The 57671-nt window shown below is 51.6% G+C and carries 49 protein-coding genes (1 of these 49 cut by a window edge); 33 read left to right on the top strand and 16 right to left on the bottom strand.

Going from position 1 to position 57671, the window contains the following annotated elements; translation table 11 throughout:
* Nucleotides 1-18 precede the first annotated feature (18 nt).
* Both JNC80_RS08690 and JNC80_RS08685 read left to right on the top strand, forming a co-directional pair.
* Nucleotides 19-285, top strand: coding sequence for a DUF1467 family protein (locus JNC80_RS08690; RefSeq protein ID WP_022711727.1), 267 nt, complete (start codon nt 19-21; stop codon nt 283-285).
* Between the two features lie 37 nt (nt 286-322).
* Nucleotides 323-787, top strand: a complete 465-nt coding sequence (locus JNC80_RS08685) for a hypothetical protein (RefSeq protein WP_376710080.1) — start codon at nt 323-325, stop codon at nt 785-787.
* Nucleotides 788-901: 114 nt separating this feature from the next.
* On the opposite strand, the gene JNC80_RS08680 is transcribed toward JNC80_RS08685, so the two are convergent.
* Complete coding sequence (locus JNC80_RS08680; protein ID WP_376710079.1) at nt 902-1603, bottom strand: hypothetical protein; 702 nt, start codon at nt 1601-1603, stop codon at nt 902-904.
* 147 nt (nt 1604-1750) lie between these two features.
* Here JNC80_RS08680 and JNC80_RS08675 point away from each other — a divergent pair, with 147 nt between their 5' ends.
* The 7 genes from JNC80_RS08675 (at nt 1751) to map (ending at nt 12313) form a co-directional block, all read left to right on the top strand.
* The gene (locus JNC80_RS08675; protein ID WP_376710078.1) at nt 1751-2821 is read left to right on the top strand and encodes a helix-turn-helix domain-containing protein; all 1071 of its coding nucleotides are present in this window, start codon (nt 1751-1753) and stop codon (nt 2819-2821) included.
* A gap of 737 nt (nt 2822-3558) precedes the next feature.
* The gene (proS, locus tag JNC80_RS08670; protein WP_022711724.1) at nt 3559-4887 is read left to right on the top strand and encodes a proline--tRNA ligase; all 1329 of its coding nucleotides are present in this window, start codon (nt 3559-3561) and stop codon (nt 4885-4887) included.
* A 143-nt stretch (nt 4888-5030) separates the two neighbouring features.
* Nucleotides 5031-6257 (top strand): lipoprotein-releasing ABC transporter permease subunit, encoded by a 1227-nt coding sequence (locus tag JNC80_RS08665; RefSeq protein WP_225688404.1) that lies wholly within the window; start codon nt 5031-5033, stop codon nt 6255-6257.
* A gap of 8 nt (nt 6258-6265) precedes the next feature.
* Nucleotides 6266-6970 (top strand): ABC transporter ATP-binding protein, encoded by a 705-nt coding sequence (locus JNC80_RS08660; RefSeq protein ID WP_075655849.1) that lies wholly within the window; start codon nt 6266-6268, stop codon nt 6968-6970.
* A gap of 756 nt (nt 6971-7726) precedes the next feature.
* Nucleotides 7727-11230: a DNA polymerase III subunit alpha gene (dnaE, locus tag JNC80_RS08655; RefSeq protein ID WP_376710076.1), complete on the top strand. Its 3504-nt coding sequence runs from the start codon at nt 7727-7729 to the stop codon at nt 11228-11230.
* 76 nt (nt 11231-11306) lie between these two features.
* Nucleotides 11307-11519 (top strand): ParD-like family protein, encoded by a 213-nt coding sequence (locus JNC80_RS08650; RefSeq protein ID WP_113942878.1) that lies wholly within the window; start codon nt 11307-11309, stop codon nt 11517-11519.
* Nucleotides 11516-12313, top strand: a complete 798-nt coding sequence (map, locus tag JNC80_RS08645; RefSeq protein ID WP_376710074.1) for a type I methionyl aminopeptidase — start codon at nt 11516-11518, stop codon at nt 12311-12313. The genes JNC80_RS08650 and map overlap by 4 nt, the downstream gene beginning before the upstream one ends.
* 40 nt (nt 12314-12353) lie before the next feature.
* Here the strand turns inward: map and JNC80_RS08640 are convergent, their stop codons facing one another.
* Nucleotides 12354-12995, bottom strand: a complete 642-nt coding sequence (locus tag JNC80_RS08640; protein WP_376710073.1) for an NAD(P)-dependent oxidoreductase — start codon at nt 12993-12995, stop codon at nt 12354-12356.
* A gap of 190 nt (nt 12996-13185) precedes the next feature.
* On the opposite strand from JNC80_RS08640, the gene JNC80_RS08635 reads away from it, so the two are divergent.
* Complete coding sequence (locus JNC80_RS08635) at nt 13186-13638, top strand: winged helix-turn-helix transcriptional regulator (RefSeq protein ID WP_376710072.1); 453 nt, start codon at nt 13186-13188, stop codon at nt 13636-13638.
* Between the two features lie 146 nt (nt 13639-13784).
* Here the strand turns inward: JNC80_RS08635 and JNC80_RS08630 are convergent, their stop codons facing one another.
* A complete protein-coding gene (locus JNC80_RS08630) occupies nt 13785-14180 on the bottom strand; it encodes a BspC domain-containing protein (protein ID WP_376710071.1) in 396 nt (131 codons plus the stop codon).
* Nucleotides 14181-15064: 884 nt separating this feature from the next.
* Between JNC80_RS08630 and rpsD the strand changes: the two genes are divergently transcribed.
* Both rpsD and JNC80_RS08620 read left to right on the top strand, forming a co-directional pair.
* Nucleotides 15065-15682, top strand: coding sequence for a 30S ribosomal protein S4 (gene rpsD / locus JNC80_RS08625; protein WP_022711609.1), 618 nt, complete (start codon nt 15065-15067; stop codon nt 15680-15682).
* Nucleotides 15683-15839: 157 nt separating this feature from the next.
* The gene (locus JNC80_RS08620) at nt 15840-16379 is read left to right on the top strand and encodes a single-stranded DNA-binding protein (RefSeq protein ID WP_213597562.1); all 540 of its coding nucleotides are present in this window, start codon (nt 15840-15842) and stop codon (nt 16377-16379) included.
* Between the two features lie 51 nt (nt 16380-16430).
* On the opposite strand, the gene JNC80_RS08615 is transcribed toward JNC80_RS08620, so the two are convergent.
* Nucleotides 16431-17063, bottom strand: a complete 633-nt coding sequence (locus JNC80_RS08615; RefSeq protein ID WP_075655538.1) for a MarC family protein — start codon at nt 17061-17063, stop codon at nt 16431-16433.
* A gap of 398 nt (nt 17064-17461) precedes the next feature.
* On the opposite strand from JNC80_RS08615, the gene gyrA reads away from it, so the two are divergent.
* The gene (gyrA, locus tag JNC80_RS08610) at nt 17462-20191 is read left to right on the top strand and encodes a DNA gyrase subunit A (RefSeq protein ID WP_376710138.1); all 2730 of its coding nucleotides are present in this window, start codon (nt 17462-17464) and stop codon (nt 20189-20191) included.
* Between the two features lie 198 nt (nt 20192-20389).
* Here gyrA and JNC80_RS08605 read toward each other — a convergent pair whose 3' ends face one another.
* A complete protein-coding gene (locus JNC80_RS08605; RefSeq protein WP_175576078.1) occupies nt 20390-20566 on the bottom strand; it encodes a hypothetical protein in 177 nt (58 codons plus the stop codon).
* 294 nt (nt 20567-20860) lie between these two features.
* On the opposite strand from JNC80_RS08605, the gene coaD reads away from it, so the two are divergent.
* From coaD to tgt, 5 genes are all read left to right on the top strand, one after another.
* Nucleotides 20861-21355 carry a pantetheine-phosphate adenylyltransferase gene (coaD, locus tag JNC80_RS08600; protein ID WP_376710137.1) on the top strand — a complete coding sequence of 165 codons (495 nt, stop codon included), beginning with the start codon at nt 20861-20863 and terminating at the stop codon, nt 21353-21355.
* A 26-nt stretch (nt 21356-21381) separates the two neighbouring features.
* Nucleotides 21382-21981, top strand: a complete 600-nt coding sequence (locus JNC80_RS08595) for a peptidylprolyl isomerase (protein WP_376710069.1) — start codon at nt 21382-21384, stop codon at nt 21979-21981.
* A 58-nt stretch (nt 21982-22039) separates the two neighbouring features.
* Nucleotides 22040-22546: a peptidylprolyl isomerase gene (locus tag JNC80_RS08590; RefSeq protein WP_220159508.1), complete on the top strand. Its 507-nt coding sequence runs from the start codon at nt 22040-22042 to the stop codon at nt 22544-22546.
* 142 nt (nt 22547-22688) lie between these two features.
* Entirely contained in the window at nt 22689-23765 is a 1077-nt protein-coding gene (queA, locus tag JNC80_RS08585; protein WP_376710068.1) for a tRNA preQ1(34) S-adenosylmethionine ribosyltransferase-isomerase QueA, read from the top strand.
* Between the two features lie 70 nt (nt 23766-23835).
* Nucleotides 23836-24969 carry a tRNA guanosine(34) transglycosylase Tgt gene (tgt, locus tag JNC80_RS08580; RefSeq protein ID WP_075655527.1) on the top strand — a complete coding sequence of 378 codons (1134 nt, stop codon included), beginning with the start codon at nt 23836-23838 and terminating at the stop codon, nt 24967-24969.
* Between the two features lie 34 nt (nt 24970-25003).
* On the opposite strand, the gene JNC80_RS08575 is transcribed toward tgt, so the two are convergent.
* Together JNC80_RS08575 and JNC80_RS08570 are read right to left on the bottom strand one after the other, a co-directional pair.
* Entirely contained in the window at nt 25004-25813 is an 810-nt protein-coding gene (locus JNC80_RS08575) for a class I SAM-dependent methyltransferase (protein WP_376710067.1), read from the bottom strand.
* A 23-nt stretch (nt 25814-25836) separates the two neighbouring features.
* Nucleotides 25837-26553: an HAD family hydrolase gene (locus JNC80_RS08570; protein ID WP_376710066.1), complete on the bottom strand. Its 717-nt coding sequence runs from the start codon at nt 26551-26553 to the stop codon at nt 25837-25839.
* Between the two features lie 273 nt (nt 26554-26826).
* Between JNC80_RS08570 and rpiA the strand changes: the two genes are divergently transcribed.
* The 7 genes from rpiA (at nt 26827) to gltX (ending at nt 35045) form a co-directional block, all read left to right on the top strand.
* Nucleotides 26827-27525: a ribose-5-phosphate isomerase RpiA gene (gene rpiA / locus JNC80_RS08565; protein WP_022710380.1), complete on the top strand. Its 699-nt coding sequence runs from the start codon at nt 26827-26829 to the stop codon at nt 27523-27525.
* 94 nt (nt 27526-27619) lie between these two features.
* Nucleotides 27620-28147, top strand: coding sequence for a DUF2059 domain-containing protein (locus JNC80_RS08560; RefSeq protein WP_022710379.1), 528 nt, complete (start codon nt 27620-27622; stop codon nt 28145-28147).
* A 255-nt stretch (nt 28148-28402) separates the two neighbouring features.
* Complete coding sequence (gene gor / locus JNC80_RS08555; RefSeq protein WP_376710065.1) at nt 28403-29797, top strand: glutathione-disulfide reductase; 1395 nt, start codon at nt 28403-28405, stop codon at nt 29795-29797.
* A 260-nt stretch (nt 29798-30057) separates the two neighbouring features.
* The gene (locus tag JNC80_RS08550; RefSeq protein ID WP_075655519.1) at nt 30058-31437 is read left to right on the top strand and encodes a class II 3-deoxy-7-phosphoheptulonate synthase; all 1380 of its coding nucleotides are present in this window, start codon (nt 30058-30060) and stop codon (nt 31435-31437) included.
* A gap of 80 nt (nt 31438-31517) precedes the next feature.
* Nucleotides 31518-31883: a diacylglycerol kinase gene (locus JNC80_RS08545; RefSeq protein WP_028233502.1), complete on the top strand. Its 366-nt coding sequence runs from the start codon at nt 31518-31520 to the stop codon at nt 31881-31883.
* Between the two features lie 82 nt (nt 31884-31965).
* Entirely contained in the window at nt 31966-33648 is a 1683-nt protein-coding gene (locus tag JNC80_RS08540; protein ID WP_376710064.1) for an NAD+ synthase, read from the top strand.
* Between the two features lie 23 nt (nt 33649-33671).
* Entirely contained in the window at nt 33672-35045 is a 1374-nt protein-coding gene (gene gltX, locus JNC80_RS08535; RefSeq protein WP_376710063.1) for a glutamate--tRNA ligase, read from the top strand.
* Here the strand turns inward: gltX and JNC80_RS08530 are convergent.
* The 3 genes from JNC80_RS08530 to dgcA all read right to left on the bottom strand — a co-directional run bounded on the left by JNC80_RS08530 (nt 35008) and on the right by dgcA (nt 39694).
* Nucleotides 35008-35781, bottom strand: coding sequence for a hypothetical protein (locus tag JNC80_RS08530; protein ID WP_376710062.1), 774 nt, complete (start codon nt 35779-35781; stop codon nt 35008-35010). The two genes, gltX and JNC80_RS08530, sit on opposite strands and share 38 nt — an antisense overlap.
* Nucleotides 35782-35989: 208 nt before the next feature.
* The gene (locus tag JNC80_RS08525) at nt 35990-38338 is read right to left on the bottom strand and encodes an NADP-dependent malic enzyme (protein ID WP_083646965.1); all 2349 of its coding nucleotides are present in this window, start codon (nt 38336-38338) and stop codon (nt 35990-35992) included.
* Between the two features lie 363 nt (nt 38339-38701).
* Entirely contained in the window at nt 38702-39694 is a 993-nt protein-coding gene (gene dgcA / locus JNC80_RS08520; protein ID WP_376710060.1) for an N-acetyl-D-Glu racemase DgcA, read from the bottom strand.
* Between the two features lie 178 nt (nt 39695-39872).
* On the opposite strand from dgcA, the gene JNC80_RS08515 reads away from it, so the two are divergent.
* The 5 genes from JNC80_RS08515 (at nt 39873) to JNC80_RS08495 (ending at nt 45610) form a co-directional block, all read left to right on the top strand.
* Nucleotides 39873-41060: an ABC transporter permease gene (locus tag JNC80_RS08515; protein ID WP_075655507.1), complete on the top strand. Its 1188-nt coding sequence runs from the start codon at nt 39873-39875 to the stop codon at nt 41058-41060.
* Nucleotides 41061-41093: 33 nt separating this feature from the next.
* Nucleotides 41094-42026: an ABC transporter ATP-binding protein gene (locus tag JNC80_RS08510; protein ID WP_116088104.1), complete on the top strand. Its 933-nt coding sequence runs from the start codon at nt 41094-41096 to the stop codon at nt 42024-42026.
* Entirely contained in the window at nt 42026-43021 is a 996-nt protein-coding gene (locus JNC80_RS08505) for an MlaD family protein (protein WP_075655505.1), read from the top strand. Before JNC80_RS08510 ends, JNC80_RS08505 begins: the two co-directional genes overlap by 1 nt.
* On the top strand, nt 43021-43614 hold the full coding sequence (locus JNC80_RS08500; RefSeq protein ID WP_022710367.1) for an ABC-type transport auxiliary lipoprotein family protein: 594 nt from the start codon (nt 43021-43023) through the stop codon (nt 43612-43614). Before JNC80_RS08505 ends, JNC80_RS08500 begins: the two co-directional genes overlap by 1 nt.
* Nucleotides 43615-43837: 223 nt before the next feature.
* Nucleotides 43838-45610, top strand: coding sequence for an SLC13 family permease (locus JNC80_RS08495; protein ID WP_116088101.1), 1773 nt, complete (start codon nt 43838-43840; stop codon nt 45608-45610).
* 3 nt (nt 45611-45613) lie between these two features.
* Here JNC80_RS08495 and JNC80_RS08490 read toward each other — a convergent pair whose 3' ends face one another.
* Both JNC80_RS08490 and JNC80_RS08485 read right to left on the bottom strand, forming a co-directional pair.
* Nucleotides 45614-46699 carry a siderophore-interacting protein gene (locus tag JNC80_RS08490; RefSeq protein WP_376710059.1) on the bottom strand — a complete coding sequence of 362 codons (1086 nt, stop codon included), beginning with the start codon at nt 46697-46699 and terminating at the stop codon, nt 45614-45616.
* 86 nt (nt 46700-46785) lie between these two features.
* Nucleotides 46786-48903 carry a TonB-dependent hemoglobin/transferrin/lactoferrin family receptor gene (locus tag JNC80_RS08485; RefSeq protein WP_376710058.1) on the bottom strand — a complete coding sequence of 706 codons (2118 nt, stop codon included), beginning with the start codon at nt 48901-48903 and terminating at the stop codon, nt 46786-46788.
* 198 nt (nt 48904-49101) lie between these two features.
* Here JNC80_RS08485 and JNC80_RS08480 point away from each other — a divergent pair, with 198 nt between their 5' ends.
* Nucleotides 49102-49950, top strand: a complete 849-nt coding sequence (locus JNC80_RS08480) for a heme/hemin ABC transporter substrate-binding protein (protein WP_246176080.1) — start codon at nt 49102-49104, stop codon at nt 49948-49950.
* Nucleotides 49951-49956: 6 nt separating this feature from the next.
* On the opposite strand, the gene JNC80_RS08475 is transcribed toward JNC80_RS08480, so the two are convergent.
* Nucleotides 49957-50532 carry a TetR/AcrR family transcriptional regulator gene (locus tag JNC80_RS08475; RefSeq protein WP_376710057.1) on the bottom strand — a complete coding sequence of 192 codons (576 nt, stop codon included), beginning with the start codon at nt 50530-50532 and terminating at the stop codon, nt 49957-49959.
* 126 nt (nt 50533-50658) lie between these two features.
* Here JNC80_RS08475 and JNC80_RS08470 point away from each other — a divergent pair, with 126 nt between their 5' ends.
* On the top strand, nt 50659-52134 hold the full coding sequence (locus tag JNC80_RS08470) for an MFS transporter (RefSeq protein WP_376710056.1): 1476 nt from the start codon (nt 50659-50661) through the stop codon (nt 52132-52134).
* 59 nt (nt 52135-52193) lie between these two features.
* Here the strand turns inward: JNC80_RS08470 and JNC80_RS08465 are convergent, their stop codons facing one another.
* Together JNC80_RS08465 and JNC80_RS08460 are read right to left on the bottom strand one after the other, a co-directional pair.
* On the bottom strand, nt 52194-53126 hold the full coding sequence (locus tag JNC80_RS08465) for a bile acid:sodium symporter family protein (protein WP_376710055.1): 933 nt from the start codon (nt 53124-53126) through the stop codon (nt 52194-52196).
* Nucleotides 53127-53339: 213 nt separating this feature from the next.
* Nucleotides 53340-54659 (bottom strand): MFS transporter, encoded by a 1320-nt coding sequence (locus JNC80_RS08460; protein ID WP_022710359.1) that lies wholly within the window; start codon nt 54657-54659, stop codon nt 53340-53342.
* 221 nt (nt 54660-54880) lie between these two features.
* Here JNC80_RS08460 and JNC80_RS08455 point away from each other — a divergent pair, with 221 nt between their 5' ends.
* Complete coding sequence (locus JNC80_RS08455; RefSeq protein ID WP_376710054.1) at nt 54881-56692, top strand: LysR family transcriptional regulator; 1812 nt, start codon at nt 54881-54883, stop codon at nt 56690-56692.
* A 173-nt stretch (nt 56693-56865) separates the two neighbouring features.
* On the opposite strand, the gene ertB is transcribed toward JNC80_RS08455, so the two are convergent.
* Nucleotides 56866-57671, bottom strand: the 3' end of a protein-coding gene (ertB, locus tag JNC80_RS08450; RefSeq protein ID WP_376710053.1) for a thiourocanate hydratase. 841 nt of this gene lie beyond the right edge of the window; 806 of the gene's 1647 nt are visible here — the last part of the coding sequence; its start codon lies beyond the right edge, outside the window — the gene reads right to left on this strand; the stop codon is at nt 56866-56868.

Here is a 57671-nt window from a genome sequence, read left to right as displayed (position 1 = left end):
TATGCGGGGAGGAAAAATATGTCTGTTATGTCCGGAATGGCGATCTATTTTATCATCTGGTGGACAAGCCTGTTTGCCATGCTGCCTTTCGGTCTGCGTACACAGGCAGAAGAGAATAATATTGTGCGCGGCACAGTCGCGAGCGCACCGGCGCGCCCGCGGATCTGGCTGGCTTTTCTGCGTACGACCATCCTTGCGACAGTGATTTTCGGCCTGTTCTGGTTTGTGACGCAGAAACTCGGTTTCGGTCTGGATGATATTCCGCACTTCTTCCCTGAGCTGTGAACGTAAAGCTCTACTCTTGCAAAGAGCAAGGAGACAGTTGGAGTATTTCATCATGCCAAGGCGCATACAATTTAAAGGCATTTGTCACGATATATTGGATAGTTTTGTAAGCCGCTATAATGATATTGGAGGATATTGGGCGTTAGGAATATATACTCGTTTTTTAATGCGACATCGTGAAGAAACTCTTCATTTTAATTTGTCTCATGGAAAAGCTGTGCCGGAAGACCGTCATTTTAATATCTCGGCAGCATATTATTGGCAGGCAATTTTACAAATGATGGCAGCTAATAAAATGCCGGAAAGTTGGTTAAAAGATGCTTGGATCAAATTCAAAATTGATAATAGCGATTATGTTTATTGTTCCATTGAAATTGAAAGCGATCTAAATAAAATCTTTAGCTATGAGCGCTCAGTTTTAGTGTTTCCTCATGATCCTGATAATGAACGGCGCAGAATGAATAATTTTGGTCCCAGCAATCAGAAAATGCTACGTTTGTAGCGATAGATTTTGTTCGTAACTTCACGATAAATCAAAATTTATCGTGAAGTTACGAATCTAAAGCTTAAGTTCTTTCTGTAACCATCTGTATTCATAGATTTATATAGAAAGAAATTATCTGATTTCAGTACGGGTATAATCGCCTGAAATCAGAATTTTCAGTTTCGCATCAGGTGTGTTCGGCAGCTTGGCATCGAGCAAAGAGGCTTTGCTGCTGATACGGTAGCTGACAGAAGTCCCTTTGGCAAAGATCAGACTGGTATCAAGGGCACGACCGGCAATATCAATCCGTTCCGGTTTCGCAGCATCTTCAAATTGCAGGCGGGTGCGGAAAGCATCGCCGCGAATTCTGACTGATGTGGCGGCACCTTGCAGGCTGATATCTGCGGCGCGGGTCTCTATATTCAGATCGGCGAATTGCCCCTGTAAGTCCCCTTTGAAAGCAGGCTGATTAATCGTCACGCCTGCATTGCGCGGCAGATTGATTTGCAGATCAGTGCTGCATTCGGACAGGTCATACCAGCCGCTGTTTTGCGCTTTAATCAGCAATGTCTGGCCGCTGACAATCATCTCACCTTTGGATTTACAGTCATTATAGAACCAGCCGGAAAGCCAGCCCGATGGCTTGGCACTCATGACAGCCTGTTGTTTCTGATCGTCTTTCGCGATCAAGCGGATAAGGCTGGCATCACCGCTGATCGTTACGCTCTTTATGCCGTCGGTTGCCACGGATTTTTCTGATGCGCTTGTTTCATTGCTGCAACCGCTGAGCGTGAGAATGGCAGAAAGTAAAATTGAGAGAAGCATATAGTCCATAATTTTGATCCTGACTGCGTTGATAATGCAGGGATCATTTGCCGGACTGTGTATTTCTGCGACCTGAAACAGGATCAAGGTCGACGCATAACGTGTTTTGCTTCATGTTCCTGATCGCAAGATGAGACATGACCGAGATATTTGCCGATGATTTTTATTCCGTTGCCATTTGTGCTGACAATATTGCTGGCGATTATACTGGTGCAGCTCTTGCGCAATCGCGAGGCGGGAAGTCGTGCGGATATGTTTTTCATCGCGCTGATCGGCACTTATATGCTGCAATCGGTTCTGCTCGGCTTGCGCTGGGGCTATGACATCCTTGCTGTTCTGCCCGTGCAGATTTTACTGGCATCGATAATTGCCGGATTGTCTTATTTAAGTTTTCGCAGCCTCACGGTGCAGAATAGTGATGATGCTTTGCGGGTCGATAAAATCTGGCCGCATTTGCTGCCGGTATTGGCGGTGTTTGTGTTGCTGCTTATACGCCGTGATCTGGCGGCGCTGGCAATTATCGTGATATTTTTGGCCTATGGTCTGGCTCTGCTGCGCCTGAGCTTTGCGGGGCCGGATGTGCTGATTGCTGCGCGGTTGGACGGAATTATGCGCTCTTATCGGGCGATGCAGATAACTGCTGCTATGCTGATCGGCTCTGTAATCGTTGATATATTGATTAATTTTGATTTTCTTTGGAACAGTGGCCGCTATTCCCCCTCGATCATTCTGGTCACCAATATTCTGTCACTGCTGGTATTGGGCGCGGCGGCCGGTGTGGCGCTGAATAATCGCACCAATGCCGATGAAGATGAGCGGGATGAGGGGAAGGCGCCTGCGCTTGTATCTGAGAGTGCACTGACAACAGATGAGCATCTGGCAATCGTGACGGAGCTGGATGCGCTTATGCGGGATAAACAGCTTTATAAGGATATGGAGCTCAACCTGAAGCGCATTGCACACCGGCTGCGCAGGCCACCACGCCATGTCTCTGAGGCAGTTAACCGGTGTCGCGGGATCAGCGTATCGGTTTATGTGAATAATTTTCGTGTCGAAGAAGCGTGTCGTCTGTTGCAGGAGACGGATGAGCCGGTGACGCAGATCACATTTGTCAGCGGCTTTCTCACCAAATCGAATTTCAATCGCGAATTTTTACGGGTGACGGGGATTGCACCTAAAACATATCGTAATCAAATAATTATGTCCGGCACCAGCATCACTGAATAGCACGGCCTTGCATGACATGAGTTTTGAGGAGAATTGCTTTATTATCGTGATGAAGCAAAACCGGAGTTTATAATCACACTATATTTGTATTATTAAAATGTAAAAAAAAGCAAGGCGTTAGCCTTGCTGATAAAATACGCGTCCAACTCGTTTCCTTGTTACAGGCGGCTGCGAAATACCGCGCCTGAGTTGCATCCTCCCAAGACTTTGACCGCGTGAGAGAGTAGTTAAGCCTGCTCTCTGTTGTCGTTGCTTGGAAAATAGAATGAGAAATATCAGTTGTCACGCGTTTTTTTAAGCGGGGACACAAAAATGCCATAAGAATTGAAGCCGAAAAGCAAATTTCAATGTTTTTAATTCGATTTAAAATGAAATTATCACAGGAATTGCAGTTTTTAGAGTGCTTTTTGGATGAAAATCAAAAATGTAAAAAAATTGTCACAAATAAATAAAACTGAAGCTGAACCTGTCTTTTGCCGTTCAGGCAGCGGGAAATGCTGTAAAGCTCACATTATTTTTATCCCGATCTCCTGAAATATAAGGAATCATCGGGCGCTGCCATAATTTGGCAGGCTTTATCCGTCAGGTCTGCATGCCTTCGTGACTGAAGATTTGCTGGCTCCGCTCTGCGTGAGACGGGTTTTCATTGCCATGATAAGTGGTTAATAAACACGAGAGATTTTATGTGTTTTTTCCTGATTCTAACGGGATCGGGAGCAATTTCCGGTGGTTCCTCCATGCGTATGTCGCGATTCTTTTTGCCGATCCTGAAAGAAAATCCAAAAGAGGCAGAAATTGTCTCCCATCGTCTGATGCTGCGTGCGGGGATGATCCGCCAGCAGTCAGCCGGTATTTACACATGGCTGCCGCTGGGTCTGAAGGTTCTGAACAAGGTCAATACGATCATTCGTGAAGAGCAGAACCGCGCAGGCGGCAATGAAATTCTGATGCCGACAATCCAGTCCGCTGATCTGTGGCGCGAAAGCGGCCGCTATGATGCTTACGGCAAGGAAATGCTGCGCATTAAAGACCGCTCCGAGCGTGAAATGCTGTTCGGCCCGACCAATGAAGAAATGGTCACCGATATTTTCCGCTCCTATGTGCGTTCATATAAAGACCTGCCGCTGAACCTTTATCACATTCAGTGGAAATTCCGTGACGAAGTGCGTCCGCGTTTCGGCGTGATGCGTTCGCGTGAATTCCTGATGAAAGATGCTTATTCTTTCGACCTGAATTACGAAGGCGCGAAAGCCGCTTACTACCGCATGTTCGTTTCTTATCTGCGCACATTCTCCCGTATTGGTGTGCAGGTTGTACCAATGCGTGCTGATACCGGCCCGATCGGCGGCGATCTGTCCCATGAATTTATTATTCTGGCGGATACCGGCGAAAGTCAGGTTTTCTGTGACCGCGCTTATCTCGATCTGAAAGTTCCGGGTGCGGATATCGACTTCTTTGATGATGCTGCAATGGCATCTATCGTTGACCAGTGGACAACGCCTTACGCTGCGACTGAAGAAATGCACGATGAAGCCGCATGGGCAAAAGTCGATGCAGGTAATCAGGTTGCTGCACGCGGTATTGAAGTTGGTCACATCTTCCATTTCGGCACCAAATATTCCGAGCCAATGGGCGCGAAAGTGCAGGGACCGGATGGCAAAGAACATCTGGTTTCCATGGGCTCTTACGGTATCGGCCCTTCACGCGTGGTTGCTGCAACGATTGAAGCATCCCATGACGAAAACGGTATCATCTGGCCGAAAGCCATTGCGCCGTTTGGTGCAGGTATCGTCAATATGAAGCCGGGCGATGCGGCTTGTGATGCTGTATCGGAAAAGCTCTATGAAGCCCTGACCAATGCCGGTCTCGATCCTCTGCTCGATGACAGCGACGACCGTCCGGGTTCGAAATTCGCAACCATGGATCTGATTGGTGTACCGGTGCAGATCATTGCCGGTCCGCGCAGCGTTGCCAATGGTGAAGTTGAAGTCAAAGATCGTAAAACCGGTGAACGTCAGACTATGACTGTTGAAGCCGCAATCAATCTTCTGACTGCGGGGCAGTAATGTTCAAAAAGCCTGCGACAGGTGGAAATCAAGGCAACGGGGGAGCGCAATTGCTCGATAAATTGCCAAAGAAACAACAGGAAAAGAAACCGGCAGCTCAGGCACAGCGTCAGGGCACCGGACCATTCTCCTCACTGGAACGTATGATTGCATGGCGCTATCTGCGTTCCCGCCGTCGCGAGGCTTTTATTTCTGTGATTGCCGGTTTTTCATTCACCGGCATCATGCTCGGCGTGGCCACACTCATCATCGTTATGGCGGTGATGAACGGCTTCCGCACAGAATTGCTCAACCGTATTCTCGGTATCAACGGCCACCTGATTGTTGCGCCGATCGACAGTCCGCTGGAAGATTACGATCATCTGGTGAAGCGTATGGATGCGCTGCAAGGCGTGAAATTCGCCATTCCGGTCGTTGAAGGTCAGGCTCTGGTGCAGGGCAGTATCGGTGCAGGCACCGGTGCGCTGGTGCGTGGTCTGCGCGAGCAGGATGTGAATAAGCTTGAGCTGATCGCCAAGAATGTGAAATCCGGTACTTTCGCGAGCTTTGACACGTCTGACGGTGTGGCCATTGGTACCCGTATGGCGCAGAATCTCGGTCTGGGTGTGGGCGATGATCTGAAAATCATTTCGCCGGATGGTGACGTAACGCCGTTTGGTGTGAATGCCCGTACCAAAGCCTATCCGATCAAGGCCATCTTCGAGATCGGCATGTCGGAATATGATGCGTCTATTGTGCTGATGCCTTTGGGCGAGGCGCAATTGTTCTTCAATCAGGAAGATCGTGTCCAGTCGATTGAGGTCTTTGCCGATAATCCGGACAAGGTTGATGATCTGCGTGCCGGTGTGGAAGAGGCGGCAGAACGCCCTGTGATGCTGACAGACTGGCGTCAGCGTAATGCCACATTCTTCTCAGCCCTACAGGTTGAGCGTAACGTGATGTTCATGATCCTCACGCTGATCGTTCTGGTGGCGGCGCTGAATATTATTTCCGGTCTGATCATGCTGGTGAAAGATAAGGGGCGTGACATCGCGATCCTGCGCACAATGGGCGCAACCCGCGGTGCAATCATGCGTATTTTCCTGATGACCGGTGCGGCGATCGGTGTCACGGGAACGCTGGCAGGCGTGGTGCTCGGCGTTGTCGTGTGCCTCAATGTGGAGCGTATCCGTGCGTTCTTCTCATGGTTGTCGGGCACAACTTTGTTTAATCCGGAGCTTTATTTCCTGAGTCAGCTCCCTGCTGAAATGAATCTCAGTGAAACGCTTTCTGTTATTGGTATGGCGCTGTTCTTGTCATTTATTGCAACGATTTTTCCGGCTTGGCGTGCGGCCAAACTCGATCCTGTTGAAGCGCTGAGGTACGAATAATGGCTGCTATGTCCGGAGAGCCGATCCTCCAGCTGAAAAATGTCTGCCGCAGCTATCATGAAGCAGACCGTGAGCTGACTATTCTTAAAGATGCGAATTTCACGCTGATGCGCGGTGAAATGGTGGCGCTGGTTGCACCATCCGGTGCCGGTAAATCCACCTTGCTGCATACGGCAGGACTGCTGGAAAAGCCGGATTCCGGTGATGTGATATTAGGCAAAACCTCCTGCGCACAGCTGGATGACGATGAACGCACAGCCATGCGCCGCAATGATCTGGGCTTTGTCTATCAGTTCCATCATCTGCTGCCGGAATTTACCGCGCTTGAAAATGTGATGGTGCCGCAAATGTTGCGTGGCCTGTCATCCAAAGTTGCATCACAGCGTGCGCAGAACTTGCTGGATTATATGCGTATCGGGCCCCGCTCTTCGCACCGCCCGTCGGAGTTGTCCGGTGGTGAGCAGCAGCGTGTGGCCATTGCCCGTGCAGTTGCTAATGCACCGCTGGTGCTGTTTGCGGATGAACCGACAGGCAATCTCGATCCGTCAACATCATCCTATGTGTTTCAGGCACTGGAGGCGCTGGTGCGTCAGTCCGGCCTGTCTGCGCTGATCGCAACGCATAATCATGATCTGGCACGACGCATGGATCGTTGCGTTACACTGAAAGACGGCAAGATTGTTGATCTCGATTTGAGAAAACCTGCCGCCTGATTGCAAGACAAGCTGAATTATTGAATGCTGTATGCTGAAATATGCATGCGGCATTTTTATTTGTTCTGTAGATACGGAAACAAGAGCTGCGGCTTAAATAGCTGAAACTACAATCAAAAACAAAACAGGCGCTGCTTACATAACCAGGCGGCAAATCAGCGGTTCATATTTCACTAACTATAGATGTTTTTACGTGAACAAAGAGGGGTTGACTGCGGAACAATAATTGAACAAATTGCATACATACAGGAACAAATGGAGTTCATATCATGTCTGATCTGGTTCGTGATGTTATGTCATTCATTTCCATCGGTTTGTTTGTAGCAACATTTGCTATGTGGCTGGCAGCGTTCTGACGCTGCTCAAAGCCTGATTTAACTAGAGCATGTCACGGAAAAGTAGGCAGCGGTTTTCCTATACGACATGCGTAAAACAAGAAGATAGAGCGAGCACAGCGGATACAATTAAACGTGGCACGCTCTGTTTAAAGATGTAGCTGGCTGAAGATATAGCCAGCTAGAGATATAGAATGTGTAATGATTGCCGGAATGTGCTTATGCATCTGGACATCATGACGGCATTGCGGGAAAAAGGATCTGATGAATCTGCGGAGTCTGACGGGCTTCAGTTCATTATCCGGTTTGATTTTCCCGTCTTACAGAACTGTTATTTTTGGAATGCAGTTTCTATGTAAGGCTTTGTACTGCGATACATCACTGCACAAGCGGGCAGGCGATGATTGCAATGACGGAGTATATGCCTTTGCCTTCTGATGTTTCTGCCGTAGCTGCTTCTGAATTACCTGCCGGTGCGCCGGTATTTATTCATTTGCGCACGCATTCGGCTTACTCATTGCTGGAAGGGGCATTGCAAATCGGCAAAATTATCGGCCATGCCAAGGATGATAATGCGCCTGCAATTGCCGTAACAGACACGAATAATTTGTTCGGCGCATTGGAATTTGCGCAGAAAGCATCGAAAGATGGTGTACAGCCGATTATCGGCTGTGTTGTTGATATTGCCTTTGGCGACCATCAGCCGGAAGGCCGTTCAATTAACCGCCGCGATGCACTGGATTTGTCACCGGTGGTACTGCTGGCCTCCAGTGAAGAAGGCTATGCCAATATGGTGCGGTTGGTCAGCCGCTCTTATTTGGAAACAGAAGCCGGTGATCCGGTGCATATCCGCGCCGACTGGCTGCCGGATTTGTCAGAGGATGTGATTTTTCTGACCGGCGGGGCAGAGGGGACGATTGGCAAACCGCTCAGCAATGAACGGGAAGAGCGTGCGCGCAGCCGCCTTGAGTTTTTAAAAAACATCTTTGGCGATCGTCTTTATGTCGAGTTGCACCGCCAGCGCGGTTATGACCGTGTACTTGAATCCAAACTGGTTGATCTGGCTTATGAATATGAGCTGCCATTGGTTGCAACCAATGAGGCATTCTTCAAGCAGAGCGGAGATTATGAAGCGCATGATGCTTTGCTGGCTATTGCAGATGGTCAGGTCATTGCATCGGATGACCGCCGCCGTCTGACGCCGGATCATTATCTGAAGTCTCAGAACGAAATGGCGGCTTTGTTTGCCGATCTGCCGGAGGCTCTGGAAAATACCGTCGAGATTGCACGCCGCTGCCATTGGTACACGCAAACCCGTGCGCCGATCTTACCGCGCTTTACCGGTGAATCCGACGATCCGGAAGCCGCTTTGCAGGCAGAGGCGGATGAAATGGCGCGTCAGGCACGTGAAGGTCTTGAAGAGCGGTTGAAACTGTTCGGCCTTGCTGAAGGCCATACACATGAAGACTATATTAAACGGCTGGATTATGAGATTTCGATCATCGTCCGCATGAAATTTCCGGGTTACTTCCTGATCGTTTCGGACTTTATTAAATGGGCAAAACAACAGGATATTCCGGTGGGGCCGGGGCGTGGTTCCGGTGCGGGCTCGCTGGTTGCTTATGCGCTGACAATTACGGACGTTGACCCGCTGCGCTTCTCTCTGCTGTTTGAGCGCTTTCTTAATCCGGATCGTGTGTCGATGCCGGACTTTGATATCGACTTTTGTCAGGATCGCCGTGAAGAGGTGATCCGCTATGTGCAGCAAAAATATGGTCGCGATCAGGTAGCGCAGATTATCACTTTCGGTACGTTGCAGGCGCGTGCGGTTCTTCGCGACGTTGGTCGCGTGCTGCAAATGCCCTACGGGCAGGTGGACAGGCTGTGTAAATTGGTGCCGTCGAACCCTGCCAATCCGGTATCGCTCGGACAGGCGATTAATGAAGAGCCGCGCATTAATGAGGAGCGTGAGAAGGAACCGGTTGTCGGTCGTCTTCTCGATATGTCGCTGAAGCTGGAAGGACTTTATCGTCATGCTTCCACGCACGCTGCAGGTATTGTTATCGGTGACCGGCCATTGTCGGAGCTGGTGCCGATGTATCGCGATCCGCGCTCAGATATGCCTGTCACCCAGTTCAATATGAAATGGGTTGAGCAGGCCGGTCTGGTAAAGTTCGACTTTCTTGGTCTGAAAACGCTGACGGTTCTGAATACGGCTGTGAAGCTGATTGCCCGTAAAGGCGTTGATATCGATCTGCAAACGCTGCCGTTTGACGATCAGCTGACCTATGAAATGCTATCGCGCGGTGAAACGGTCGGCGTGTTTCAGGTGGAATCGGTGGGTATGCGTAAAGCACTCATCGGTATGAAGCCTGACCGTATCGAGGATATTATTGCGCTTGTGGCGCTCTATCGTCCGGGCCCGATGGAGAATATTCCGACCTATAATGCGCGCAAGCATGGTGAGGAAGAGATAGCCTCTATTCACCCGAAAATCGACCATCTGGTGAAGGAAACGCAGGGCGTTATCGTTTATCAGGAGCAGGTGATGCAGATCGCGCAGGAGCTTTCCGGCTATTCGCTTGGTGAAGCGGATTTGCTGCGCCGTGCGATGGGTAAGAAGATCCGTGAAGAAATGGACAAGCAGCGTGTCCGTTTTGTTGACGGTGCGATTGAAGGCGGTGTCGGCAAGGCGCAGGCCAATACGATTTTCGACCTGCTTGCCAAATTTGCTGACTATGGTTTCAACAAATCCCACGCTGCGGCTTATGCGATTGTTTCTTATCATACCGCCTATCTGAAAGCGCATTATCCGGCTGAGTTTCTCGCCGCATCCATGACCTATGATATGAACAACACGGAAAAGCTGAATGATTTCCGTCGTGATGCCTTGCGTCTTGGTATTGAGGTGGTGTTGCCGTCGGTCATGACATCCTACCGCCCGTTTGAAGTCGGCGAAGGCAAGATTTTCTATTCGCTGGCCGCGATCAAAGGCGTTGGTGATGCTGCCGTTGAACATATTGTCGAAAAGCGGAAAGAAAAACCGTTTGAAAGCCTTGAAGATTTCTGCGAGCGCGTTGATCCGCGTATGGTCAACCGCCGTGTGTTTGAAAGCTTGATTAATGCCGGTGCGCTGGATTGTTTCGGTGTTGACCGTTCGGCTCTGAGTTCCGGTATGGACAGTCTGATGGCCTATACCCAGCGCACGCAGGAAAATGCCAATAGCGGGCAGTCTGATATTTTTGGCACCGGTCTGGTGCCGAAAGAAAAGCTGCAATTGCCGGTGGTAACGCCTTGGACTTCATCTGAGAAACTGCATCGCGAATTGCAGGCCGCAGGCTTCTATCTCTCCGCGCATCCGCTGGATGATTATAATGAAGCACTGCAGAAAATGCGCGTTCAGAGCTGGGCTGATTTCTCCAATGCGGTGAAGAAAGGCGCAACCAATGGTCGTCTTGCCGGAACAGTTATCAGCAAGCAGGAGCGCAAGACTAAGACCGGCAATAAAATGGGCATCATCGCCTTTTCTGATGCGACAGGTCAGTTTGAATCGGTATTGTTCTCGGAAGCGCTTCAGCAATTCCGCGACCTGCTGGAACCCGGTCGCTCGGTAGTGATTACTGTTTCCGCTGAGAACCGGCCGGAAGGTGTGAGCCTGCGCATTGCCACGGTCGTGTCGCTTGAGGATGAGGCCAGCCGACTGCAAAAGGCACTGCGTCTGTTCCTGCGTAACAGCGATGCGCTCGATCAGATTGTGCCTTATTTCAAAACCCGTGGTGATGGCGAGGTCAGCTTTATCGTGATTAAAGATAATGGTCAGCGCGAGGTCGAAGTTGCCTTGCCGGATCGCTATCGTATCAGCCCGCAGATCGCCAGCGCGATGAAGGCCATCAGCGGTGTGGTCGATGTGGAGCTCATCAGCTGATCGCTGACTATTATTCGCCTTGAGATTCAATATATGTTTCGTATATATTATGTATATGAAACATATGTGAGGCCTTATGGGGATTGTAAATATTGAAGACGAGCTGCATGAGCAGCTGCGTCTTGCGAGCAAGGTGACCTGCCGCTCTATTAATGCGCAGGCTGCCTTCTGGATTAAGATCGGCATGTTGTGCGAAACCAATCCGACGCTCAGTTTTTCAGAAATTATGCGCCGTGAGCTGAATGCTGCCGGTGTTGCTGTGTCTTCACTGAGTGTGAGTGAAGCATGATTAAGCAACCACAGGAACTGGCGCTGATGGCTGAGGCAGGGCGTTTGCTGGCTTCTGTCTTTGATATGCTGGATAAAACGCCGCTTGAAGGTGTCTCAACGCTTGAGATCAACGACAAAGTCGAGCGCTTTATCATTGAGGATTTACAATCCCGACCGGCCAGTAAAGGCCAGTATGGCTATGGTTTTGTGCTGAACTCTTCAGTCAATCATGTGGTTTGTCACGGTGTGCCGTCACAAACGGATGTGCTGAAACACGGTGATATTGTCAATTTTGACATTACACTGGAAAAGAACGGCTATATCGCGGATTCCAGCAAAACCTATTGTGTCGGCGAGGTGAATGCTGCTGCCAAGCGATTGGTGCGCGCCGCTTATGAAGCAATGTGGATGGGGATTGCGGCTGTGCGACCGGGTGTGCGGATCGGCGATATCGGCTGGGCGATTGAACATCATGCCAAGCGCAACGGCTATTCGGTTGTGCATGATTATTGTGGTCACGGTATCGGCCGTGAAATGCATGAGGAGCCGCAAATTCTTAATTTCGGTAAACCCGGAACCGGCCTGTTTCTGCAACAAGGCATGGTTTTCACCATTGAGCCAATGCTCAATCAGGGGCGGCGCAATGTAAAAACTGAAGCCGATGAATGGACTGTCACCACAAAGGACGGGTTACTCTCGGCTCAGTTCGAGCATACGGTTGCGGTGACGGCAACAGGCGTTTCGGTGCTGACCTTGCGTGCAGATGAAAAGAACTCACCGCAGGCTAAGCGTCTCGGCTTGATTCCTTCTTGATATAAAAGCCCGCTTTTAGCGGGCTTTTTCATTTGATGTTTTAGTATGCTGCTGTGAAGCGTTGGCGGATATGTTTGCCCTGTTCTGCTTCATCGAGAATGGCGACAGCCAGATCGCCGACGGTGATTTTGCTTTCGCCCTTATCGTCAAAAACCGGAGAATCTGTGCCAAGACGGAATGTGCCGGTGGCTTCACCCGGCACCAGCAGAATTGCCGGTGAGACAAAAGACCAGTCCAGTTCATTCTCGGTTTTCAGATCATTGAGTGCCTGACGGGCACCCAGCGCGCCTTCTTTATATTCCGCCGGAAATTCAGGGGAGTCCACCAGCTGAGCGCCGTTGATTTCAAGGCTGCCTGCGCCGCCAACGGCGATCAGGCGTTTGATGCCGGCTTTCTTCACAGCTTCAGTGATAGATTTACTGCCTTTGATGTGAATATTGCGGATGTCGGCTTCCTGCCAGCCCGGATTATAGGCGGAGATCACCAGATCATGGCCTTTCAACAGTGCAGCCAGTCCGTCTGTGTCCAGAACATCGACTTTCACGGCCGTGACATTGGCATTGGCAGTGATTTTTTCCGGATGGCGTACAAGGGCGCTCGCCTGATGGCCGCGTTTCACTGCTTCATTAAGCAAGGCTGTACCGACATAGCCGCTGGCACCGATGATTGCGATTTTTGACATAGGACTTACCTCATATTATAAGATTGATAAGAATTATTTTTAATCAGGTTACGATAAGTAACTATGTAATATGATTTGAAATGACTGTGAAGAATGCACTTTAAAGTCAGCAAGTCACTTCAAAGTAACCACCTGCAAATGCGCGCTTTACCGTTCAATTTTACGGTCGCGTGCAATGAAGGAGAAGGTAATGACCTCTCAGATGAATGCCGCGCTGAAGAAAAATTCAGCAGAGCCACAGCATGATGACAAAAAAAATATCCCGCCGATTCTGGCTGATACCGCAGGATTTACAGCGGATGAAAACGGTACATGTCCGATCCGCGAAGTGCTGGATCGGGTGGGGGATACATGGAGCCTGCTGGTTATTCTCAATCTTCAGCAGGGCACGATCCGCTTCAATGCGCTGCGCCGTCTGATCGAGGGTATTTCGCAGCGTATGCTCACAGTGACTTTGCGCTCATTGGAGCGTGACGGTTTGGTGTTGCGCACTGTACGTCCGACTTCACCGCCGGAAGTGGAATATTCGCTGACTGCATTGGGACTGTCGCTGGCAAAGCCGATTGACAATCTGGGACAATGGGCGGTCGATAACCGCCACACAATGCGTGAGGAGCGGGCGCGTTTCGATGCGCAACAATAAATCAAAGGCGCATTGTCAGAGCGTATCCTGAGAAATGGGAAACGGTTTTTGGATAAGATACGCGTAAAAACAAAGAGATAGAGCGAGCGCCGTGATCCGGTTTGAATGCAGGTCGCTCTGACAATGCACCTTCCTGTCTTATCGTGTTATTTTTTCACGGTAACGGATACAGAGCGGACTTTGTTTTTGCTGACACTGCAATCGACTGTAACTACATCCCATGCAGCACTGCCGTTGCGCTGACGGGCTTCGCCGTTGAGCCTGACGGTTACATTGCCGTTGTTGCGGTTCAGTTGCGCAGCATCATAATCGGCTTGCGTAAAGCCGAACCGGTCATATTTATATTTCTTGTTTTTGGTCAGATCATGCACTGTTGCAGAGCATAAAGCAGTTTCCGGCTTTGCCTTGCTGTCATTGATGGCCAGATTGTAATTGGCTTTAAAGTCAGAGCTCTGTTTTGGCGCAGCTTCCGCCTGAACAAGGGAGGATGAACCGATAAGAGAAATTATTACAACAGAGGCTTTAAAAGGAAGAGTTAACATAGCAAATCCTGCCGGTTATTGATTGAATGTAATATACCTGTTGATCGTGATGATCTGATTAATATTGGTTCTTAAAATATCGCTGAAAACTATGATCTATTTTAGTGCAAATGAGGGTTAAAAGCTGCCTTCTATATCGTTTTACAGTAATATGTATCGAGAATTCTCTGTTCCTCACTTCAAAAACATTTCCTATGATGTGAGGTTGTTAAGAATAAACAAGCAAAAGAAATGAAGCCACCATCAGCGGAGGAATGAATAAGGCCGCAGCAATGAGAATATTTGAAACAGGCCGGTGAATTGAAATCTTCTTTTTATAAAACTCAAAATTTCTCACGGATTTTATAGTTTGATAGAGTAGCAGATAGGCGCATATTGCAAAAAAACCGATGTTCCAGCCTGATAATTGAGCCGGTGTCGGCCGCCCGGGAACGCCGAGTATCCATGGGATAATGAGAAGGCCGCACAGAACAGCGATTACATCAGGATATATGCGTATTATAAATTTTATCATGCCGATCTCTGTTCTAGGAATGCTGGATATTTAAGTTGAGACAAGTTTCAAGGAATGGCAATGTTGCAACGCAAGAAACCGGCATGTGTTTTGAAACATAAGTGGCTGGTTTCGGATCAAGATACGGAAACAAGCCGCTGTCTGCGCCGCAGGCCTTGACAAGACAGGCCTTCACTCCTTAAAAGCCGCTCAGGATTTCAGGGTGTCTTTACAGATTCCCCGTATCTGTTGACGTGTCCCGTGAATAATTGCCACATTCGCTGTCGCAATATTCTGTCAGTCTTCACAACAAGAAGGCAGAGGAGGGCGCGTTTCCTTCGAGCGAGGCAGACAAGCTGCCGCGCCGGTATAACTTTTAAAGGGAAATGCGATGAGTAAGCGCGAATCTTCCAAATATAAAATTGATCGTCGTCTTGGCGAAAACATCTGGGGCCGTCCTAAATCCCCTGTAAACCGTCGTGAATACGGCCCGGGTCAGCACGGTCAGCGCCGTAAGGGCAAGCTGTCCGACTTCGGTATTCAGCTGCGCGCAAAGCAGAAGCTGAAAGGCTTCTACGGCGATATCTCCGAAAAGCAGTTCCGTAAAACTTACGAAGAAGCTGCTCGTCGTAAAGGCGATACCGGTGAAAACCTGATCGGTCTGCTGGAAAGCCGTCTGGACGCAGTTGTATACCGCGCCAAATTCGTACCGACCATTTTTGCTGCCCGTCAGTTCATCAACCACGGTCACGTAAACGTAAACGGTCGTCGCGTTAACATTCAGTCCTACCGCCTGAAGGCTGGTGACGTTGTTGAAGTTCGCGAAAAGTCCAAGCAGCTGGTTATCGTTCTGGAAGCTGTTCAGCTCGCAGAACGCGATGTTCCTGACTACATCGTTGCTGACCACGGCAAGCTGACTGCAACATACAGCCGCGTTCCAGGCCTGTCCGACGTTCCATACGCCGTTCAGATGGAACCAAATCTGGTTGTTGAATATTACTCCCGTTAATCGTGAGTATGGCGGAATTATCCGCTGTGAAATCAGAGCCGCTGCGGATTTCCGCGGCGGCTTTTTTGTTTTGGATAAGCTATCTTTCCCTTTCTTCGGGGAGCTGCCTTATGTATTGTCACGCAAACTGTAAGAAAAAAATTTGGAGTGCAGGTCTATGGCAGGCTCAGTCAATAAAGTTATTCTCGTCGGTAATCTTGGAGCGGATCCTGAAATCCGCCGTCTGAACTCCGGTGAGCCGGTTGCAAACCTGCGTATCGCAACATCGGAAAGCTGGCGCGACCGCCAGTCCGGTGAGCGTAAGGACAAGACCGAATGGCATAGCGTTGTAATCTTCAACGAAAATCTGGCCAAAGTTGCAGAACAGTATCTGAAAAAAGGCGCCAAGGTTTACATTGAAGGTCAGTTGCAGACCCGCAAATGGACAGACCAGAATGGCAATGAACGCTACACAACTGAAATCGTGTTGCAGAAATTCCGCGGTGAGTTGCAGATGCTCGACAGCCGTGGCGAAGGCGGCGGCGGTGGCGGCGGCCGTTTTGAAGGCAGCGGCGGTGATCGCTTTGCCGGTGGCGGCGGTTCATCGCGCGGCGGTGACTATGGCAGCAGCGGCGGCGGTAATGATTTCGGCCGTTCCAGCCCGCAGCAGCAGTCCGGCGGTTTCAGCCATGATTTGGATGATGATATTCCATTCTGAGATTTATTCTCTCAAAAAGAAAAGCCCGCGTTTGACGCGGGCTTTTTTTGTTTAGCTTCCTACAATCAATGACCTGATACCATCCGCCACAAATTGCACTGCCAGAGCGGCAAGGATAACGCCGAGCAGGCGGGTGAGGATGGAGCGGCCTGTTTCCCCTAGGAAGCGATCCACGCGCTCTGCAAGCAGAAATACGATGTAAGAAAGCACGATACAGGCAAGCAGAATGCCGAGCAAAGCAAGTCTGCTGCCAATGGTCGGAAATGTACCACCGAGAAGGACTGTGGCGGAAATAGCGCCCGGGCCGGCAATCAGCGGAATGGCCAGCGGGAAGGCGGCAACATTGCGGATATGATCTTTGGTGATGGCGACCGTCGCGCTTTTCTCATGGCGTTCCTGACGGCGTTCAAAGATCATTTCAAATGCGATCCAGAACAGCAAAAGACCACCGGCAACGCGGAATGCGCCAAGTGTAATGCCGAACAGCATAAGAATTTGCGCGCCGGCAACGGCAAAGAGCGCGAGGATGATAAAGGCGATGATGCTGGCACGCTTGGCAACCTGTGCCCGTTCACGGCGATCCATGCCGGTGGTGACGGCGAGAAATAACGGTGCAAGCCCCGGCGGATCAATGGTTACGAGCAGTGTGACAAAGGCGCTGAAGAGACTGTCATAAAAGCTCATCCGTGTTCCTGTTCTTGTTCTTTATGAATGATTGTAAGAATTATGCCTGTCTTTGCCGTATAAGCGCAAGATGGTTCTTGTGTCGGTTCTGAAAGGCCGATTGATGAAGTATTCTGATGCATTTGCGCCCGTCTCGAACGGGAAACAAGAATATTCTCTGATTTATGCGTGACAGGGTGATAAATATGCCAAAAAAGCACAAAATCGGCTATATTTGGTGTGTATGAAGGCCGCCGCAAGGCAGTCGAAATTTCGTGATTTTGAAGTTATGGGATAGAGTACAATCTATCAAAACTAATCGATTCTTTATGAAAGATATTTGAATAGTGACAGACCTTACTCCGCCGCCCGGTTCAGACGAATTTAACGGTATTGAACCGATTTCTATTGTGGAGGAGATGCAGCGGTCCTACCTCGATTACGCTATGAGCGTTATCGTCAGCCGCGCGCTTCCTGATGTTCGTGACGGGTTGAAGCCGGTCCACCGGCGTATTCTCCATGCCATGAATGAGATGGGGCTCGCCTGGAACCGCTCCTACCGTAAATCTGCCGGTGTCGTCGGTGAAGTGATGGGTAAATACCATCCGCATGGTGATGCCTCTATCTATGATGCGCTGGTGCGTATGGCGCAGGACTTCTCCATGCGCGAACCGCTGGTTGACGGGCAGGGTAACTTCGGTTCCATCGACGGCGACAGTGCCGCTGCGATGCGTTATACTGAGTGCCGTCTGGAAAAAGTTTCCTCGGTTCTGCTCGAAGATATCGACAAGGACACTGTTGATTTTCAGGACAATTATGATGGTCGTGAGCAGGAGCCTAAAGTGCTTCCGGCGCGCTATCCGAACCTGTTGGTCAATGGTTCCGGCGGTATCGCCGTTGGTATGGCCACCAATATTCCGCCGCACAACTTGGGTGAAGTGATCAATGGCTGTATTGCCCTGATCGATAATCCTGAAATGTCTCTGGAAGAAATGATCGAGATCATTCCGGGGCCTGATTTCCCGACCGGTGGTTTGATCCTCGGCCGTTCCGGCATTTATTCGGCTTACAGCACCGGTCGCGGTTCTGTGCTGATGCGTGGCCGTGTGACCATCGAGCCGATGCGCAATGACCGTGAATCCATCGTGATTACGGAAATTCCGTATCAGGTCAACAAAGCGAGCATGATTGAGAAAATGGCTGAATTGGTACGCGACAAGCGTATTGAAGGCATTTCCGATCTGCGCGACGAATCCGACCGTGACGGTTATCGTGTGGTTGTTGAGCTGAAGCGCGATGCCAATGCTGATGTGGTGCTGAACCAACTTTACCGCTACACCCCGCTGCAGACCTCTTTCGGCTGCAATATGGTGGCGCTGAATGGTGGTAAGCCGCAACTTCTGACCTTGATGGAAGTGCTGAATGCGTTTGTGCATTTCCGTGAGGAAGTTGTCAGCCGCCGCACCAAATTCTTGCTGAATAAAGCCCGCGAACGTGCGCATGTCTTGGTTGGTCTGGCGATTGCCGTTGCCAATATCGACGAAATTATTGCGCTGATCCGCCGTGCACCGGATCCTGCAACCGCGCGTGAGCAGTTGATGACACGCCGCTGGCCTGCAGCCGATATCGCACCGCTGATCCGTCTGATCGACGATCCGCGTCATGTCCTGAATGATGACAGCACCTATAACCTGTCGGAAGAACAGGCACGCGCTATTCTTGAACTGCGCCTGCAGCGCCTGACAGCTCTCGGCCGTGATGAAATCGCTGATGAACTGAACAAGATCGGCGAAGAAATCAAAGACTACCTGTCTATTCTGGCATCGCGTGAGCGCATTCTCGGCATTGTTAAGGATGAAATGGCGGCGGTTCGTGATGAATTCGCCACGCCACGCCGTACTGAACTGACCCTTGGCGGCGCTGAAATGGATGATGAAGATCTCATCGCCCGTGAAGATATGGTCGTTACTGTCAGCCATGCCGGTTACATCAAGCGTGTACCGTTGAATACTTATCGTGCGCAGCGTCGTGGTGGTAAAGGCCGCTCAGGTATGGCGACAAAGGACGAGGATTTTGTTACCCGTCTGTTTGTGGCCAATACCCATACGCCGGTACTGTTCTTCTCCTCGCGCGGTATCGTCTATAAAGAAAAAGTCTGGCGTCTGCCGATCGGTACTCCGCAATCCCGCGGTAAGGCATTGATTAATATGCTGCCTTTGCAGCAGGGTGAGCGTATCACCACGATTATGCCGTTGCCTGAGGATGAGGCAAGCTGGGCAGAACTCGACGTGATGTTCGCTACAACGCGCGGTACTGTGCGCCGTAACAAGCTATCCGATTTCGTTCAGGTCAACCGCAATGGTAAGATTGCGATGAAGCTGGAAGAAGAGGGCGATGAAATCCTCTCGGTCGATACTTGTACGGTTAATGACGACGTGCTGCTCACCGCTGCCGGCGGCCAGTGTATCCGTTTCCGTGTGGATGATGTGCGCGTCTTTGCCGGTCGTAATTCGATTGGTGTACGCGGTATCAATCTGGCCGATGGCGATAAAGTTATCTCTATGGCTATTCTTGAGCATGTGGAAGCGACACCGGCCGAGCGTACAGCCTATCTGAAGCGCGCTGTTGCTGAGCGCCGCAGCCTCGGCTCGGATGATGTGGAAGATATCGCAGTCGTCGGTGAAGACGTGACCGAAGATGCGGAACTCAATGATGAGCGTTATGAAGAGCTGAAAGCCCATGAGCAGACTGTTCTGACAGTCAGCGAGTTCGGTTACGGCAAGCGTTCTTCGTCCTATGAATTCCGTATTTCCGGCCGTGGCGGTAAAGGTATCCGCGCAACTGATACATCGAAAACCGATGAAATCGGTGCGCTGGTTGCGCTGTTCCCTGTGGAAGCAAGTGACCAGATCCTGCTGGTGTCGGATGGCGGTCAGCTGATCCGCGTGCCGGTTGGCGGCATCCGCATTGCCGGTCGCTCCACCAAGGGCGTAACCATCTTTAACACTGCTGATGGTGAAAAGGTTGTGTCGGTTGAACGTATTTCTGAAACCGATGATGAAGAGGATGAAACCTCGGAAACCGCCGGTGAACAGACACCGGTTCAGGAAACGCCCCAAACGGGTGGTGATGAACCTGCTGCAGAATAAGTTCTGAAAAAAACGCCCCGTCATTTTGACGGGGCGTTTTTTATTGTGCTCACATAAAGAAAAAGGCGGTGTCTTCTCACACCGCCTTGAAATAAAAGCCTGGACTGGAGGTTCCGGCTGCAACTGCCCTCTGATTAAAGAGGTATTTTGTATCTATTTAGGCCTGATTTAGGCGAAACCAAGATATTATCACTTCACTTATGCGTGTGTAATGCGCTTTGATCTGGTGCCGCGGGCGACACGCCGTACAGAGCGCAGGTCGAAGACGGATTTCTGATTGCTCAGACGCCTGGAGGCACTTTCTTCGATCATCAGGATAATGGCTGCAAACATCATCGCGACGATCATTGAGATTGCGAGAATAAATAGCATCATCATTTTATCCTTTCGCTTATATTACGCGCAAGCGACACAAAGGTTGCATAAAATCTTTCATTTTGTGGCATGTGAGATCTGTGCGGTTACTGTGTTGCCGGTAATATAGGCGTTTTCACTTGAATTATTTCTGACCGGTCTATTCATGCTAGGTTCACTTTGGGAGCGCGTAAACCTATGCTTTTGATGTAAGACTGAGGCTTAGAGAGGTTCTTGCTCCCCTCTTTGCTGAACCCGTTATGTACTTCGCTTTAGACATTGAAATTGGTCAGTATAATGATTAATTCATTGGGTATGAAAACAGCTCTCTATGCAGGATCATTTGATCCGGTCACCAATGGTCATCTTGATGTTCTGCGCGGGGCTCTCGCGCTGGCTGACAAGGTGATTGTCGCTATCGGCGTCCATCCGGGCAAAACCCCGATGTTCAGCTTTGAAGAGCGGGTTGAGCTGCTGCGCGAGGCCGGAGAGCAGGCTTTCGGCAAAGATAATAGCCGTATTGATTATACCAGTTTCAGCGGTCTGGTGGTGGACACTGCCAGAAGTTTCAACGCAACGCTGATGGTGCGCGGTTTACGCGATGCCACTGATTTTGATTATGAAATGCAGATGGCCGGTATGAATACAGGTATGGCACCGGATGTGCAGACTGTGTTTTTGCCCGCTTCCCCCGATGTGCGTTTTATTACTGCCACACTGGTGCGCCAGATTGCGGCAATGGGGGGCGATGTCAGCCACTTCGTGCCGCCTGTTATCGAAAAAGCCCTAAAGCATAAGCTTAAAAAATAAGAATTTAGCTTCACACAGGAAAAATCATGTCCTTTTTGCGTAAATTACTGGCTGTCACAGCCCTTCTCGCATTTTCAGCAACTGCCGCTTTGCAGCCGGTCAATGCGCAGGCCGCAGACCCTGAAAATACAGTGGTTCTGACTCTGAAAGACGGTGATGTCGTTATTGAACTGCGCCCTGATCTGGCTCCGAAACATGCTGAGCAGATCAAGAAACTGGTGCGCGATGGTGCTTATAACGGCGTTGTGTTCCACCGCGTGATTGACGGCTTTATGGCGCAGACCGGTGACGTAGAGTTCGGTAATGCGGATAAGGACTATAATCGGGGTCGTGCAGGCACCGGCGGTTCGTCCTATGGTAATATTCCGGCAGAATTCTCCAAGCAGCCATTTATGCGCGGCACCGTCGGCATGGCACGCAGCTCATCGCCGGATTCTGCCAATTCGCAGTTTTTCATCATGTTTGATGAAGGCTCGTTCCTGAACGGCCAGTATACTGTTGTCGGCGAAGTCGTCAGCGGCATGGAAACCGTCGATAAAATCAAAAAAGGCAGCAAATCTGCCAATGGCGCGGTTGATAATCCTGACCGTATCGTTAAAGCCATTGTTCTGGCCGATCGTAAGTAATTCTACTTTAAACGCGGCTGTCTGAGTTGCAGCCTGAAAAATCTACAGGAGAAGCCCCATGGCTTATAAAGATCCGGAAAATACACTGGTACTGGAAACCACTAAAGGTACAGTTGCAATCGAACTCTATCCAGATCTGGCACCAGGTCATGTTGCCCGTATTAAAGAACTGGCACGTGAAGGCGCTTATGACGGCGTTGTATTTCACCGCGTGATCGATGGTTTCATGGCGCAGACCGGCGACGTGAAGTTCGGTAAACAGGGCGGTTCCAGCTTCAACCCATCCCGCGCCGGTATGGGCGGTTCGGACAAGCCTGACCTGAAGGCAGAATTCACCAATACCAAGCACGTACGCGGTACCTGCTCGATGGCACGCAGCCAGAACCCGAACTCGGCTAACTCCCAGTTCTATATCTGTTTTGCTGATGCACCTTGGCTGGATCGCCAGTACTCCGTATGGGGTCAGGTTATTGAAGGCATGGACAATGTTGACAAGATCAAGCGCGGTGAGCCGGTAACTGATCCGGATTCAATCACTACTGCAAAAATCGCTGCTGATCTGTAATTTCTGATCTGTCAGCTTGCTGATTTGAGGGGCGCGTTATGGTTCAAGCCGTAACGCGCCCTTTATTTTTTGCCCGCTGTTCTGTATGGCAGGGCAATGCGAATTTTAGAAAAATTTGAACTCCCCGAAATTGAGGCCAGTGATGCGCGTCGATCTGTTTGATTTTGACCTGCCGGAAGAGCGCATTGCGCTGCGTCCGGTTACCCCGCGCGATCATGCAAAACTGTTGCGCGTCATTCCGGATCAGCCTTTGCAGGATCTGCATGTCGGCGATCTGCCGGATTTGCTGCGCGAAGGTGATGCGCTGGTTTTCAATGATACCAAAGTTATTCCGGCGCAGCTTGAGGGCACGCGTGAGCGTGACGGTACAGTCGCAACCGTGAGTGCGACCCTGCATATGCGCACCGGTGCTGATCGCTGGAAAGCATTTTTGCGCCCTGCAAAGCGCGTGAAGGAAGGCGAGCGCATTCGTTTCGGCCATTCGGGTTCCAGCTGTTTTCTAGGCACGCTGGATGCTCTGGTTGCAGAAAAGCACGACAGCGGTGAAGTGCTGCTGGTGTTTGATGTCTCCGGTGCGATGCTGGATGAAGCGATTGCTTCCGTTGGTCATATTCCGCTGCCGCCTTATATTGCGTCCAAACGGGCGGAAGATGCGCAGGACAGACAGGATTATCAGACTGTCTATGCCCGTGAAGAAGGGGCTGTGGCAGCACCGACTGCCGGTCTGCATTTCACTCCGGAACTGCTGGAGCGTATCCGCGCCAAGGGCGTGAAAGAGCATTTTGTAACGCTGCATGTAGGTGCAGGCACCTTCCTGCCGGTTAAGGCGGATGATACTGCCGATCACAAGATGCATGCGGAAATCGGCTATGTCTCTGAAGAAACCGCAACAGCACTCAATCGCGTGCATGAGCGGGGCGGGCGGATTATCTCTGTCGGCACCACATCTTTGCGCCTGATTGAGAGCGCAACCGGTGAGGATGGCATTATCCGTCCTTGGTCAGGCGCGACCGATATCTTCATCACACCCGGCTATAAGTTCCGTGCGATTGATATGCTGATGACCAATTTCCATCTGCCGCGCTCGACATTGTTCATGCTGGTCTCGGCTTTCAGCGGTTTCGAGACAATGCAGGCGGCCTATGCCCATGCCATTAGCAATGAATACCGGTTTTATTCCTATGGCGATGCCAGCCTTCTGACGCGTCGCGACGCCTGAGCAGTTTCAGGAAAAGTGGAAGCCGGTTTTCCGTCCGAAACTGCGAAAAATAATACTAAGAGATTTTGATATGACTAGTGAAAATTTTGAATTTAAAGTGCTGGCAACAGACGGCAAAGCACGGCGCGGTGAAATTACTATGCCGCGCGGCACTATCCGCACACCGGCCTTTATGCCGGTTGGCACCGCAGGCACCGTCAAAGCCATGTATATGGATCAGGTCAAAGACCTTGGTGCTGATATCATTCTCGGCAATACCTATCACCTGATGCTGCGTCCGGGTGCCGAGCGCGTGGCACGTCTTGGTGGCTTGCATGAGTTTGGCGGCTGGCAGGGACCAATCCTGACCGATTCCGGCGGTTTTCAGGTGATGTCGCTGGCGCAGCTGCGCAAGCTGACAGAGCAGGGCGTAACTTTCCGCTCGCATATTGACGGCCGCGCTTATGAAATGTCGCCGGAGCGTTCTATTGAAATTCAGGGGCTGCTCGATAGCGATATTCAGATGCAGCTCGACGAATGTACCGCACTGCCTGCATCCTTCAATGTGATGCAGAAGGCAATGGAACTCTCATTGCGCTGGGCAGAACGTTGTAAAGTGGCCTTCGGCGATCAGCCGGGCAAGGCGATGTTCGGTATTGTGCAGGGCGGCGATAATGTGCAGCTGCGCGAGCAATCCGCACAGGCGCTGAAGGATATGGATCTCAAAGGCTATGCCGTTGGTGGTCTGGCTGTTGGTGAGCCGCAACAGGTAATGCTGGATATGCTGGATGTGACCTGTCCGATCTTGCCGCACGAAAAACCACGCTATCTGATGGGCGTTGGTACACCGGATGATATGCTGAAATCGGTTGCGCGCGGCATTGATATGTTCGACTGCGTTATGCCGACTCGTGCAGGTCGTCATGGTCTGGCCTTTACCCGTCGCGGTAAGGTGAACCTGCGCAATGCGCGTCATGCGGAAGATCATCGCCCGCTGGATGAAATGTCAGCCTGTCCGGCATCGAGCCAATATAGCCGTGCCTATTTGCATCATCTGGTGAAATCCAATGAAGCACTGGGCGGTATGCTGCTGACATGGAATAATCTGCATTATTACCAATATCTGATGCAGGGTATCCGCGATGCGATTGAGGCAGGCCGCTTCAATGACTTCTTTGAAGAGACAACAGCAGAATGGGCCAAAGGCGATATTTCGCCTCTGTAACAGGCAATAAAAAAGCGGGAGAAATCCCGCTTTTTTATTTTGTGTTGAGTGCTGTGACAGCCCAGACCCGATGGGGAATTGCCAGAGGGTCTTCAGGAAAGCCTTTCAGTAAAGCTTGAGAGAGTTCACTGTCAAAACGAACCGTTTCTTCAGCTGACAGGCTGGCTTTTACACCCGCGCTTGCACGAATACGTCCGCGCCATGCTTCATGGCTGTAATAAACCGGCAGATCAAAAGAGAAGGTTTCAATCGTAGAGAAACCAGCTTCTGCCAAGTCCTGTAACCATTGCGGATAAATTCCGCTGCCACCGCCCATTGTCCATTTCGGATTGTATTTCAGAATAAGCTGTTCTGTTGCTTCAACAACATTCCCTGCAAAGGGCAACCAGTCGAAATGAGCGATAATGATACGGCCATGAGGTTTCAGAACCCGTTTTGCTTCTTGAGCCGCTTTCGGACGATTAAACCAGTGCCAGCATTGTCCGGCTGTCAAAAGATCAAAACTATCATTCGCTTCGGTAAGGCTCTCGGCTGAGCCTGTCCGGTAATGGATGTTAACTCCTGTGTCTCTGTCCAGTTCTGCAGCTTCATCAAGCAAAGCCTGCGCCGGATCAACACCGGTAACAATCAGTCCTTTTTGTGCAAGGCCGCGGGCGACGGTGCCGGTTCCCGTGCCAATATCAAGCGCTGTTTGTTCAGGGCTGATATAGTTTTTCGCGCTTAAAGCATCGAAAAACTTCGGCGGAAAACCGGCACGAAAATTCCGGTAATCAGAGGCAGTTTTGCCAAAATCAATGGTTTTGCCAAAGGATTGAGTAGCTTGAATATTCTGCTTACCGGTCATAGTGCTCCACAGGTCGTATAAAATTATTCAGCTGCTTGTTTTGCTGTCTCCAGCAAGTCGCTGATCATATCCAGTGTCATTTCGTCGAAATGCGAGATGATGCGACTTGGTTCAAAATGCGAGACATGTAGATCGGTATAGCCGAAATCAACGGCAATCACCGGAATACCGGCAGCTTTGGCCGCGTCAATGTCGGCGCGGCTGTCGCCAACCATAACCGCCTGATAACGGTCGCCTTTGGCTTGCGCAATTGTATCCGTCAGATGGCGCGGATCAGGCTTGCGGTACGGGAAGGTATCCTGTCCGCAGATCGCGGCAAAGCGATGCGCTTCACCCATGCGCTCCAGCAATGCCTTGGCACTGATTTCAAACTTGTTGGTGCAGACAGCAAGGACATAACCTGCGGCACTCAGCCGGTCGAGACTGTTCAGTACCCCCGGATAAAAGGCTGACTTGCCCGGCATATTGCCGTTATAATGCTCCATAAACAGGGCAAACAGCTGCTTCATATCCTCATCCGTCAGCTGACGGTTCTGTGCCTGATAAGCACGCTCAATCATCACTTTCGCGCCGGATCCGACAAATTTACGCAGAGAGACCGGATCGGCAGGTGTCAGACCACCGGCAATCAGGCAGTGATTGAGGCTGTCGAGCAAATCCGGAGCTGTATCTACCAGTGTGCCGTCGAGATCAAAGACGATAACGGGTTGCGCTGTGGTGGTTGCGGAGGAATGAGACATATCTGCCCTTTGGCTTATCGCTATTTTACAGAACACGGCACGGAAAGTGTGCGGCATTGGCAAAACCTACCTGAAATGCGGCTTATTGATAGTCTTTTTCGCTAAATAGATGAAATGGGAACAATAATATATTTGCCGCGCGTGATGCTCGTGCTACAGCAGTGCGGAAATAAGCAGCATTAACGGTGTTTTGCGCGACTACCGCGCGTGGCCTGTTAAGGCATAAAGCGTTTCGCAGCCAAAGCTGCAAATGGAAATACGGGAAGCAGATTTATGAGTTCAGTTGATCCGCGTCAGTTGAAAATTGCCGCCGCCGCTGAGGCTTTAACCCATGTGAAAAGCGGTATGAAGCTCGGTATCGGTACCGGCTCCACAGCTGAAGAGTTTGTGCGTTTGCTGGCCGTTAAGGTGGCTGAAGGCTTCGAAATTATCGGCGTGCCGACTTCTGAGCGCACCGCTGCTTTGTGCGCTGAACTGGGCGTTCCGCTGACTACACTGGAAGAAACCCCGCATCTTGATCTCACTATCGACGGTGCAGATGAAGTGGATGGCGATCTGTCGCTGATTAAGGGCGGCGGCGGTGCTTTATTGCGCGAGAAAATTGTCGCTGCCGCATCTGATGCTATGATCGTTATTGCTGACGAATCAAAAGTGGTGGACACACTCGGCCGCTTCCCGCTGCCGGTTGAAGTGAACCGTTTTGGTCTGGCCGCAACAAAGCTGGCAATTGAAAAGGCTATTGCCGGTCTCGGATTGGAAGCGCCGTTGAATCTTCGCATGAAAGACGGCGAAATTTTCGTAACGGACGGCGGACATTATATTCTTGATGCATCTTTTGGCCGTATTCCGGATACAAAAGCATTATCAGACGCACTCTTCGCCATTCCGGGTGTTGTAGAGCATGGTTTGTTTATCGGGCTTGCGCGTGCTGCGATTATTGCAGGCACATCAGGCATCCGTACATTGTCGTAATTTTAAATACATATCTGTCGGCTATTGCCGGAACAAACAGATTTCACGCCGTACAGAACGGTGTAAAGTGAATAAAAAACGGAGTATTGACCATATGACCAAGGCAACTGGCTATCGCCGTCTTATTGCGCCGCTGGCGGCGCTTACAGTACTGGCTGGTGTCAATCTCGCGCAGGCTCAGGAGGCTTCGCAGTCTCATCTGGCAGCCGCGCGTGCTGCAATTGCTGCAATCGGCGCTACCGAACAGTTTGACGGCATTCTGCCACGTGCAGCACAGGCTCTGAAATCTGAGCTGATCCAGAAAGACCCGAATCTCGAAGCAATCATTACCAAAACAGTTGATGATAAGGCTCTGGCACTGGCTGCCCGCCGCTCCGATCTGGAAACCGAAGCTGCCCGTGCCTATGCAAATTCTTTCAGTGAAGATGAACTGAAGGCAATCAGCGGCTTCTATACATCCGAAGCCGGTAAGAAGCTGATTTCTGAAGGCCCGATTGTAACCCGTGAAGTGCTGAAGGCTGCTGAAGTCTGGCAGAACGGCGTTGCCCGTGATCTGGCCATGCAGGTTGGTGAAGTGCTGGCGAAAGCTGCCGGCAGTGCAGCTCCGGCTGCTGCTGAATAATTCAGTCTCAATGACAGAAAAAGCCCGGTCCGAGTGCCGGGCTTTTTTATTGCATATTATTTGGCACGTTGAGCTTGTGACTTTACGGCATTTCCAGCAAAACTGTGTGGGATAATACGTAAAAACAATGAGTTACATCGGTTTCAACGATTCAATCTCAAATTTGACTGTTGTAAGGTTCTGTAACGGTTCCTCTTGTTAAGCCATTGTGCCGGTAACATATTCGGATAACGCGTAAAAAATTCGGAGACTAAAATGACCAGTTATGACTATGACCTGTTTGTGATCGGCGGCGGTTCCGGCGGTGTTCGGGCAGGGCGTCTTGCCGGAGCTATGGGAAAACGCGTCGGGCTGGCAGAAGAGTTTCGCATGGGCGGCACTTGTGTGATCCGCGGCTGCGTACCGAAAAAGCTTTATGTCTATGCATCCCAGTTTCCGGAACATTTCAGTGATGCTGCAGGTTATGGCTGGACTGTCGGCGAAACCAGTTTTGACTGGTCAAAGCTGGTTGCCAATAAAGAAGCTGAAATTACCCGTCTTGAAGGCCTTTATACCAAGGGGCTGAATAATGCGAAGACGGAGATTCTGCCTTATCGTGCCGTGCTGAAAGATGCCCATACGATTGAACTGGTCGGTAGCGGCAAAACTGTTACTGCGGAAACCATTCTGATCGCGACCGGTGGTCATCCGTTTATGGATGATGCCATGCCTGGGCACGAGCTTTGCATCAATTCCGATCAGGTTTTTGATCTGGCTAAGCTGCCCAAGTCGATTACTATTCAGGGCGGCGGTTATATTGCTGTTGAATTTGCCGGTATTTTCAACGGTCTGGGTGTTGAGACCACGCTGGTCTATCGCGGCAAACAGATTTTGCACCGTTTTGACGGCGATCTGTTCCGGCTGGTTACTGAGGCGATGATTGAAAAAGGCATCCGTATTGTCACGGAAGCCAATATTACCTCAGTTGCAGAAGCCGAAGGTGAGCACCGTCTGAGTGTTACACTGAGCAATGGTGAAGTGCTGGCTGCCGATCAGGTGTTGCAGGCAATCGGCCGCGTACCGAATACAAAAGGACTTGGCCTTGAAAATGCCGGTGTGAAACAAGCGGAAGACGGTTCGATCATTGTTGACGAATATTCCCATACCAATGTGGAGAATATCTGGGCTGTCGGTGATGTGACCAATCGTGTTCAGCTGACGCCTGTCGCCATTCATGAGGCTATGTGCTTCCTTGAAACGGCATTTAAGGGCAATCCGATGCGCCCTGACCATGAGCTGATCCCGACCGCTGTCTTTTCGCAGCCGGAAATCGGCACTGTTGGCATGTCGGAGGAAGAGGCGGCGAAGCAATATGCCAATGTTGAAATCTATCGCGCGCATTTCCGCCCGATGCGCAATACGCTGGCCGGACGCTATGAGAAAATGCTGACCAAGCTGGTTGTTGATGGGGATACGCGTAAAGTGCTGGGTGCCCATGTGCTCGGGCTGGATGCCGGTGAAATGGCGCAGCTGCTTGGTATTGCTTTGAAAGCGGCAGCGTCAAAAGATGATTTTGACCGCACAATGGCGCTGCATCCTTCCGCTGCGGAAGAGTTCGTGACCATGTACACACCAAGCTACAGGCTGGTCAAAGGGCAGCGTCAGGGCTGATTATTTGTATCGCTCATGAGACAGAGTGACAGACCGGCGGTGGTAATCGCCGGTTTTTTTGTGAGTTTTGATGGATTTCGTCATAAAATTACAAGATGTGACTTAAATCTTGGCAAAAATGACAAGGCTGGAGCCTGTCGGCTTAATTGCGGCTGGTACATTGTCTTCCGGTGGACTATATACGCAAGGCTGTTACTGCAATGGTGCGGTGCAGCAGGGGATAACTCTAAATAAAATCAGAATATATTACAGGTGCTATAATGACGAAGAACTGGACACCGCAATCCTGGAGAGGCATGCCGATTAAGCAAGTGCCTTCTTATCCGGACGCGCAGGCTTTGGCCGATGTCGAGGCTCGTCTGCGTACATATCCGCCTTTGGTTTTTGCAGGGGAAGCGCGCAAGCTTACCAGGCAACTGGCCGAAGTGGCTGAAGGTCGCGCCTTCCTTTTACAGGGTGGCGATTGTGCAGAAAGCTTTGCGGAACATGGCGCGGACAATATCCGCGACTTTTTCCGCGTGTTTTTGCAGATGGCTGTTGTGCTGACTTTCGGCGGATCACAGCCTGTTGTTAAAATTGGCCGTATTGCCGGTCAGTTTGCCAAGCCGCGCTCAAGCGACATGGAAACCGTGAATGGTGTGGAACTGCCTTCTTACCGTGGTGATGTCATCAACGGTATCGAGTTCAATGAAGCATCGCGTATTCCGGATCCGAACCGTCAGGAAATGGTTTACCGCCAGTCTGCGGCAACGCTCAACCTGTTGCGTGCTTTCGCACAGGGTGGCTATGCCAATCTGGAAAACGTGCATAAATGGACGCTCGGCTTTGTTTCGGACAGCCCGCAGAACGAGCGCTATGTTGCCGTTGCCAACCGCATTTCCGAGACCATCAATTTCATGCGCTCTATCGGTATTACCGCAGACAGCAATCATGCGCTGCGTGAAACCGATTTCTACACCAGCCACGAAGCTCTGCTGCTTGGCTATGAAGAAGCGCTGACCCGTGTGGATTCGACCTCGGGTGACTGGTATGGCACATCCGGCCACATGATGTGGATCGGCGACCGTACCCGCCAGCTTGACCATGCGCATATTGAATATTGCCGTGGTATCAAGAACCCGATCGGTATGAAATGTGGTCCTTCACTGGAAGCTGATGATCTGCTGCGTCTCATCGACCGTTTGAATCCGGAAAATGAAGCCGGTCGTCTGACCCTGATTGCCCGTTTCGGCTATGACAAAGTGGAAGATCATCTGCCGCGTCTGATCCGTGCAGTTGAGAAGGAGGGCCGTAAAGTTGTCTGGTCCTGCGATCCGATGCATGGCAATACGATTACTGCTGCGGGTTATAAGACCCGTCCGTTTGACCGTATTCTGAAAGAAGTTCAGAGCTTCTTTGCAGTGCATCAGGCCGAAGGCACTCATGCCGGTGGTATTCATATTGAGATGACCGGTAAGAATGTGACCGAATGCACCGGTGGTGCACGCGCCATTTCTGCAGAAGACCTGTCCGACCGTTACCACACCCATTGTGACCCGCGCCTCAATGCGGATCAGGCTCTGGAGCTGGCATTCCTCGTGGCGGAACTTCTGAAGAAAGACCGTGATTCACAACCTCAGAAAATCGCGGCAAATGCCTGATTTTAAATAGATAAAACTATACGGGCGGGGCTTGGTTTCCCGCCCGTATTTTTATGATTTCCGGTTTATTGCGGGGCAATATGGAACGCATTTTTAAAGCATTTATCAATTCGATGCGGTCGCTGAACCATCTGGCGCGCCATGAAAAGCCGGTGCAGCAGGAACTGCTTCTGCTGCTTGTCTCTCTGCCTGTGGCATGGTTTGTGGCTGCGGATATGGCAGCCTATCTGTTGCTGGTCGGCGCGGTATTATTTCTGTTGCTGGTGGAAGTCATCAATACGTCCGTTGAAGCGACCTGCAACGCTATCAGCCGTGATTTCAAGAAAGATATTCAGATTGCCAAAGATGCAGGCTCACTTGCCGTGCTGATCGCGTCGATCATGTGTGCAACCATCTGGATTTATCATCTCTGGCCGCTTGTACGACCGCTGATTTTTTCTGCTTAAATAATGATATGGGTGCCTGTATTCACTGATCTGCACCCGTTTCTCATTGCAAGAAAAAGGCAGTCGCGGTAATGCTTGTGCTATGAGCACACAGACCACATCTCCCGATAAATTACGTATCGCAATCGCCCAGCTGAATCCGGTTATGGGCGATCTTCAGGGCAATCTTGCCAAGGCGCGCGCAGCCCGCAAAACTGCGGCTGATGCCAAGGCTGACCTGATCCTGTTTACCGAATTGTTCATCTGCGGCTATCCGCCGGAAGATCTGGTTTCCAAGCCTGCTTTTGTCAAAGCCTGCGAAAAGACAGTGCAGGCCTTTGCGCTGGAAACTGCGGACGGCGGACCCGGTGTGATTATCGGCACGCCTTTGCAGCGCGAAACCGGTCTGCATAATGCGGTGATGGTGCTGGATGGCGGTAAGGTCATTGCCGAACGTTTCAAAGTTGACCTGCCGAATTATGGTGAATTTGACGAACAGCGCAATTTTCAGGCTGGCGCTATGCCGGGGCCGGTGAATTTCCGTGGTGTGCGTTTAGGTATTCCGGTTTGCGAAGATATTTGGGGTGAGCTCGGCGTGTGTGAAACGCTGGCAGAGAGCGGCGCGGAAATTCTGCTGGTGCCGAATGGCTCGCCATATCACCGCTCCAAAATGGAAGTGCGTCACCAGATAGCTGTGCGTCAGGTTGTCGAAACCGGTCTGCCATTGGTCTATGCCAACCAAACCGGCGGGCAGGATGAGTTGCTGTTCGATGGCGGTTCATTTGTTATCAATGCCAATCATCATCTGGCCGTGCAACTGCCCCAGTTTGAAGAACTGGTCTCCATGAGTGACTGGACACGCGGTGCGGATGGCTGGTCTTGTGCAGACGGCGACCGCAACTGGGTGCCGGAAGGTGAAGAGGCAGACTATCTTGCCTGTATGCATGGCCTGCGTGATTATGTGAACAAAAACGGTTTCAAAAGCGTCGTGCTTGGCCTGTCCGGCGGCTTGGATTCTGCAATCTGTGCGGCGCTGGCTGTTGATGCTCTGGGTAAAGACCGCGTGCATACAGTGATGCTGCCTTATCGCTATACGTCCGAAATGTCGCTCAAAGACGCTAAAGACTGCGCTGAAGCACTTGGCTGTCGTTATGATATTGTGCCGATTGCAGAACCTGTTGAGGGCTTTCTCAATGTACTTGCACCAATGTTCGCCGGTACTGAGAGCGGTGTGACAGAAGAAAATCTGCAAAGCCGCGCCCGTGGCGTTATTCTGATGGCGATCTCCAACAAATTCGGCTCGATGGTTGTGACCACCGGCAATAAGTCGGAAATGGCTGTCGGCTATGCCACGCTTTACGGCGATATGAATGGCGGCTTCAATCCGATCAAAGACCTCTACAAGATGCAGGTCTATGCGCTGGCTGACTGGCGTAACCATCATCTGCCGGAAGGTGCTATGGGGCCTGAAGGTGTAGTTGTGCCGCAAAATATTATCGACAAGGCACCGAGTGCGGAACTGCGCGATAATCAGACAGATCAGGACTCCCTGCCGCCATATCCGGTTCTGGATGCGGTCTTGGAGGCGCTGGTTGAACATGAGCGCAGTGTGGATGAGATTGTCGCTGAGGGCTATGATCGCGCTGTGGTCGAGCGTGTGGAGCACCTGCTTTACATCGCTGAATATAAGCGCAGACAATCGGCGCCGGGTGTGAAGATTACCACCAAAAATTTTGGCCGCGACCGCCGCTATCCGATAACCAACCGCTTCCGCGACCGGCATTAATACAAAAAACAAAGAAGAAAATTATGACTGTAATCGTTCGTTTTGCACCGTCGCCGACCGGCTATATCCATATCGGCAATGCCCGTCCGGCGCTTTATAATTGGCTGTTTGCGCTCAAAAATAAGGGGCAATTCATCCTGCGTTACGATGATACGGATGTGGAGCGCTCCAAGATTGAATATGCGGAAGCGATTGCCCGTGACATCGACTGGCTGGGCATCAAACCATCCCGTGTCGAATATCAGTCCAAGCGTTTTGCCGTTTATGATGCTGCCGTTGAAAAGCTGAAAGCAGCCGGTTTGCTCTATGCCTGTTATGAAACAGCAGAAGAGCTGGAACTGCGCCGTAAATTACGTCTGACCCGCCGTCTGCCACCGGTCTATGGCCGCGATGCACTGAAACTGACGGATGAGCAGAAGGCGGCTTTTGAAGCTGAAGGCCGTAGGCCGCATTGGCGTTTTCTGCTGCCGAATTTCAAAGCAACGCCGTTTGAAACCGAGCGTACAGAAGTGCATTGGGATGATCTGGTGCGCGGCCCGCAGACTGTTGATCTTGCTTCCATGTCTGATCCGGTACTGGTGCGTGAAGACGGCACCTATCTCTATACGCTGCCATCGGTGGTGGATGATATTGATATGGGCATTACCCATATTATCCGTGGCGATGACCACGTGACCAATACCGGTGCGCAGATTGCAATTTTCCGCGCACTGAGCGATGTGGTTCCGGTTTTCGGTCATCATAATCTGCTGACAACTACCAGCGGTGAAGGCCTGTCCAAGCGCTCCGGTGCTTTGTCGGTTGGTAGTTTGCGCGAAGCCGGTGTGGAGCCTATGGCGGTTGCTTCTCTGGCGGTGCTGACCGGTACATCGGATAATGTTGAGCCGATTGCAACTATGGAAGAACTGGCGGCACGCTATGAACCGTCCCATGCATCAAAATCCAATGCCAAATTCGATCCGGCTGATCTGACCGGTCTCAACCGCGCTTTGATCCATCATCTGGAATTTGCCGATGTTGAACCGCGTCTGGCAGCCTTGGATATTTCCGGCGACAAAGCTGAAGCCTTCTGGGCAACTGTACGTGGTAATATCGACCATGTGCAGGATGCTGCGCAGTGGTGGGAAGTGGTCAATCGCACCGAGCCTTTCAGTGATGCAGTGGCCGATGAAGACAAGGATTTCATCGCGCAGGCTTTCGATCTGCTGCCGGAATCACCTTGGGGCAGTGATGTCTGGAAAGTCTGGACAGAGGCTGTGAAGGCTGCAACCGGCCGCAAAGGCAAAACATTGTTTATGCCTTTGCGTTTGGCGCTGACCGGTGTTGCTTCCGGTCCTGAACTGGCTGATCTCTTGCCGCTTATTGGGCGGGAAAATACGCTGGCCCGACGCGCCTGATCGCCGGATCAGGCACATAATCAACGGCTTCCTGAATAAGCGGCGGGGATTTCTCCGCCGCTTTTGTATGTTTCATCACAGGGACTGCCGGAATGGAGAAGGGTGATTTGCCGACACTGGCGGTTGCCTTAACCGGTATCAGATCCGTGGTGCTGGTTATGTTTTCCGCAGGTACGAAGACGGCTGGCTGCTGCAATGCGGCCTGCCTGACAGTTTTCGGCTTTTTATAAGTCTGTTTAATGCGCTTGCGTGTTGTGGTGACAGCGCGATTTTCTTTCATCAGCTGTTCAACCTCTTGCGGGCTGCGGCAATTATAGCGGCGCATATCTGTGTAAATTGCCTGTCGCAGATGTCTCTGCTGTGGTGTTGCCGCTGCACGGGAAATCTGCTGTAAGGCGCTTTCGATACGACGTTGGGAAGCGCGTATATAGCGGCATTCTTCTGAAGCAGAACCATTGCTGAATGGTCCCGGATTGCAGGAATAGCGTCTGGCATCACTATTGGCCTGCCGCTGCATCTGGCTCAGCTGTTGGTAGCGTTTGGCCTGCCGCGCATTCAGGCTGGTATGATAATCAATATTACGTAAGTCCTGTTCGTAGGCACGGCATATACGGCCATCAGACAGATTCTGTGAAATTGCAGGGCTGCTTGCAAATATAAGTGTGGCTGCAACCAACACGGCTTTAAATGATGAAAATTGGAAAGCTGCTATTTTGAAATGGATTGATGAAGACATGAAATACTCCGCTCAAATAATCTGAACTGCTAATGAGAAGAGTATGAATATTGATGGTAAATGACGTGTAAATTATTGATTTATAATAATAATTGTAATTTTCAGCACTTTATTGATGCATCAGATTGAGATTTTTACATCAACAAAAAACGCCGCATCATTTTTTGAAACGATGCGGCGTTCAAATATTTTTACCGCGCTGTCGAAATCAGGCTGTTGTGCGCTGTGAAGCCTCAACAACGGCCAGTGCTGTCATATTGACAATACCGCGCGATGTAACCGACGGTGTGAGAATATGCGCAGGACGGGCTGCACCAAGCAGGATCGGGCCGACATGCAGGGCATCAGTCACAGTCTTCAGCACATTCATGGTGATATTCGCGGCATCCAGATTAGGGAAGACCAGCAGATTGGCTTCGCCTTTTAGGCGGGAATTCGGGAATACGCGGTCACGCTGGAACTGCGACAGAGCTGCGTCACCATGCATTTCACCATCCACTTCCAGCTCCGGTGCGCGTTCCTGCAGAATTGCGCAGGCCTGACGCATTTTGGCTGCGCTTTTTGAATCGCGCGAACCAAAGTTGGAATGCGACAGCAGGGCAGCCTTCGGCTCAATACCAAAGCGGCGGATTTCTTTTGCCGCCAGAATGGTCATTTCCGCGATTTCTTCAGCGCTCGGATCAATGGTCACATAGGTATCTGTAAAGAACAGGGTACCGCGTGAGGAGATCAGCAGGCTGAGCGTGGAAAGATCATGCAGACCGGTCTGAACACCGAGAATCTGTTTGACCAGCGTCAGATGGCGTTCAAAACGGCCTTCGAGACCGCAGATCATCGCATCGGCTTCATTGCGCATCATGGCCAGAGCAGCAATCACAGTCGGATTGGTGCGCACGATGGAACGGGCGGCTTCCGGTGTCATACCCTGACGGCCGGTCAGCTTATGCATCAGATCAACATAGTCACGGTAACGCGGATCATCTTCCGGATTGATGATTTCAAAATCAACGCCCGGTTTGATTTTCAGCGCATAGCGTTGCAGGCGGGTTTCGATCACATTCGGACGGCCGATCAGGATCGGCTGTGCAATGCCTTCTTCCAGCACCACCTGAGCAGCGCGCAGAACGCGTTCTTCTTCACCATTGGCATAGATAACGCGTTTTTTGTCTGCGGAGCGGCGTGCAGCGGCAAAGACCGGCTTCATAATCAGGCCGGAGCGGAACACGAAGCGGTTGAGACGGTCGATATAGGCTTCCATATCGGTGATCGGGCGGGTTGCCACACCGGTTTCCATAGCAGCTTCTGCCACAGCCGGAGCAATACGCAGGATCAGACGCGGATCAAACGGCGACGGGATCAGATAATTGGCACCAAATACCGGTGTATCACCGGAATAGGCACGGGCTGCCACATCGGACACTTCTTCGCGGGCGAGAGCAGCAATTGCCTTCACCGCAGCCATTTTCATTTCTTCATTAATGGCTGTTGCGCCGACATCCAGCGCACCGCGGAAAATATACGGGAAGCAGAGAACATTGTTCACCTGGTTCGGATAATCCGAACGGCCGGTGCAGATGATTGCATCTTCACGCACAGCACGGGCTTCTTCCGGCATGATTTCCGGCTTCGGATTGGCCAGAGCCATAATCAGCGGGGTAGGCGCCATTTTGGCAACCATTTCCGGCTTCAATACACCTGCGGCAGACACGCCGAGGAACACATCCGCATCGGCAATAATGTCATTCAATGTGCGTGCATCGGTATCCTGCGCATAGACCTCTTTCCAGCGGTCCATCAGCTCGTTACGGCCTTTATAGACAACGCCTTCCAGATCGCTGACCCAGATATTCTTGTGCTGTGCACCAAGGCTGACCAGCAGGTTAAGGCAGGCAAGGGCTGCCGCACCGGCGCCGGAAACGGCAATTTTGGCTTTGGTGATATCTTTGCCGGCCAGTTCCAGACCATTCATAACGGCTGCGGCTACGATAATCGCTGTGCCGTGCTGATCGTCGTGGAAAACCGGAATGTTCATTTTAGCGCGGAGCTGTTCTTCAACTTCGAAACATTCCGGCGCTTTGATATCTTCCAGATTGATGCCGCCGAAGGTTGGTTCCAGCGCGGAGATCACATCAACCATACGCTCGACTTTGAGCGAGTCGATTTCAATGTCGAAAACATCAATATCGGCAAATTTCTTGAACAATACGGCTTTACCTTCCATCACCGGCTTGGAAGCCAGCGGGCCGATATTGCCGAGACCGAGAACGGCTGTACCGTTGGAAATAACCGCAACCAGATTGGCGCGGGCAGTATAATCGGCAGCCAGTGCCGGATCATCCTGAATAGCAAGACAAGGAGCTGCAACACCCGGGGAATAGGCCAGTGCCAGATCGCGCTGGTTGCCGAGTGTTTTTGTTGGCTGGATTTCCAGCTTACCCGGCTTTGGCGAGCGGTGGTAAAACAGTGCCGCTTCTTCAAAGTCCGAGAATTTTCTGTCTGTGCCGGATACCTGTGCGGTGCCGGTGTTATTCGTGTCGTTGGATGATTTTTTTGTCATATAATTCTTGTCCAGTCAGACGATTGGGGTAGTCATCCCCGTGACAGCTAAGCAGTTAAGCAAAAGCGGGTTCCGCTTGTGCGGAGAAATCAGTCCGCCGGACTTATTTCTTTTCCGCAATGGTCTGCCCAAACTACATTAACCAAAAACACTCTGGCGCATTTGTCTCAAAGGGAGGCGCTTCGGACAAGCGTGCCATTTTGTAGGAATAAGGTCGTATATGGGATATTCGGGCAAGTTACAAATCACAGACTGCTCATTCGGCACTGTAAAAATCAAAAAATACGCTTTTGCGGCCTGTAGCCGAAAGGGGAGCGCGATTATGTCTCAGTCAGAGTGAAATCGCGCTTAACCGAAATTCGGTTAACCCCACAATTCAGGCAGAGGCGGGGAGACTGTTGTTCCGTCATAATGCAATGCCGGTTCACGGTCACGCGCCAGCAGGAGCGGGCCGTCGAGGTCGACGAAATCCGAATCCTGCGCCACCATCAGGGCAGGTGCCATGGCGAGAGACGAACCAACCATGCAGCCGACCATCACTTGCAGGCCAAGAGAACGGGCTTTGTCACGCATGACCAGCGCTTCAGTCAGGCCGCCGGTCTTATCCAGCTTGATATTCACCGCATCATAGCGGTCTTTCAGCTTTTCCAGACCTTCAGATGTATGGGCGCTTTCATCAGCGCAGACCGGCACAGGGCGGCTGGCCTGTAACAGATAGCTGTCATCGGATGAAGGCAGTGGCTGTTCGATCAGTGCAATCCCGCATTCTGCGGCCACACCGATATTTTCAGCAAAATTATCCGCATTCCAGCCTTCATTGGCATCCAGAATGATTTGTGCTTTTGGTGCGGCTTCCCGCACGGCACGAATACGCGCAGCATCATTCTCACCGCCGATTTTCACTTTAATCAGCGGATGATGAGCGAGCTTGGCGGTGGCTGCGGCCATAGCTTCCGGCGTATCAATGGAGACGGTGATCGCAGTAATCAGCGGACGCGGTGCAATATTGAGCAAAGCAGCAACTGTCGTGCCGGATTGTTTTGCCTGCAAATCCCACAAGGCGCAGTCGACGGCATTGCGTGCGGCACCGGCAGGCATGAAGGATTGCAGTTTTACACGCAGGCTTTCTGCCGATCCGCCTTGTTTCAGTAAAGGCTCAATCGCATGAATTTGTTCGCTGACTGATTCGATGCTTTCGCCGTAACGGGCATAAGGCACACATTCGCCATGACCGCTGTGAATACCGTCACTCAATTCACACACTACGACCACAGCTTCGGTTTTGGAGCCGCGCGAGATTGTAAATTTCCCTGCAATCGGGTAGCGCTCAATAAGCAGGTTTAGATTATATTGCATTGGTACTGTCCGTAATTATAGAAATTTACGCCTGGTATAGTGCAGATAAATCATATTGGTGCAGGCGTTCGGGATTATCAGAAAGCTGATAGACTTGGATATTTGCAGAAGGGATGGAAGTAATCCGGCGCATATCTGATCCGGTTATTTCCAAACAGACTCAGGTTTTGGAAGACGCATGTTGACCGATAAAACGGGTAAAACAAGTAGCAGCCCTGCATCCGCACCCGAAATTAATGTGGTGGCGGATGATGGCGCGACTATTATCTCTTTATCCGGCCGCTGGACGTCGCTGACTGTCGCCCGCGTTGATAATCAGATGCGCAAGCTGGAAAGCGGTCTTGCAGATAAAATGCAGGCACCGGTTGTGAAAGTGGATATGGGTGACATATCCGGTCTCGATACGGCCGGAGCATGGCTGATTGAGCGTCTGCGCGTTGCGCTGAGCAAACAGCAGATCAGTGTGCATATTGATAATATCCGCCCGAGCTGGACACCGCTGCTGGAAGAGGTCGGCGCTGCGGTTGAGCGCTATCAGCTGCCTGAAAAACACCGCCGTCCGTTTTTTGCAATTGCTCTGCTCGATAAGCTCGGCCGCTTCATGTATGCGGCACGCGATGATTTTTTGATGTCGATGCATATTCTTGGTGCGACGATCCGCGGTTCGCAGATGAAGTCCGGTCGCGGCAACGGCATCAGCTATGCAGCTATCGTCAATCAGATTGACCGAATGGGCGTCGGCGCGATTCCTGTTGTCTTGCTGATGTCGACGATTATCGGTGCGATTATCGCCCAGCAGGGCGCCTTTCAGTTGCGCTATTTCGGTGCGGAAATTTTCGTGGTCGATCTGGTCGGTATTCTCGTGCTGCGTGAAATCGGGGTGTTGCTCACTGCGATTATGATTGCAGGACGATCCGGCAGCGCGATCACGGCGGAAATCGGCTCGATGAAAATGCGCGAGGAAACCGATGCGCTGACGGTTATTGGTCTCAATCCCGTTGGTGTGCTGGTGTTTCCGCGACTGGTGGCACTGGTGATTGTTCTGCCAATGCTGACAATCATTGCCGATCTGGCCGCTTTGGCCGGTGCCGGATTTGTTGCATGGGCCTATTCGGGCATTCCGCCGGAAGCTTTTATGAGCCGGTTGCGTGACGCGATTGTGACTTCAACCTATCTTGCGGGTCTGATTAAAGCGCCGTTCATGGCGATGATTATCGGTATCATGGCCTCGGTTGAGGGTATGAAGGTAAAAGGCAGTGCAGAATCACTGGGTCGTCGCGTTACCTCATCGGTGGTGAAATCGATTTTTGTGGTGATTGTCGTGGACGGCTTGTTTGCGATTTTCTACGCAGCCATCGAGTTCTAAAAATAAAGCATTACGATAAACATACGGATGAATATGACAAGCAAAGACAACCGGCAGCCATCACAGGGCACAGATGCAGGAGCGGCGCAGGAAGCCGTGATCTCCGTGCGTGATGTCACGGTTGCTTTTGGCCGTAATGTGATTTTGGACAAGCTGGATCTGGATATTCGCCGCGGCGAGGTTCTTGGTTTTATCGGTCCGTCTGGCTCGGGCAAGTCGGTGCTGATGCGCACTATTCTGGGGCTGAACCAGAAGAAATCCGGCCTGATCGATATTTTCGGACAGGATGTTGATAAGGTCAATGAACGTCAGAAAATGGCGATTGATATGCGTATGGGCGTGCTTTTTCAGCAAGGTGCGCTGTTTTCCTCACTGACGGTACTGGAAAATATTCAGGTGCCGATGCGCGAATATCTCGACCTGTCGCCGAAGCTGATGAACGAGCTGGCACGGCTCAAAATTGATCTGGTGGGGCTGAAGCCGGATACGGCGGAGAAATATCCGTCTGAGCTTTCCGGCGGGATGATTAAGCGCGCTGCACTGGCACGCGCACTGGCGCTAGATCCCGAAGTGGTGTTTCTCGACGAGCCGACATCAGGGCTTGATCCGATCGGTGCGGCAGATTTCGATGATCTGATTGCCAATTTGCGCGATACGATGGGGCTGACCGTCTATATGGTAACCCATGATCTTGATAGTCTTTTTGCAATTTGCGACCGAATTGCTGTATTAGGGCAAAAGAAAGTGCTGGTAGACGGCACAGTTGAAGAATTGCTGAAATTTGACGATCCTTGGGTACAGACCTATTTCAACGGTAAGAGAGCACGGCAGATTGATATGAATGCAGCAAACCGCCGGCGCAAAAGCTCAGCAATACCGGTTGAGAAAAAAGGAACGGATTTGAGCGGGACTGAAAACCAGAATACAAATCTTGATGCGGGACCAGATACGGAATTGAATCAGTAATGGAAACAAAAGCCAATTATGTTCTGGTCGGTATTTTCACACTTGCTGTGACACTTGCCGCATTTGGTTTCGTTTATTGGGCTGCGCGTTTCGGTGACGGCAATGATACGCTGCCGCTGGAAATCCGTATTCCCGGTTCTGTGACCGGTCTGTCCAAGGGCAGTCAGGTGCTGTTTAACGGGATTAAGGTTGGCGATGTGCGCCAAATGTTCCTCGATCCGCTCAATCCGAATATGGTGATTGTGCAGTCTGAAGTGAACCGCACCACGCCGATTACCCGTTCCACCAAGGCCGAGCTTTCTTCTCAGGGTTTGACAGGTATCGCTTTTGTTGAGCTTAAGGGCGGTAGCCTGATGGAGCCTAATCTGATGGAAGAGGCGGAGAAGGGCGGCTATGTGGCGCGTATCAATGCTGATCCGTCAATCTTTACCGATCTTATGGCGACCGCGAAGGATATTTTCGGCCGTACCGAGCGTGTGCTTGGCGGGCTGGAGGGCTTTGTCAATGATGCCCGTGGTCCGCTGACCGATACAGTCAATAATGCCAAGACCTTTACTGATGCGCTGGCCAAAAATGCCGATGTTATCAGTGCGATCGGCGATAATGCTGCGGATGTTCAGAAGACGATTCAGGAAGCGCGTGAAATGATGCAGCGCCTGAATGAGGCATCCAAGCGCGTGGATGGCATCATGGCCAAAGTGGACAAGCTGTTGTCGCCGGAAGACCGCGAAGGTGTTGTGGCACAGGCGAAGGCGACACTCGCCTCCATTCAGAAAACTTCGGACAATCTGGATAAGCGTCTGGCTCCGGTTGCGGATAATCTGGCGCGCTTTTCGGGCAAGGGCTTAAGCGATGTACAGTCGGTTGTCGTGGATAGCCGCCGTTCGCTGCAGCGTATTGAACAGGCGATTACCGATCTTGAGCGGGATCCTCAGCGTATTATTTTTGGTGGTTCAGGCACTGTGCCGCAATATGACGGAAGGAAACGTCACTGATGCTGAAGCATATTCTGAACTATAAACTGACAGTTCTCGGTGCCGCAGTTCTGCTGGCCGGTTGTACGACAACACCGCTCGATACATTCAGCCTCAGCTCATCGCCGCAGGTGCAGGTTTCGCAGAAGCGTAAGAATGTGCAGATATTGGTGCCGACACCGGCAGCACTCAAAGCTTTGGACAGTGAGAATATTGTTATTCACGATGCGCCGGGCTCTATCACCTATCTTAAAGGAGCACAGTGGGGCGACCGTCTGACCAATCTGGTGCAGGCGCGTCTGGTGCAGGCATTTGAAAACAGTAATGCTGTCGGTGGTGTCGGACGTCCGGGTGACGGTCTCGCGATCAATTATCAGGTGCAGGCGGAGTTGCGTGATTTCGGTATTAATGCATCGTCCTCACCGCAGACAGCCAAGATAGAACTGGCTGTTCGTGTGCTGAATGACAAGACAGGTGAAGTGCGTGCCACACGAGTCTTCACATCATCCGCACCGGTCAGCGGCGCTGGTAACAAAGCCTATATCCGTGCATTGGATGCAGGGTTCAGTGATGTGACCAGACAGATCGTTGCATGGGTGGTTTCTGTTATCTGATAAAAATCAGATAAATCTTCATGCGGCAGATAAGTATTTCTGCCTTGTGTTCTGAAAACATTGAGATATTTAATTTTTTAAAAGGCGGCATTTATGCCGTCTTTTTTCTCTCCCCAAATCAATAAAAGAAAAATATTCTGTCTGCTGTATAAAAGCTGAAATATGCAGATGCGATTCCCTTTACTCATGACAGAGCGGGGAAAAGACAGGGAGAGCAAGCCGTATGACCTTGCATCAGATATTGGCACTCATGGTTATCGCTTTGATGATGGCTGTCTTTATCTGGGATCGGTTTCGCTATGATGTGGTTGCGCTGTGCTTCCTGCTGATCTCTGTCAGTCTCGGTCTGGTTCCCTATGACAAAGCTTTCACCGGTTTTGCGGATGATATTGTTATCATTGTCGGCAGTGCGTTGATTGTCAGTGCCGGTGTGGCACGCTCCGGCCTGATGGAGGCGGCGGTGCAGCGTTTCGTGCCGCATCTCAATGCCGTGCGGCTGCAAATGTTGTTGCTGGTCGGTGTGGTGACAGTTCTCTCGGCTTTCGTGAAAAATGTCGGCGCTCTGGCCATTATGATTCCGGTTGCACTGCAATTTGCGCGCCGCTCCAATGTCTCCCCGTCGGTTTTCCTGATGCCGATGGCCTTTGGCGCGCTGCTTGGTGGGTTGATGACACAGGTCGGCACATCGCCCAATATTGTGGTGTCCCGTGTACGCGCTGAAATGGTGGGCGAGAGTTTCACCATGTTTGATTTCACGCCGGTCGGTGCAACGCTGGCGGTGGTGGGGATTATTTATCTGGCACTGTTCTACTGGCTGGTTCCGCAGCGTAAGCGCGAAAATGTCAGTGTGGATGAGGCTATTGAAATCCGCAATTATGTCTCAGAAGCACGGGTGCCGAAAGGTGCGACGGTTATCGGTAAAAAGATCACTGATCTGGTGAAACCGGCCGAAGGCAATGCGATGGTGACATCCATCTTGCGCGATACAAAACGCGTTGCACCACTGCCGGATACGGTGATTGCTGAAGGCGATGTTATTCTGCTGGAAGGTGATCCGAAAGCGCTGGATGCGATTGTCAGCAATGGCAAGCTCAAACTGACGGAAGACCGCATACCTTCCGAGAATTCCGGTTCTGCCGAGATTGAGGCTATTGAGGCGGTGATCGGCAAGGATTCCGCACTGATCGGCACATCGGCACGCGGACTTAATCTCTATGAGAATTATGATGTTAATCTGCTGGCGGTGAGCCGTCAGGGTGAGCGTATCAGCGAGCGTCTGCGCGAGGTTATTCTTCATCAGGGCGATGTGGTGGTGTTGCAGGGGCGACAGGGGATTTTGCCGCCATTGCTGCGCGAACTGGGCTGCTTGCCTCTGGCGCGGCGTACCATTCTGCTCGGCAGTGTCCGGCGCGGGCTGATCCCGCTGTCGATCCTGCTGGTTGCTATCGGAATAACTGCCTTGGGCGTTGTGCCTGTTTCAATCGCCTTCTTTGCGGCGGCAGTGGCGATGGTTGTCTTCCGGGTTATTCCGGTCAGTGAGGTTTATTCATCCGTTGACGGGCCGATTCTCGTGATGCTGGCTGCGCTTATTCCGGTCAGTGATGCCTTGCGCACAACCGGTGCAACGGATGTGATTGCGCAATGGCTGACAATATTCGCACATCAAATGCCGCCTGCCGGTGCGCTGGCTCTGATTTTGATTACAGCAATGGCAGTCACACCGTTTCTCAATAATGCGGCGACAGTGCTGGTAATGGCGCCGATTGCCACCAGTTTTGCCTCAGGCCTCGGTTTTAAACCCGAAGCATTTCTGATGGCTGTGGCGATTGGTGCCGGTTGTGACTTTCTTTCGCCGATCGGGCACCAGTGCAATACGCTGGTGATGGGGCCGGGCGGATATCGTTTCAGCGATTATCCGCGCCTTGGCCTGCCTTTGTCTTTCATCATTATTTGCGTGGCCGTACCGGTGCTGATGTTCTGGTGGCCGTTGCAGTAAATATCAACCGGCCATGAAACCGGTTGAATCTTTCTGCCAGTAACCGGCAACCAGTGTCTGGTCACGGGATTTGCCAAGCTGTTTGCGCCAGTAATCACGCATGATTTTGGCACAGTCAGCTTCACCGGCAAACCAGCCGAAACTGTCACTACCGTCCGGCCATGGCAAAGCGCGGAGCTTGTCTGTCAGCACTGTTGCTGCGGCATCCTGATCGGCATTCACAATCCATTCGACAGTCACACCTTCAGGATGTGTGAGCGGCTGAATATCAGATTGTGCATCAACGGCAATCAGCACATGGCCGGTAACATCCGGTGCGAATTCTTCCAGCATCCGCCCGACAGCGGGCAGGCCGGTCATATCCGTACCGATCAGATATTGTTTTGCCTGCCGCAGCGGACGGCCGACCGGCCCCATCAGACCGGCAATATCACCTGTGCGGGCATTTTTAGCCCATTGGCTGGCCAGCCCTTCGGTTTCATGAATATAGAAGTCAATCTCCATCCAGCCTTCTTCAATATTGAGATTGCGGATGGTGTAAGCGCGCGCTGCCGGTCGCTTTGCTTCATCCGGCCAGAAGGGCAGGCCGTTCGGTCCCATAATCGGCCAGACAGGCTGCGGCACTGCTTGGGTCGGCAATAACAGCCGCACATGCATCGCACCGAACAGGGAAAAGCGTTTGAGGTCTTCACCGCTGAAACGGATACGCAGCATATGCGGTGTGAAATAGCGTGTAGAGACAACACTCATCAGCCGGAATTGCGGCAGTGGCTGCTCGCCGGCATGATCGCCTTCCCAGAGAATGTCCGGTGCTTCTTCTTTGGTATAGAGTTTGATGGCAACGGCAGCCAGATCTTTCAGGCGGCTCAGCCCCACAGTTTCACCGGCGCGTAATGAAACCTGATAACCTCCAGGCTGCGATTTCAACTCGATCTGCCCGAAAGGGTAATAAAATGCGTGCAGTTCTTCTTGCGCATCATAATGCGCTTCATAGGAGTTGAGACGGTCGATAATCGGCGGCAGGTAGCTTGCCCCGTTGACGAGGCGGATATTGGCATAGCTGTGCAGTGATGATGAATGCTCTGACACGGTGTTCTCGATTTTGGAAACAGGATGAACGCAAAAAAGACAGGCAGCATAAAATGCCGCCTGCCAGACTGGAGAGGATTGGCGTTTTAACCGCCGAAACGTCCGGTAATGGCCACTTTGAAAGTGCGGCCTTTGCCTTGTTCTATATCTGAGGTTGTTGCCCAGCCGGTTTGCGCGTCGGTATAGGCTTTGTTGAAGATATTATCGACGCCGAAGTCGAGCTTCACATTGTCAGTGACCTGCCAGTTGGCAAAGACATTCACCAGATCGGTGCGCGGATAGACAGTCACGCCATTGCTGATCGCACGGGTCACTTTACCAAGGCTCTGATATTCAATGCCGTAAACCAGACGATCATCCAGTGCTTTAAGACCCAGCGCGGCGCTGAAATTATGCAGCGGCGTGTTGCTCAGGGATTCGCCTTTGTAAATGCCGTCTTTCATTTCCGCATTGGTATAGGAGGCGGCGAGGTTCACATAACCCCACCATGTATCATAGGTGCCTTCCAGCTCTACGCCACGCAGACGGGCAGTGCCGACATTTTCCGATGTCGTGTAATTACCGATTTTAACCGTGTTGATGTAATCTTTCACATCAGTGTGGAAGATATTCAGTTTGGTGCGCAGCTGATCTCCGGCTTCAATCAGATTATCCTGCCGCAGATTGATGCCCGCCTCATAGGTGGTGGCGACTTCCGGTTTCAGGAACAGATTCGGCTCATAGCCGGAACCGTGAGAACCGTTCTGGCGGAACACATCCTGCATATGCGGAACGCGATAACCCTGCGCATAAAGCCCGTAGAACTGAATGCCCTCAACCGGTGTAATACCAACACTCAGGCGCGGGGAAACACGATTGCCGTCGAGGCTGACATCCTGAGACGGATTACCCGGAGAGGCTTTGCTGGTACCATCCAGATTATAACCGTCATACCGGACAGCACCGATCACTTCGAGCCATTTCTGATATTCGCCCTGCCATTGCACAAAGCCGCCATAGGCCTGCTGCTCGCCATTGCCGAAATTGTCAGTATCGGAGCGTCCGCGCAATTTATAGTAATCCATGCCGTAGGTTACGGTGTGTTTCAGGCTCCCGGTTTCAAAACGCGAGCTGTTATGAGCGCGGAAACCGGATGTCGAAACATCATAGTAACGGGTTTTTCCATAGTCCTTCAGCTGCCAGACCTGAAACTGGTCATTATCCGTCGCGCTGTGATAGGCGTTGACGGAGAGATCCCAGAACGGATTATCATCCGGTCTGTAGGTGTAGCTGCCTGTATAGGTGCTGACGATCGTATCAGCATTATAGCGCGAAAGGGTTGGGGAAGCAGAGCCGCTGCTGCCGGTGATGATATCTTCATATTTCTGGCGGGAGATGCCGAATTTCAACTCATGTCCTTCTGCAGGGCGCAGGGTGACTTTACCCATGCCGCTGATGGCTTTTTCACCTGTCCAGCGCACATAATCACCGTCACCATTCTTATATTCATCACTGTCACGGTAATTGAGATTACCGATCACATCGAAATTTTCATTAAAGCGGTAAGCGCCGGTTGTGCTGGTGAGGAAGCCTTTTCCATTGCTTTCATAGCGCAGCTTTTCGCTCAAAGCCCATGTTTCACCGTCATAGAGAAAATCGCGGGCATCTTTGGTTTCAAAGGCAACTACGCCGCCAATGGCACCGGAACCATAAATGTTGGAAACAGGGCCGCGGATAACGGTCACCTGCTTGAGCAGTTCCGGTTCAATATAGAACGAGCCGGAACCGTGGCCGACACGCCAGTAATCCTGCCTTGCGCCATCCAGCGTTACAGCAACACGGCCATATTGCTGAAGACCGCGAATATTAATCGAGGTTGCCGGATCATCACCGTTCAGTGAGGCATGAACACCCGGTGTAAAGCGGAAAATATCGGCAGCAGTTGTCGGCTGAATGCGGTCGATCTGCTGACGTGAGATCAGGCTGGTGGAAGCAATCGCATCAATTACCGCCTGATCATTGCTGAGCGGGGAGATGGTGATGGTATCAAGTTCCAGCACCTGTGACTTCGCTTTGTCAGCGGTTTTTTGCTCATCTGTTTGTTGCTGGGTTTTAACCGGCTTAGTCTGGGCAAGAAGAGGTGTTGCACTGAATGCGAACAGCCCGATTGTACTGAGCACGGTTGTACCCAGCAGACGAAACGCGGATTTCTGAGAGATTTTCATATTGCCCCCGATGATGCTGCCGGTTCACAGCGGGAGGGATTTCCGGCTATTGGCATGCATTAAGTTGACTCATTAATTCATATTAATTAGAGGCTATATAAATCATGATAAATAGAGTCAACTTTAATTATGCAAATCAGACAATTGTTCACTAAAGCGAAAAATCATCCCGATTATTACGCAATGAAGGCGATATTTTTGCTCACAATCGCTCTGATCGTTGTGGTGTTCTGGCTGAATGTGAGTTCTGCCCGTGCCGCGCAGCAACAAGGCACGGCGCAACGCATTATCACGCTCGGGCCTGATGTGACCGAAATCGTCTATGCACTCGGCGCGGATGAAAAAATCATCGCCCTTGATCGCAGCAGCAAATATCCGGCGGATACAGCCAGTAAGACCAATGTCGGTTACCGCCGCAGCCTGTCCGCCGAAGGTGTGCTAGCTCTGCATCCAGATCTGATTATCGCGTCGGAAGATATCGGCCCGCCGGAAGTGGTGGATGTGCTCAACCAGTCCGGTGTGCCTGTGCTGTATATTCCGGCGGTTAACAGCCGTGAGGGACTGGTTACAAAAATCAGCCTGATTGCCGAGCGTCTGCAGCTGGAGCCGCAGGGGGAAGTGCTGACAAAATCGGTTACGGCAGATTTTGATGCGGCTATGGCGCATGTGCGCAAAGTCTCGGAAGGGCGGGGAAAGAAAGTGGTGTTCTTCCACGGGCTGGCGAAGCTGAGCGGTGCGGGCAGCGATACGGCGGCAGATGCCTTTATCCGCCATGCAGGGGGCGTTAATCCGCTTGCGGTCTATAAAGGCTATAAAGCCGTGTCAGCAGAATGGTTGCTGGAAGCGGAGCCGGAAGTGGTGCTGATGCTGTCCGACGGGGCAGGCGGGCCTAAAGCAGAGGATGTGTTTTCGGATAAAGCGCTGCAAAACACGCCCGCAGCCCGAAACAAGGCGCTGATCGTTCTTGACGGGCCCTATATGCTTGGTTTCGGCCCTCGTACGGCAGAAGCTGTGCGCATTCTTGCTGATGCGCTTTATGGACAGTAATACAGATTAATCATCAGCATCTTTGGGCAGCAGCTTTTCAATGTCGTGGAAAATCTGCTGCCATTCTTCTTCATTCAGATCAAAAAGCTGGAAACTGCGCAGCAGGAAAGCACCTTCATTGGCGATGAATGCAAGGCGGGTATTGCGTCCTTGCTGAGTGGAGACATCCAGCCCGTCCAGTTGTTTGCGATACCATTGCCGTGTTTTATCCAGCTGTTCTGAACTGGGTTCAAGACTGGCAAGCATGGCCGCAAGACGTGAATCACCAAGCGGGTCACTGTCCCTTGTTACGCGAATATGCGCCGCTATATGGGAGAGGGCATCGGTTCTGCCATTCTGCATGGCGGTCACTTGTTTGTCGAAATCAACACCCCAGCGTGTCAGCATGGCATCGACCAGCCCGTCTTTATTGCCGAAACAATATTGCACACCGCCCTTGGTGATACCGGCAGCCTTGGCCAGCGCATCAATGGTCAAAGCCGGTGCGCCATGCTCCACAACGATCTTTTCGGCCAGATCCAGCAAATGATTGCGGTCAATGGTGCGCGGACGGCCAATTTTTTTGAGTTTTTTACTTTCCATACGTATGGATTTAAATTAACGACCATCAGGTTTCAAGCTTTTTCCGTAAAACAACACATTTTGTCGTTCTGCGGGGCAGGTTATAAAAGTGCTGAAACTTCAGCACAGAAGAAGTGGATATTATCAATGACATTGCATAATCGCTGGCTGGTACTGGCCATCGTCTCAAGTGCATTATTCCTGATCGTGATTGATATGACTGTGCTTTACACAGCATTGCCGCGGCTTACCCATGATCTTGCGGCCAGCGCATCAGAGAAACTCTGGATTATTAATGCTTACCCGCTGGTCGTTGCAGGCCTGTTGCCGGGTGTCGGCAGTCTTGGCGACCGTCTCGGGCATAAACGTATGTTCACAGCGGGGCTTGTGGTTTTTGGTATTGCGTCACTCGCAGCAGCCTATGCGCCAAATGCGGAAATGCTGATTGCTGCCCGCGTGCTGCTTGCCGTTGGTGCTGCAATGATGATGCCGGCAACACTTTCGATCATTCGCCTGACTTTCGAGGATGAGAACGAACGCTCTTTCGCAATCGGTATCTGGGCGGCGGTGGCCTCCGGCGGTGCAGCCTTCGGTCCTGTTGTCGGTGGTGTTTTGCTGGAATATTTCTGGTGGGGTTCCGTCTTCCTTATCAATGTGCCGGTGGTGCTGATTGCGCTGGTTCTGGCTTTGACCGTGCTGGAGACCCGTCCCGGTAATAAAAACCGCCAATGGGATCTGATCGGTTCCGTTCAGGTCATGATCGGTCTTGTCGGCGTGACTTTTGCCCTGAAAGAGCTGGCCAAGCGCGACAGTTCCATGTTGCTTTTTACCGTCTCTATGATTGTCGGTTTGATTGCGCTGGTGGTGTTCTATCGCAGGCAGCGGGCAACCAATGGTATGCTGGTTGATTTCTCGCTGTTTGGTAACCGCAAATTCTCGTCCGGCGTGATGGCAGCTTCTGTCTCTTCGGCAGCTCTGATCGGTGTGGAGCTGGTTTTTAGCCAGCGTTTGCAGCTTGTTGCCGGTTATTCGCCGCTGCAGGCCGGTCTGCTCATTCTGCCAATTCCGCTGGCCGCCTTTGTTGCGGGGCCGCTGGTTGGCTGGGGACTGCCAAAAATTGGTGAGGCACGGGTGCTTTGGGGCGGTATGCTGATTACCGGTCTTGGCACAGCGCTTTATCTGCTGAGCTTCCAGATGCAGCCGCAGATCTGGCTGATCGGCCTGATGATTATGGGTTTTGGTGTCGGTGCGGCAATGACCGGTGCTTCAACTGCGATCATGGGCAATGCGCCGGAAGAAAAAGCCGGTATGGCAGCTTCTGTTGAGGAAGTGTCCTACGAACTTGGCGGTGCTACAGGTGTTACGATTTTCGGCAGTCTGATGACCGCAATCTATACGGCATTTATGATCGTGCCGGAAGGATCGGGTTTTCCTGAAACGATCCGTGACAGTCTGGATGAAGCTTTGCTGCTGGCAGAAACCCTGCCTGCGGAACAGGCGCAGCATCTGCGTGAGGTTGGCTTTATGGCCTTCGATCAGGCCTTTATGTGGGTGATTGCAACGGCGTCATTGCTGATTTTTGCAACGGCATTGCTGATCTTCCGGGTGAACCGTAAAGCATAAAAAAGACCGGCTCATTCTGACGGATGAGCCGGTCTTACTATTTTGAACAGAGATGATGATTATTTATCATCTTTCATGCGGGCGAAATAATTCGCCAGCAGCGCGCCGGAAATATTGTGCCATACGCTGAAGATCGCACTTGGCACTGCGGCCAGCGGCGAGAAATGCGCATTGGCAAGGGCGGCACCCAGACCGCTGTTCTGCATGCCGACTTCAACTGCAATGGCTTTACGCTTGGCAAGCGACATGCCGGTGAGTTTGGCAGCGGTAAAGCCGAGCATATAGCCGATGCCATTGTGCAGAACCACGACCACGAAGATCAGCAGGCCGGATGTGGCGATAGCGCCTTTGCTGCCTGCCACAACGGCGGCAACAATCAGCACAATACCGGTCACGCTTACCAGCGGCAGCACAGGGACAGCGGATTTAACGACGCCCGGAATGAGTTTCTGCGCCAGCACGCCGAGTGCCAGTGGCACGAGGATCACTTTAACAATGCTCATGAACATTGCCATTGCATCAACCGGCAGGAACTGGCTGGCGAAGAACCAGACGAGGAATGGCGTTACCAGCGGTGCGGCCAGCGTGGTCACGCTGGTGCAGGCAACGGACAGCGCCACATCGCCTTTGCCGAGATAGGTCATCACATTGCTGGATGTACCGCCCGGGCAGCAGCCGACGAGAATAACACCGGCAGCGACTTCCGGTGACATCGGAATGATCCTGGTCAGCAATACGGCAAGCAGCGGCATAATCAGAAACTGCGAGGCAACACCGATACCCACATCGACCGGACGGCGTACCACTTCACGGAAGTCATCAAGGGAGAGGGTGAGGCCCATGCCGAACATGATGATACCAAGCAGGGTAACAATATAAGGGGCGAATTGTTTAAAGGTCTCAGGGAATACAAAACCCAGTACGGCAAACAGCAGAACCCAGACCGCAAAAGTCTTGCCTACGAAAGCCGAAAAGCTTGCCAGCATTTTCATTACAGATAGTCCTTATTTAATAACTAACCCCGCTCTAAATTTTATGAGGCGGCATGGCAAGTTATTAATGAAATAAAATAAGTGCATTACGGGTAATAAAATGAGTCTGTGCGGCAGGCATATAGGCCTAAAGTTTCAGAGCAGCTGTAAATAAAAACACCCGCCATAGCTGTGTATGGCGGGTGCGTTAGTTTTGTTTGTCAGTCTGTATCGTCAGGCTGTCTTTTTATTGTCGCCCATTTGGAAAATCGCGAACAATGCGATAACAGCTGCGATACTGACATACCATGCAGGGGCGCTGTAGCCGAGCGAAGTGGTGCCGAGCCATGTCAGCGCTGCCGGAGCAAAACCACCGAAAATTGTGGTGGAGATGTTATAGGCCAGCGACATACCGGTTGAACGGATATGGGTCGGGAAGACTTCGGACAGGGCGGAAGGTGCAACGCCAACCACACCGGCAACCATAACACAGAAGCAGCTCTGAACAGTGATCAGGGTGCCGAGTGTCGGTGAGTGATGCAGCCACCACAGCAGCGGATGGATAGCCACCAGCAATACGGTTGTGGTGATCGCCAGTGTCAGACGACGGCCGATCTTGTCGGAAACAGCACCGGCAGCGATACAGGCAATAGCCATCAGAATATTACTGATAAGCGCCGAGATAAATGCCTGCGTACCGGTGAAACCGAATGCACGCTGCACATAGACCGGCATATAGATAACCATGACATAGACGCTGGCTGCCCAGAGCACGGAGAAGGCTGTACCTTTGAGCAATGCACCGCGATAAGTGGTGAAAATCTCTTTCAGCGGAGCATGTTCTTTGTGCGCGGCTTCCGGTTTTTCGTCAAATTTCGCTTTGAAGTGTGGTGTTTCATCAAGCGAACGGCGCATCCACAGACCGACAGGTGCAATCAGCAGGCCGAGGATGAACGGAATACGCCAGCCCCAGTCACCGATCTGATCTTCAGTCAGCAGCGATGTAACGCCCAGTGCTACAAAGGCACCGATAATATTGGAAAATGCCATACTGGCCTGCAGCCATGCAGCATATTTGCCTTTTTGACCTTCCGGTGCATGTTCCACCAGAAAGGCTGCCGCACTGCCGACTTCACCACCGGCTGAGAAACCCTGCAGCACACGGCCAGCAAGAATGATCATCGGTGCGCCGATACCGATCGCGGCATAGGTTGGTGCAATAGCAATCAGCAGCGTACCGGCTGCCATAATCATGATGGTCAAAAACAGCGCCGCTTTACGACCGGCTTTATCAGCGTAAACGCCGAGCACAACCGCGCCGAGCGGACGGATCAGAAAGCCGAGGCCAAAGGCCAGAAACGACTTGATCAGTTCGACAGTGTCATTGCCGCCAGGAAAGAAATTCTTGGCGATATAAACCGCAAACAAGGCGTAGATTGTAAAATCATACCATTCCAGAGCATTACCGATTGAGGCAGCAGCGACAGCCTTTTTGGCGTTGGAATTATGCTTTGTATGCGATGGTATAGTTGGATTATGTGTAACGTCCGTCATAGGACTGGCTCTCCCCCAAACATTCCGGCTGTGGTCTTTTATCTCTCATCTCCCACCAGCAATACGAGACAGTAACAATTTAACTTTGTGTCGGCATTTGACAAAAAATGAATGTCTCCATAGCGAAAAACGAAATAGTGTTTCGACGGAACAATATTTTTGTATTTATGGCATATTGGATTGATATTCTTGGTAAAAATCACTGATGAAGGTCTGTGCCTATGATCGAGCTGCGGCAGCTTTCTTACTTCGTGGCGGCCTGCCATCAAACCAGTTTCAGCAAGGCGGCTGAAATGCTGGATATTGCGCTGTCAACACTGAGCGTGGCACTGCAGAATCTGGAGGAGGAAGTCGGTGCACAATTGTTCCGTCGCGTGCCTGCAGGGCTTACCCCGACTGTGGCCGGACGCTGGCTGTACCGTGCTGCTATTCCGCTGTTGCAGGCTGAGGCCTTTACCCGTCAGGCGGCGATGCGGGAATGTACCGAAGAGAATGAATTCAGTCATCTGGTGGTGGAAGTCCAGCTGATGTTCTCGCTCGGCAATGTCTCCAAAGCCATCAGCACAGCACTTGCCGGTTTGCAGAAAGACTATCCGGATGTGTTTATTGAGCCGCATTGGGGCAGTGCGGATGGTGATCCGGCTTTGCCGCTGACAGAGAGTGCGAAAAGCAGCCGGATTATTTTCAGTTATGAGAAAAAGGGTGTCGCTATTCACGATGATCCGTGGGTGCTGGCGCGTAGTCTGCCGGTACAGTCAGGCGAAGCGCCTGCTTTGCAGGATATGCTTGCAGGCCCTGTGATTGTGCCTGCATTGCCGGAGCCGCTGCTGCATGATCTCTCTGCCTATCTGGCAAAGCATCCGATTAAAAATGTCCGCTTCACGCAGGATCATCCGGGTACTCTGGCACGCTTAAGCGGGGAGCACCCTGATACGGCCTTTCTGGTGCCGCAAAGCACGCTTGCCAACCGTATGGGCTTGCATCGTCTTAAACTGGTGCCGCTTGATCCGCCGCTCATCAGTCAGGTGCGGGTGCATATTGCCGATCCGCATCCGGTGGCGGAGGAGACCGTACGCCGTATTCGTGCGGCACTGATTTCCGGTGAAACATCGCCGCTTTATCAGCCGCAGCTCACCAGACGGCAATTCAGTTATTTCCGGCTCATTGACAACAATCGCAATCTCACAGCAGCCGCCCGTATGGCAAAAGTCGCCCAACCGGCTATTACCGGCCAGCTGCGCAAGATGGAGCAGGTAATCGGCAAGCCACTGTTCGAGCGCCGCCGCGACGGGCTTGTGCCGACAGATGCCGGACGGGTTTTTCGTATCGGCAGCGATCTGATCGATGCGCGTTTGCAATCCATGGCCGTGCATAGTGCCGGATCATTGGGGCGCAACCGTTCGCGTTTACGTATTGGCGTTTTGCCGTCCGTCAGTCAGGAAAGCACTTTGCTGGCAGGCATGACCGATGCGGTGCTGCGCTGGCGAAAGAACCATCCGCAAATTGATCTGCAAATTCTGGAAGCACCGACCAGTGTCTTGCAGGATTGGGTGCAGGCGGGTGTGATCAGCCTTGCCGTGCTGGAAACCGATATGCCGCATATGGCGCGTTTCAGCCTCAATGTTGAAGAGCCTCTGTCGCTGATCTGTCATCCCGATCTGGCAGCAGAACTTTCTCAGGGCGCAGCGATTGATCTGGAGGCGCTTCGTCAGGTGCCGCTGGTTCTGCCGACTTTGACTTTCGGCATCCGGCAATTGCTGGATGCGCAGTTGAGCGAGCACAACTTGTCCGTTGAACCGGTCATCGAGATCAATTCTCTGCCGATGATGATCGCGATGATCCGGCGTGAAAAGCTTGCCACTCTGCTGCCGGTTTCAGCCGTGCGCCGTGATCTGGAGCAGGGCACCTTGGTGAGCCTTGAACTCAAGCCGCATATTTTGCGCAGGTTGTTTGTGATCTATTCCAATGCCCGTACCCTGACGGTTGCCGAAAGAGAATTGGTGCGCGAATTGCGCGAGGCACTTACTCCATAATCGGCTTAGAGCGCCGTGTGCCAGACTTGGCACACAAAGGTCGCTCTAACACTTTAAAATTAGAGCATAATTTTACCTTAAACTGATCTAAGTTTAAGGAATTATGCTCTGGAAATGAAAACAGGCGAAACCGGAGTTCCGCCTGTTTTCTTCACGGGGGCATTTTCTAGGTTTTACGCCAGTTTGAAGTGGCGGATGTTTTTCTTTTCCGCTTCATCGAGCGCTTCTTCATATCCGGCATCGGCATAACGCATCACGCCGAGCGAGGTGTCATTGGTCAGCGACAGTTCAATGCGGATATCCGCATCATCTGTACCATCAGCTACAACGGTTACACCCGCGCTGGTCATATAACCGGAATAGCCGCCACCGCCGGAATGGATCGCGACCAGATCAGCCTGCGACGAGCACATGGCCAGACCATTGATCAGCGGCCAGTCGGCAATCGCATCAGAACCGTCACGCATATTTTCAGTCATGATATTCGGATGCGCCATGGCACCGGCATCAAGATGATCACGGGTAAAGGCAACAGGGCCGGACAATGTACCATCCCGCACCATGCTGTTCACAGCGAGTGCCAGCTGGGTGCGTTCGCCATGACCGAGCCATGCGATACGCGCTGGCAGACCCTCAAACGGTACATTTTTACCGGCGAGATGAATCCAGTTGGTGACAATGCGGTTATCCGCAAAAGCCTTGAGGATGTAATTGTCGATAATGCGGATATCTTCCTGATTATTCGACAGTGCAATCCAGCGGAACGGGCCAATCGCACGGCAGAACAACGGGCGCAGGAAGGCTTCGGTGAAGACCGGAATGTTGAACGCATCTGCCACGCCGCCGTCTTTGGCATGGGTGCGGATCAGGTTACCATTGTCAAAAACGACCGAACCGGCTTTCTGGAAGCCAAGCATGGCTGTGACATGACGAACGATGGAAGCGCGGCTTTCATTCATCAGTGTCTGCGGATCGCTCT

The organism is Pseudochrobactrum lubricantis, assembly GCF_041929865.1.
Taxonomy (GTDB): Bacteria; Pseudomonadota; Alphaproteobacteria; order Rhizobiales; family Rhizobiaceae; genus Pseudochrobactrum; species Pseudochrobactrum saccharolyticum.
Note: the sequence above shows the minus strand (reverse complement) of the source record. Positions and strands in the feature narration are given on the sequence as shown.

What these genes read in the sequence shown, in the direction of transcription:
- JNC80_RS08690 (WP_022711727.1), top strand. Translation starts at nt 19, where the DNA reads ATGTCTGTTATGTCCGGAATGGCGATCTATTTTATCATCTGGTGGACA.
- JNC80_RS08680 (WP_376710079.1), bottom strand. Translation starts at nt 1,603, where the DNA reads ATGGACTATATGCTTCTCTCAATTTTACTTTCTGCCATTCTCACGCTC.
- JNC80_RS08675 (WP_376710078.1), top strand. Translation starts at nt 1,751, where the DNA reads ATGATTTTTATTCCGTTGCCATTTGTGCTGACAATATTGCTGGCGATT.
- proS (WP_022711724.1), top strand. Translation starts at nt 3,559, where the DNA reads ATGCGTATGTCGCGATTCTTTTTGCCGATCCTGAAAGAAAATCCAAAA.
- JNC80_RS08665 (WP_225688404.1), top strand. Translation starts at nt 5,031, where the DNA reads ATGATTGCATGGCGCTATCTGCGTTCCCGCCGTCGCGAGGCTTTTATT.
- JNC80_RS08660 (WP_075655849.1), top strand. Translation starts at nt 6,266, where the DNA reads ATGTCCGGAGAGCCGATCCTCCAGCTGAAAAATGTCTGCCGCAGCTAT.
- dnaE (WP_376710076.1), top strand. Translation starts at nt 7,727, where the DNA reads ATGCCTTTGCCTTCTGATGTTTCTGCCGTAGCTGCTTCTGAATTACCT.
- JNC80_RS08650 (WP_113942878.1), top strand. Translation starts at nt 11,307, where the DNA reads ATGGGGATTGTAAATATTGAAGACGAGCTGCATGAGCAGCTGCGTCTT.
- map (WP_376710074.1), top strand. Translation starts at nt 11,516, where the DNA reads ATGATTAAGCAACCACAGGAACTGGCGCTGATGGCTGAGGCAGGGCGT.
- JNC80_RS08640 (WP_376710073.1), bottom strand. Translation starts at nt 12,995, where the DNA reads ATGTCAAAAATCGCAATCATCGGTGCCAGCGGCTATGTCGGTACAGCC.
- JNC80_RS08635 (WP_376710072.1), top strand. Translation starts at nt 13,186, where the DNA reads ATGACCTCTCAGATGAATGCCGCGCTGAAGAAAAATTCAGCAGAGCCA.
- JNC80_RS08630 (WP_376710071.1), bottom strand. Translation starts at nt 14,180, where the DNA reads ATGTTAACTCTTCCTTTTAAAGCCTCTGTTGTAATAATTTCTCTTATC.
- rpsD (WP_022711609.1), top strand. Translation starts at nt 15,065, where the DNA reads ATGAGTAAGCGCGAATCTTCCAAATATAAAATTGATCGTCGTCTTGGC.
- JNC80_RS08620 (WP_213597562.1), top strand. Translation starts at nt 15,840, where the DNA reads ATGGCAGGCTCAGTCAATAAAGTTATTCTCGTCGGTAATCTTGGAGCG.
- JNC80_RS08615 (WP_075655538.1), bottom strand. Translation starts at nt 17,063, where the DNA reads ATGAGCTTTTATGACAGTCTCTTCAGCGCCTTTGTCACACTGCTCGTA.
- gyrA (WP_376710138.1), top strand. Translation starts at nt 17,462, where the DNA reads ATGCAGCGGTCCTACCTCGATTACGCTATGAGCGTTATCGTCAGCCGC.
- JNC80_RS08605 (WP_175576078.1), bottom strand. Translation starts at nt 20,566, where the DNA reads ATGATGCTATTTATTCTCGCAATCTCAATGATCGTCGCGATGATGTTT.
- coaD (WP_376710137.1), top strand. Translation starts at nt 20,861, where the DNA reads ATGAAAACAGCTCTCTATGCAGGATCATTTGATCCGGTCACCAATGGT.
- JNC80_RS08595 (WP_376710069.1), top strand. Translation starts at nt 21,382, where the DNA reads ATGTCCTTTTTGCGTAAATTACTGGCTGTCACAGCCCTTCTCGCATTT.
- JNC80_RS08590 (WP_220159508.1), top strand. Translation starts at nt 22,040, where the DNA reads ATGGCTTATAAAGATCCGGAAAATACACTGGTACTGGAAACCACTAAA.
- queA (WP_376710068.1), top strand. Translation starts at nt 22,689, where the DNA reads ATGCGCGTCGATCTGTTTGATTTTGACCTGCCGGAAGAGCGCATTGCG.
- tgt (WP_075655527.1), top strand. Translation starts at nt 23,836, where the DNA reads ATGACTAGTGAAAATTTTGAATTTAAAGTGCTGGCAACAGACGGCAAA.
- JNC80_RS08575 (WP_376710067.1), bottom strand. Translation starts at nt 25,813, where the DNA reads ATGACCGGTAAGCAGAATATTCAAGCTACTCAATCCTTTGGCAAAACC.
- JNC80_RS08570 (WP_376710066.1), bottom strand. Translation starts at nt 26,553, where the DNA reads ATGTCTCATTCCTCCGCAACCACCACAGCGCAACCCGTTATCGTCTTT.
- rpiA (WP_022710380.1), top strand. Translation starts at nt 26,827, where the DNA reads ATGAGTTCAGTTGATCCGCGTCAGTTGAAAATTGCCGCCGCCGCTGAG.
- JNC80_RS08560 (WP_022710379.1), top strand. Translation starts at nt 27,620, where the DNA reads ATGACCAAGGCAACTGGCTATCGCCGTCTTATTGCGCCGCTGGCGGCG.
- gor (WP_376710065.1), top strand. Translation starts at nt 28,403, where the DNA reads ATGACCAGTTATGACTATGACCTGTTTGTGATCGGCGGCGGTTCCGGC.
- JNC80_RS08550 (WP_075655519.1), top strand. Translation starts at nt 30,058, where the DNA reads ATGACGAAGAACTGGACACCGCAATCCTGGAGAGGCATGCCGATTAAG.
- JNC80_RS08545 (WP_028233502.1), top strand. Translation starts at nt 31,518, where the DNA reads ATGGAACGCATTTTTAAAGCATTTATCAATTCGATGCGGTCGCTGAAC.
- JNC80_RS08540 (WP_376710064.1), top strand. Translation starts at nt 31,966, where the DNA reads ATGAGCACACAGACCACATCTCCCGATAAATTACGTATCGCAATCGCC.
- gltX (WP_376710063.1), top strand. Translation starts at nt 33,672, where the DNA reads ATGACTGTAATCGTTCGTTTTGCACCGTCGCCGACCGGCTATATCCAT.
- JNC80_RS08530 (WP_376710062.1), bottom strand. Translation starts at nt 35,781, where the DNA reads ATGTCTTCATCAATCCATTTCAAAATAGCAGCTTTCCAATTTTCATCA.
- JNC80_RS08525 (WP_083646965.1), bottom strand. Translation starts at nt 38,338, where the DNA reads ATGACAAAAAAATCATCCAACGACACGAATAACACCGGCACCGCACAG.
- dgcA (WP_376710060.1), bottom strand. Translation starts at nt 39,694, where the DNA reads ATGCAATATAATCTAAACCTGCTTATTGAGCGCTACCCGATTGCAGGG.
- JNC80_RS08515 (WP_075655507.1), top strand. Translation starts at nt 39,873, where the DNA reads ATGTTGACCGATAAAACGGGTAAAACAAGTAGCAGCCCTGCATCCGCA.
- JNC80_RS08510 (WP_116088104.1), top strand. Translation starts at nt 41,094, where the DNA reads ATGACAAGCAAAGACAACCGGCAGCCATCACAGGGCACAGATGCAGGA.
- JNC80_RS08505 (WP_075655505.1), top strand. Translation starts at nt 42,026, where the DNA reads ATGGAAACAAAAGCCAATTATGTTCTGGTCGGTATTTTCACACTTGCT.
- JNC80_RS08500 (WP_022710367.1), top strand. Translation starts at nt 43,021, where the DNA reads ATGCTGAAGCATATTCTGAACTATAAACTGACAGTTCTCGGTGCCGCA.
- JNC80_RS08495 (WP_116088101.1), top strand. Translation starts at nt 43,838, where the DNA reads ATGACCTTGCATCAGATATTGGCACTCATGGTTATCGCTTTGATGATG.
- JNC80_RS08485 (WP_376710058.1), bottom strand. Translation starts at nt 48,903, where the DNA reads ATGAAAATCTCTCAGAAATCCGCGTTTCGTCTGCTGGGTACAACCGTG.
- JNC80_RS08475 (WP_376710057.1), bottom strand. Translation starts at nt 50,532, where the DNA reads ATGGAAAGTAAAAAACTCAAAAAAATTGGCCGTCCGCGCACCATTGAC.
- JNC80_RS08470 (WP_376710056.1), top strand. Translation starts at nt 50,659, where the DNA reads ATGACATTGCATAATCGCTGGCTGGTACTGGCCATCGTCTCAAGTGCA.
- JNC80_RS08465 (WP_376710055.1), bottom strand. Translation starts at nt 53,126, where the DNA reads ATGAAAATGCTGGCAAGCTTTTCGGCTTTCGTAGGCAAGACTTTTGCG.
- JNC80_RS08460 (WP_022710359.1), bottom strand. Translation starts at nt 54,659, where the DNA reads ATGACGGACGTTACACATAATCCAACTATACCATCGCATACAAAGCAT.
- JNC80_RS08455 (WP_376710054.1), top strand. Translation starts at nt 54,881, where the DNA reads ATGATCGAGCTGCGGCAGCTTTCTTACTTCGTGGCGGCCTGCCATCAA.